General features: G+C 72.5%; 54 protein-coding genes and 1 tRNA gene (1 of these 55 cut by a window edge). 36 read left to right on the top strand and 19 right to left on the bottom strand.

The annotated features are described in order from the left end of the window. Positions 1–580 carry the 5' portion of a 5-formyltetrahydrofolate cyclo-ligase gene (locus KBY32_RS34230; protein WP_210982812.1) on the bottom strand. The gene continues 74 nt to the left of window position 1, outside the view, so the window shows 580 of its 654 coding nt (coding positions 1–580); the start codon lies at positions 578–580; its stop codon lies off the left edge, out of view. 61 nt (positions 581–641) lie between these two features. Here KBY32_RS34230 and galU point away from each other — a divergent pair, with 61 nt between their 5' ends. The 7 genes from galU to KBY32_RS34195 all read left to right on the top strand — a co-directional run bounded on the left by galU (position 642) and on the right by KBY32_RS34195 (position 6,105). Further along, entirely contained in the window at positions 642–1,544 is a 903-nt protein-coding gene (gene galU / locus KBY32_RS34225; RefSeq protein ID WP_055624888.1) for a UTP--glucose-1-phosphate uridylyltransferase GalU, read from the top strand. 4 nt (positions 1,545–1,548) lie between these two features. Further along, on the top strand, positions 1,549–2,871 hold the full coding sequence (gene glp / locus KBY32_RS34220; protein WP_108707344.1) for a gephyrin-like molybdotransferase Glp: 1,323 nt from the start codon (positions 1,549–1,551) through the stop codon (positions 2,869–2,871). Between the two features lie 86 nt (positions 2,872–2,957). Beyond that, entirely contained in the window at positions 2,958–3,452 is a 495-nt protein-coding gene (gene moaC / locus KBY32_RS34215; protein ID WP_055624886.1) for a cyclic pyranopterin monophosphate synthase MoaC, read from the top strand. Beyond that, positions 3,449–3,949 (top strand): molybdenum cofactor biosynthesis protein B, encoded by a 501-nt coding sequence (locus KBY32_RS34210; RefSeq protein ID WP_055624885.1) that lies wholly within the window; start codon positions 3,449–3,451, stop codon positions 3,947–3,949. Before moaC ends, KBY32_RS34210 begins: the two co-directional genes overlap by 4 nt. A gap of 20 nt (positions 3,950–3,969) precedes the next feature. Continuing rightward, the gene (locus tag KBY32_RS34205) at positions 3,970–4,605 is read left to right on the top strand and encodes a GNAT family N-acetyltransferase (RefSeq protein WP_210982811.1); all 636 of its coding nucleotides are present in this window, start codon (positions 3,970–3,972) and stop codon (positions 4,603–4,605) included. Between the two features lie 184 nt (positions 4,606–4,789). Beyond that, a complete protein-coding gene (gene glpR / locus KBY32_RS34200) occupies positions 4,790–5,971 on the top strand; it encodes a gephyrin-like molybdotransferase receptor GlpR (protein ID WP_210982810.1) in 1,182 nt (393 codons plus the stop codon). A 60-nt stretch (positions 5,972–6,031) separates the two neighbouring features. Next, positions 6,032–6,105: transfer RNA gene (locus tag KBY32_RS34195), tRNA-Ala, on the top strand. A 126-nt stretch (positions 6,106–6,231) separates the two neighbouring features. On the opposite strand, the gene KBY32_RS34190 is transcribed toward KBY32_RS34195, so the two are convergent. Next, a complete protein-coding gene (locus KBY32_RS34190; RefSeq protein ID WP_210982809.1) occupies positions 6,232–6,708 on the bottom strand; it encodes a GNAT family N-acetyltransferase in 477 nt (158 codons plus the stop codon). Positions 6,709–6,785: 77 nt separating this feature from the next. Here KBY32_RS34190 and KBY32_RS34185 point away from each other — a divergent pair, with 77 nt between their 5' ends. Then, a complete protein-coding gene (locus KBY32_RS34185; RefSeq protein ID WP_210982808.1) occupies positions 6,786–7,589 on the top strand; it encodes an exodeoxyribonuclease III in 804 nt (267 codons plus the stop codon). On the opposite strand, the gene KBY32_RS34180 is transcribed toward KBY32_RS34185, so the two are convergent. Beyond that, the gene (locus KBY32_RS34180; protein ID WP_308293818.1) at positions 7,586–8,233 is read right to left on the bottom strand and encodes a MerR family transcriptional regulator; all 648 of its coding nucleotides are present in this window, start codon (positions 8,231–8,233) and stop codon (positions 7,586–7,588) included. The two genes, KBY32_RS34185 and KBY32_RS34180, sit on opposite strands and share 4 nt — an antisense overlap. A gap of 131 nt (positions 8,234–8,364) precedes the next feature. Here KBY32_RS34180 and KBY32_RS34175 point away from each other — a divergent pair, with 131 nt between their 5' ends. From KBY32_RS34175 to KBY32_RS34160, 4 genes are all read left to right on the top strand, one after another. Beyond that, positions 8,365–9,882 (top strand): NAD(P)/FAD-dependent oxidoreductase, encoded by a 1,518-nt coding sequence (locus KBY32_RS34175; protein WP_210982807.1) that lies wholly within the window; start codon positions 8,365–8,367, stop codon positions 9,880–9,882. Beyond that, positions 9,879–10,796, top strand: a complete 918-nt coding sequence (locus KBY32_RS34170; RefSeq protein WP_210982806.1) for an alpha/beta fold hydrolase — start codon at positions 9,879–9,881, stop codon at positions 10,794–10,796. The genes KBY32_RS34175 and KBY32_RS34170 overlap by 4 nt, the downstream gene beginning before the upstream one ends. Continuing rightward, entirely contained in the window at positions 10,793–11,677 is an 885-nt protein-coding gene (locus tag KBY32_RS34165) for an SDR family oxidoreductase (protein WP_055624878.1), read from the top strand. Before KBY32_RS34170 ends, KBY32_RS34165 begins: the two co-directional genes overlap by 4 nt. 86 nt (positions 11,678–11,763) lie before the next feature. Continuing rightward, on the top strand, positions 11,764–11,961 hold the full coding sequence (locus tag KBY32_RS34160; protein ID WP_055624877.1) for a hypothetical protein: 198 nt from the start codon (positions 11,764–11,766) through the stop codon (positions 11,959–11,961). A gap of 82 nt (positions 11,962–12,043) precedes the next feature. On the opposite strand, the gene KBY32_RS34155 is transcribed toward KBY32_RS34160, so the two are convergent. Then, on the bottom strand, positions 12,044–15,283 hold the full coding sequence (locus KBY32_RS34155) for a S41 family peptidase (protein WP_210982805.1): 3,240 nt from the start codon (positions 15,281–15,283) through the stop codon (positions 12,044–12,046). Between the two features lie 185 nt (positions 15,284–15,468). Between KBY32_RS34155 and KBY32_RS34150 the strand changes: the two genes are divergently transcribed. From KBY32_RS34150 to KBY32_RS34135, 4 genes are all read left to right on the top strand, one after another. Further along, on the top strand, positions 15,469–16,068 hold the full coding sequence (locus KBY32_RS34150) for a TetR/AcrR family transcriptional regulator (RefSeq protein WP_210982818.1): 600 nt from the start codon (positions 15,469–15,471) through the stop codon (positions 16,066–16,068). Between the two features lie 103 nt (positions 16,069–16,171). Beyond that, positions 16,172–18,403: an MMPL family transporter gene (locus KBY32_RS34145; RefSeq protein WP_210982804.1), complete on the top strand. Its 2,232-nt coding sequence runs from the start codon at positions 16,172–16,174 to the stop codon at positions 18,401–18,403. Positions 18,404–18,538: 135 nt separating this feature from the next. Continuing rightward, a complete protein-coding gene (locus KBY32_RS34140) occupies positions 18,539–19,039 on the top strand; it encodes a YbaK/EbsC family protein (protein ID WP_055624873.1) in 501 nt (166 codons plus the stop codon). Beyond that, the gene (locus KBY32_RS34135) at positions 19,036–19,881 is read left to right on the top strand and encodes an EamA family transporter (protein ID WP_055624872.1); all 846 of its coding nucleotides are present in this window, start codon (positions 19,036–19,038) and stop codon (positions 19,879–19,881) included. Before KBY32_RS34140 ends, KBY32_RS34135 begins: the two co-directional genes overlap by 4 nt. Positions 19,882–19,895: 14 nt before the next feature. Here KBY32_RS34135 and KBY32_RS34130 read toward each other — a convergent pair whose 3' ends face one another. Continuing rightward, a complete protein-coding gene (locus KBY32_RS34130) occupies positions 19,896–21,362 on the bottom strand; it encodes a metallophosphoesterase family protein (protein ID WP_115508295.1) in 1,467 nt (488 codons plus the stop codon). A 282-nt stretch (positions 21,363–21,644) separates the two neighbouring features. Between KBY32_RS34130 and KBY32_RS34125 the strand changes: the two genes are divergently transcribed. Continuing rightward, on the top strand, positions 21,645–22,094 hold the full coding sequence (locus KBY32_RS34125) for a hypothetical protein (RefSeq protein WP_210982803.1): 450 nt from the start codon (positions 21,645–21,647) through the stop codon (positions 22,092–22,094). Here the strand turns inward: KBY32_RS34125 and KBY32_RS34120 are convergent. Continuing rightward, positions 22,056–22,538, bottom strand: a complete 483-nt coding sequence (locus KBY32_RS34120; protein ID WP_210982802.1) for an HIT family protein — start codon at positions 22,536–22,538, stop codon at positions 22,056–22,058. The two genes, KBY32_RS34125 and KBY32_RS34120, sit on opposite strands and share 39 nt — an antisense overlap. 124 nt (positions 22,539–22,662) lie before the next feature. Between KBY32_RS34120 and KBY32_RS34115 the strand changes: the two genes are divergently transcribed. Beyond that, on the top strand, positions 22,663–22,938 hold the full coding sequence (locus tag KBY32_RS34115) for a DUF1876 domain-containing protein (RefSeq protein WP_055624904.1): 276 nt from the start codon (positions 22,663–22,665) through the stop codon (positions 22,936–22,938). Here KBY32_RS34115 and KBY32_RS34110 read toward each other — a convergent pair. The 4 genes from KBY32_RS34110 to KBY32_RS34095 form a co-directional block, all read right to left on the bottom strand. After that, complete coding sequence (locus tag KBY32_RS34110; RefSeq protein WP_210982801.1) at positions 22,935–24,098, bottom strand: serine hydrolase domain-containing protein; 1,164 nt, start codon at positions 24,096–24,098, stop codon at positions 22,935–22,937. The two genes, KBY32_RS34115 and KBY32_RS34110, sit on opposite strands and share 4 nt — an antisense overlap. 118 nt (positions 24,099–24,216) lie before the next feature. Further along, positions 24,217–24,975: an energy-coupling factor ABC transporter ATP-binding protein gene (locus KBY32_RS34105; RefSeq protein WP_210982800.1), complete on the bottom strand. Its 759-nt coding sequence runs from the start codon at positions 24,973–24,975 to the stop codon at positions 24,217–24,219. Next, positions 24,963–25,724: a cobalt ECF transporter T component CbiQ gene (gene cbiQ, locus KBY32_RS34100; protein ID WP_055624866.1), complete on the bottom strand. Its 762-nt coding sequence runs from the start codon at positions 25,722–25,724 to the stop codon at positions 24,963–24,965. The genes KBY32_RS34105 and cbiQ overlap by 13 nt, the downstream gene beginning before the upstream one ends. A gap of 1 nt (position 25,725) precedes the next feature. Further along, positions 25,726–26,781, bottom strand: coding sequence for an energy-coupling factor ABC transporter permease (locus KBY32_RS34095; RefSeq protein WP_210982799.1), 1,056 nt, complete (start codon positions 26,779–26,781; stop codon positions 25,726–25,728). A gap of 221 nt (positions 26,782–27,002) precedes the next feature. On the opposite strand from KBY32_RS34095, the gene KBY32_RS34090 reads away from it, so the two are divergent. Then, positions 27,003–27,365 (top strand): SsgA family sporulation/cell division regulator, encoded by a 363-nt coding sequence (locus KBY32_RS34090; RefSeq protein WP_055624864.1) that lies wholly within the window; start codon positions 27,003–27,005, stop codon positions 27,363–27,365. Between the two features lie 3 nt (positions 27,366–27,368). Here KBY32_RS34090 and KBY32_RS34085 read toward each other — a convergent pair whose 3' ends face one another. The 4 genes from KBY32_RS34085 to KBY32_RS34070 form a co-directional block, all read right to left on the bottom strand. Further along, entirely contained in the window at positions 27,369–29,039 is a 1,671-nt protein-coding gene (locus tag KBY32_RS34085; protein WP_210982798.1) for a penicillin-binding transpeptidase domain-containing protein, read from the bottom strand. A 101-nt stretch (positions 29,040–29,140) separates the two neighbouring features. Continuing rightward, positions 29,141–30,772: a penicillin-binding transpeptidase domain-containing protein gene (locus KBY32_RS34080; protein WP_210982797.1), complete on the bottom strand. Its 1,632-nt coding sequence runs from the start codon at positions 30,770–30,772 to the stop codon at positions 29,141–29,143. Positions 30,773–30,883: 111 nt separating this feature from the next. Continuing rightward, positions 30,884–31,231, bottom strand: a complete 348-nt coding sequence (locus tag KBY32_RS34075; protein ID WP_210982796.1) for a hypothetical protein — start codon at positions 31,229–31,231, stop codon at positions 30,884–30,886. 61 nt (positions 31,232–31,292) lie between these two features. After that, a complete protein-coding gene (locus tag KBY32_RS34070; RefSeq protein ID WP_210982795.1) occupies positions 31,293–33,035 on the bottom strand; it encodes a dolichyl-phosphate-mannose--protein mannosyltransferase in 1,743 nt (580 codons plus the stop codon). A gap of 62 nt (positions 33,036–33,097) precedes the next feature. Between KBY32_RS34070 and rsmI the strand changes: the two genes are divergently transcribed. The 6 genes from rsmI (at position 33,098) to KBY32_RS34040 (ending at position 39,186) form a co-directional block, all read left to right on the top strand. Continuing rightward, entirely contained in the window at positions 33,098–33,946 is an 849-nt protein-coding gene (gene rsmI / locus KBY32_RS34065; RefSeq protein WP_210982794.1) for a 16S rRNA (cytidine(1402)-2'-O)-methyltransferase, read from the top strand. Positions 33,947–34,137: 191 nt separating this feature from the next. Further along, positions 34,138–34,527: a hypothetical protein gene (locus KBY32_RS34060; protein WP_210982793.1), complete on the top strand. Its 390-nt coding sequence runs from the start codon at positions 34,138–34,140 to the stop codon at positions 34,525–34,527. A 47-nt stretch (positions 34,528–34,574) separates the two neighbouring features. Then, positions 34,575–35,462, top strand: a complete 888-nt coding sequence (locus KBY32_RS34055) for a TatD family hydrolase (RefSeq protein ID WP_210982792.1) — start codon at positions 34,575–34,577, stop codon at positions 35,460–35,462. 133 nt (positions 35,463–35,595) lie between these two features. After that, positions 35,596–36,972, top strand: coding sequence for a resuscitation-promoting factor (locus KBY32_RS34050; protein WP_210982791.1), 1,377 nt, complete (start codon positions 35,596–35,598; stop codon positions 36,970–36,972). 418 nt (positions 36,973–37,390) lie between these two features. Beyond that, positions 37,391–38,293, top strand: coding sequence for a 16S rRNA (adenine(1518)-N(6)/adenine(1519)-N(6))-dimethyltransferase RsmA (gene rsmA / locus KBY32_RS34045; RefSeq protein ID WP_210982790.1), 903 nt, complete (start codon positions 37,391–37,393; stop codon positions 38,291–38,293). After that, positions 38,290–39,186 carry a 4-(cytidine 5'-diphospho)-2-C-methyl-D-erythritol kinase gene (locus KBY32_RS34040; protein ID WP_210982789.1) on the top strand — a complete coding sequence of 299 codons (897 nt, stop codon included), beginning with the start codon at positions 38,290–38,292 and terminating at the stop codon, positions 39,184–39,186. Before rsmA ends, KBY32_RS34040 begins: the two co-directional genes overlap by 4 nt. Before the next feature lie 4 nt (positions 39,187–39,190). Here KBY32_RS34040 and KBY32_RS34035 read toward each other — a convergent pair whose 3' ends face one another. Beyond that, positions 39,191–39,784: a Uma2 family endonuclease gene (locus tag KBY32_RS34035; protein WP_108707316.1), complete on the bottom strand. Its 594-nt coding sequence runs from the start codon at positions 39,782–39,784 to the stop codon at positions 39,191–39,193. Positions 39,785–39,940: 156 nt separating this feature from the next. Here KBY32_RS34035 and KBY32_RS34030 point away from each other — a divergent pair, with 156 nt between their 5' ends. The 4 genes from KBY32_RS34030 (at position 39,941) to KBY32_RS34015 (ending at position 46,678) form a co-directional block, all read left to right on the top strand. Then, entirely contained in the window at positions 39,941–41,749 is a 1,809-nt protein-coding gene (locus KBY32_RS34030) for an ABC-F family ATP-binding cassette domain-containing protein (RefSeq protein ID WP_055624854.1), read from the top strand. A 214-nt stretch (positions 41,750–41,963) separates the two neighbouring features. Then, on the top strand, positions 41,964–43,793 hold the full coding sequence (locus KBY32_RS34025) for a PQQ-binding-like beta-propeller repeat protein (RefSeq protein ID WP_210982788.1): 1,830 nt from the start codon (positions 41,964–41,966) through the stop codon (positions 43,791–43,793). A gap of 79 nt (positions 43,794–43,872) precedes the next feature. Beyond that, entirely contained in the window at positions 43,873–45,675 is a 1,803-nt protein-coding gene (locus KBY32_RS34020; protein ID WP_210982787.1) for a PQQ-binding-like beta-propeller repeat protein, read from the top strand. A gap of 304 nt (positions 45,676–45,979) precedes the next feature. Next, positions 45,980–46,678, top strand: coding sequence for a LuxR C-terminal-related transcriptional regulator (locus KBY32_RS34015; protein ID WP_108707312.1), 699 nt, complete (start codon positions 45,980–45,982; stop codon positions 46,676–46,678). A gap of 42 nt (positions 46,679–46,720) precedes the next feature. On the opposite strand, the gene KBY32_RS34010 is transcribed toward KBY32_RS34015, so the two are convergent. Both KBY32_RS34010 and KBY32_RS34005 read right to left on the bottom strand, forming a co-directional pair. Then, entirely contained in the window at positions 46,721–47,068 is a 348-nt protein-coding gene (locus tag KBY32_RS34010; protein ID WP_210982786.1) for a hypothetical protein, read from the bottom strand. Positions 47,069–47,087: 19 nt separating this feature from the next. Continuing rightward, on the bottom strand, positions 47,088–48,779 hold the full coding sequence (locus KBY32_RS34005) for a sodium:solute symporter family protein (protein ID WP_210982785.1): 1,692 nt from the start codon (positions 48,777–48,779) through the stop codon (positions 47,088–47,090). 177 nt (positions 48,780–48,956) lie between these two features. On the opposite strand from KBY32_RS34005, the gene galT reads away from it, so the two are divergent. The 3 genes from galT (at position 48,957) to galK (ending at position 52,212) form a co-directional block, all read left to right on the top strand. After that, the gene (gene galT / locus KBY32_RS34000) at positions 48,957–50,015 is read left to right on the top strand and encodes a galactose-1-phosphate uridylyltransferase (protein ID WP_055624901.1); all 1,059 of its coding nucleotides are present in this window, start codon (positions 48,957–48,959) and stop codon (positions 50,013–50,015) included. Continuing rightward, complete coding sequence (galE, locus tag KBY32_RS33995; protein ID WP_210982784.1) at positions 50,016–50,975, top strand: UDP-glucose 4-epimerase GalE; 960 nt, start codon at positions 50,016–50,018, stop codon at positions 50,973–50,975. Between the two features lie 73 nt (positions 50,976–51,048). After that, positions 51,049–52,212 (top strand): galactokinase, encoded by a 1,164-nt coding sequence (gene galK, locus KBY32_RS33990; protein WP_055624847.1) that lies wholly within the window; start codon positions 51,049–51,051, stop codon positions 52,210–52,212. 4 nt (positions 52,213–52,216) lie between these two features. On the opposite strand, the gene KBY32_RS33985 is transcribed toward galK, so the two are convergent. Beyond that, on the bottom strand, positions 52,217–52,672 hold the full coding sequence (locus KBY32_RS33985) for an N-acetyltransferase (RefSeq protein ID WP_055624900.1): 456 nt from the start codon (positions 52,670–52,672) through the stop codon (positions 52,217–52,219). A gap of 272 nt (positions 52,673–52,944) precedes the next feature. Between KBY32_RS33985 and KBY32_RS33980 the strand changes: the two genes are divergently transcribed. Next, entirely contained in the window at positions 52,945–53,718 is a 774-nt protein-coding gene (locus tag KBY32_RS33980; RefSeq protein ID WP_055624846.1) for a response regulator transcription factor, read from the top strand. 243 nt (positions 53,719–53,961) lie between these two features. Here KBY32_RS33980 and tamR read toward each other — a convergent pair whose 3' ends face one another. Continuing rightward, the gene (gene tamR, locus KBY32_RS33975; RefSeq protein ID WP_055624899.1) at positions 53,962–54,459 is read right to left on the bottom strand and encodes a MarR family transcriptional regulator TamR; all 498 of its coding nucleotides are present in this window, start codon (positions 54,457–54,459) and stop codon (positions 53,962–53,964) included. A gap of 94 nt (positions 54,460–54,553) precedes the next feature. Between tamR and KBY32_RS33970 the strand changes: the two genes are divergently transcribed. From KBY32_RS33970 to KBY32_RS33960, 3 genes are all read left to right on the top strand, one after another. Continuing rightward, on the top strand, positions 54,554–55,369 hold the full coding sequence (locus KBY32_RS33970; protein ID WP_210982783.1) for a trans-aconitate 2-methyltransferase: 816 nt from the start codon (positions 54,554–54,556) through the stop codon (positions 55,367–55,369). Beyond that, positions 55,369–55,737 carry a VOC family protein gene (locus KBY32_RS33965; protein ID WP_055624844.1) on the top strand — a complete coding sequence of 123 codons (369 nt, stop codon included), beginning with the start codon at positions 55,369–55,371 and terminating at the stop codon, positions 55,735–55,737. The genes KBY32_RS33970 and KBY32_RS33965 overlap by 1 nt, the downstream gene beginning before the upstream one ends. Positions 55,738–55,801: 64 nt before the next feature. Next, on the top strand, positions 55,802–55,975 hold the full coding sequence (locus tag KBY32_RS33960) for a CsbD family protein (RefSeq protein WP_086866624.1): 174 nt from the start codon (positions 55,802–55,804) through the stop codon (positions 55,973–55,975). Positions 55,976–56,092: the final 117 nt, after the last annotated feature.

Genomic DNA, 56,092 nt, shown 5'->3' with positions numbered 1-56,092 from the left:
GGACATGGGCGACGACCTCCGTGTCGTACAGCAGCACCACCAGCGCCGGATCGGCGCCCGCGCTCTCCAGCCGGGCCAGCACCCGGTCGTACGATCCGCCGCCCCGCCCCAGACGCATCCCGCGCGCGTCGACGGCGAGACCCGGCAGCAGCACCGCGTCGGCCTCGGTGACGGCGTCCGGGCCGAGGTGCGGGCCGGGGGGCTCGAAAAGAGCCATCCTTCCGCCGTGTTGGACGCGGACGAGCCCGTCCCGTCCGGTGTACGGGCCCCAGTCCAGGTCGTTGTCGGGCAGCAGGGCGGGCAGCAGGACGCGCACGCCCCGCGCGCGCAGCGCGTCGAGCAGCGCGAGGGTGCCGGGTTCGCTTCCCACGGAGACGTACGCGGCGACCGTGCCCGCCTGCGCCAGCTCCGCGAGGCGCAGCGCGCGCTCCGCCAGCGCCGCCGCGGATTCCCGCACGTCATCGGGTGTCAACCCGCCCCTTACCGCGAGGAGCTCTCGCCGCAACGTCCGTTTGGCAGACTCGGTGCCGTCCGCGAAGTGAGGCAAAGCTCGCTCCCTTACCCTTCCCAATGTGCTCATATGAGAGCCAAATAACCGGAGCCTCAGATTCCATACAAAGGCACCGGATAAGGTGTCGGGCATGACTCAGTCCCACCCTCGGATCACCAAGGCTGTCATCCCCGCAGCGGGTCTAGGAACCCGCTTCCTGCCGGCCACCAAGGCGACTCCCAAGGAGATGCTGCCGGTCGTCGACAAGCCCGCGATCCAGTATGTGGTCGAAGAGGCCGTCTCGGCGGGCCTCGACGACGTCCTCATGATCACCGGCCGCAACAAGCGGCCGCTCGAGGACCACTTCGACCGCAACTACGAACTCGAGTCCGCCCTGCAGAAGAAGGGCGACGCCGAACGCCTCGCCAAGGTGCAGGAGTCCAGCGACCTCGCCACCATGCACTACGTGCGCCAGGGCGACCCCCGGGGCCTCGGCCACGCCGTGCTCTGCGCGGCCCCGCACGTCGGCCACGAGCCCTTCGCGGTCCTCCTCGGCGACGACCTGATCGACCCCCGCGACCCCCTGCTCAAGCGCATGGTCGAGGTGCAGGAGCAGCACGGCGGCAGCGTCGTCGCCCTGATGGAGGTCGCGCCCGAGCAGATCCACCTCTACGGCTGCGCCGCCGTCGACCCCACCGACGAGGGCGACGTCGTCAAGGTGCACGACCTCGTCGAGAAGCCGGCCGCGGCCGACGCCCCGTCGAACTACGCCATCATCGGGCGCTACGTTCTCGACCCGCACATCTTCGACATACTCCGCAAGACGGAGCCCGGCCGCGGCGGCGAGATCCAGCTGACCGACGCCCTCCAGCAGTTGGCCGCGGACGAGAAGGTCGGCGGCCCCGTGCACGGCGTCGTCTTCAAGGGCCGCCGCTATGACACCGGCGACCGGGGCGACTACCTGCGTGCCATTGTCAGACTCGCATGCGAACGTGAAGACCTGGGCCCGGACTTCCGGACCTGGCTTCGCAGTTACGTAGCCGAGGAGATGTAGCGAGTTGAGCACCGCCGCGCCCCGTCCCGCCGGCCACGACCAGCTCTGGTCCGTGGACGAACACCTTCAGGACATCCTCGCCACCGTCCGCCCCCTGGAACCCATCGAGCTGCAGCTCCTCGACGCCCAGGGCTGCGTCCTGGTCGAGGACGTCACGGTGCCGGTCTCGCTGCCGCCGTTCGACAACAGCTCCATGGACGGGTACGCGGTACGGGTCGCGGACGTCGCGGGCGCGAGCGAGGAGTTCCCGGCCGTCCTGGAGGTCGTCGGGGACGCCGCGGCGGGCCAGGCCGATCAGCTCCACGTCGGCCCCGGCCAGGCCGTCCGCATCATGACCGGCGCCCCGCTGCCGCCCGGCGCCGAGACCGTCGTCCCCGTGGAGTGGACCGACGGAGGGCTCGGCGAGGGCCCCGTCACCGGGATGCGCGCCCGCAGTCAGGCCCCCGAGGGCGCCGCCGGCACCGTACAGATCCACCGGCCCGCCGAGGCACGCGCCCATGTGCGCGCCGCCGGCAGCGACGTCAAGGCCGGCGACCGCGCCCTGGAGGCCGGCACCGTCCTCGGCCCGCCGCAGATCGCCCTGCTCGCCGCCATCGGCCGCGGCACGGTCCGGGTGCGCCCGCGCCCCCGCGTCGTCGTCATGTCCACCGGCAGCGAACTCGTCCAGCCCGACGAGCAGCTCGCCACCGGCCAGATCTACGACTCCAACAGCTTCGCCCTCACCGCCGCCGCCCGCGACGCCGGCGCCATCGCCTACCGCGTCGGCGCGGTCGCCGACGACGCCGAGACACTGCGCGACACCATCGAGGACCAGCTGGTCCGCGCCGACCTCATGGTCACCACCGGCGGCGTCAGCGTCGGCGCGTACGACGTCGTCAAGGAGGCGCTGTCCCACGCCGGCGACGAGGACGAGCCCGGCAGCGGCGTCGAGTTCCGCAAGCTCGCCATGCAGCCCGGCAAACCGCAGGGCTTCGGCTCGATCGGCCCCGACCACACCCCGCTGCTCGCCCTGCCGGGCAACCCGGTGTCGTCGTACGTCTCCTTCGAGCTGTTCGTGCGCCCCGCGATCCGCGCCCTGATGGGCCTGACCGATGTGCACCGGCCCCGTACCCGGGCCACCCTCGTCGCCGACAAGGCGCTCACCTCGCCCAAGGGACGCAGACAGTTCCTGCGCGGCAGCCACACGGACGGCGAGGTCCGGCCCGTCGGCGGCGCCGGATCGCATCTGGTCGCCGCCCTCGCGCACGCGGACGCGCTGATCGTGGTCCCCGAGGACGTCGAGAGCGTCGAACCGGGCAGCGAGGTCGAGGTGGTCCTGCTCGGCTGACCGCCCCGCGTTGGCGGTACCGTGTCGCGCACAGCAGGCCCGTGCGCCGCACCGCGACGGGCCCGGACCGGGAGCGCCACACCAGCATGAGCACGCAGAACCCACCCGAGCAGGACCACCTCACGCACCTCGACGAAGCGGGCGCCGCCCGGATGGTCGACGTCTCCGGCAAGGACGTCACCGCGCGCACCGCGCGCGCGAGCGGACGCGTCCTCGTCTCACCGCGCGTGGTCGAGCTGCTGCGGGGCGAGGGAATGCCCAAGGGCGACGCCCTCGCCACCGCCCGGATCGCGGGCATCATGGGCGCCAAACGCACCCCGGACCTCATCCCGCTGTGCCACCCGCTCGCGCTCTCCGGTGTGAAACTGGACCTGTCGGTCGCGGACGACGCCGTGGAGATCCTGGCCACCGTGAAGACCACGGACCGCACGGGCGTCGAGATGGAGGCCCTGACCGCGGTCACCGTCGCCGCGCTCACCGTGATCGACATGGTCAAGGCGGTCGACAAGGGAGCGGTCATCACGGACGTACGGGTGGAGCAGAAGACGGGCGGGAAGTCGGGCGACTGGAGCCGGGCATGACGTATCGCGCTCTCGTGGTCACCGCGTCCAACCGGGCCGCCGCCGGGGTCTACGAGGACCGGGGCGGACCACTGATCGCCGACGGCCTCACGCGCCTCGGGTTCACCGTCGACGGCCCCCGGGTCGTCCCGGACGGCGACCCCGTCGAGGCCGCCCTGCGCACCGGGGCCGAGGACGGGTACGACGTCGTCGTCACCACCGGCGGCACCGGCATCTCGCCCACCGACCGCACCCCCGAGGCAACCCGCGCGGTGATCGACCGCGAGGTCCCGGGCATCGCGGAGGCGATCCGGGCGTACGGCCGGGACAAGGTGCCCGCCGCCGCCCTGTCACGGGGTCTCGCCGGCGTCGCCGGACGGACCCTGATCGTGAACCTGCCCGGCTCCACCGGAGGGGTGAAGGACGGCCTGGCCGTCCTCGAACCCCTCTTGATCCACGCCGTCGACCAGCTGCGCGGCGGCGACCACCCCGGACCGAGCAGTGGGGGTGCGAGCTGAACAGCCCATCGTGGCCCGTCGTGCTGCGGGACGGCGACATCGTCCTGCGGCCGATAAAGATGCGCGACCAGCGGGCCTGGCGCGAGGTCAACCGCCGCAACCGCGACTGGCTGCGGCCCTGGGAGGCGACGATCCCGCCGCCCACCCCCAGCGGGCCGATCGTGCACCGGCCCACCTACCGGCAGATGGTGCGCCATCTGCGGTCCGAGGCGAACGCCGGCCGGATGCTGCCGTTCGTCATCGAGTACCAGGGGCGGCTCGTCGGGCAGTTGACGGTCGCCGGGATCACCTGGGGCTCGATGTGCTCCGGGCACGTCGGCTACTGGGTGGACGAGTCCGTGGCGGGCCGCGGCGTCATGCCGACCGCCGTCGCCCTCGTCGTCGACCACTGTTTCCGCACCGTCGGTCTGCACCGCATCGAGGTCTGCATTCGCCCCGAGAACGGGCCCAGCCGCCGGGTCGTGGAGAAACTCGGATTCCGCGAAGAGGGACTGCGTCCGCGTTATCTGCACATCGACGGAGCCTGGCGCGACCACCTCGTGTTCGCGCTCACCGCGGACGAGGTCCCCGACGGACTGCTCGGCCGCTGGCACCGCACCCGTGCGCAGGCCGGCCCACCCACCGGGCCGCGCAACACACAGGGGAATCCCGCGTAACCCCGGAATTGAATAAGTGTTCGAAATTGATCGGCGGATGACCGGCTAGGGGCGTGAAATTCGCGGCCTCGGCGGGCAGCTGATCGCATCGGTCACAAAAAAAGTTCGAAATATCAGCCAGATCGTGCGACACACCGGCTCAATTGGCGGATGGCCTCACGCAAACCCCTCTACCGTGTGAGACGTGAGCAGCAGCGGCCTCATCTACGCAGTCATCGTCGGGGCCTGGGCCGCCTACCTGGTGCCGATGTGGCTCCGTAGGCAGGACGAGCTGAACGAGGCCCGTCCGACGGAACGCTTCAGCACGGCCATCCGGTTGCTGTCCGGACGGGCCGGCATGGAGCGCCGGTACGCCAAGGACCTGCGCGCCCGCTCCACCGGCGAGGGGGAGCCCGGCGCGGACGACCCGGACGACGTCACCGAGTCGGTGGACGTCCGGGCCTTCGCCGTACCCCCGACCCGTCCGCAGACCCAGGCGGCGGCACCGGCCCCGGCACCCGCACGCCCGGAACCGGCACGCCCCGAACCCGCCCGCGACACCCCCCGGGACGCCGAGGCCAAGGCCCGCAAGCGCGTGCCGGCCCCCCGGCGGTCCCCCTCCGAGGAGGCGGCCGCAGCACGGGCCCGGCGCCTGAAGGTGCTCGCGCGCCGCCGGCGCACCACCGTCGTCCTCTTCCTCGCGTTCACCCTCGGCGCGATCGTCGCCGCCGTCGGCGGACTCGCCTTCCTGTGGGCACCCGGCGTCCCCGCCGTCCTGCTCAGCGGATACATCGCGTATCTGCGGTCCCAGGAGCGCCGCCGCTTCACCTACCAGATGGACCGGCGCCGCGCCGAGGCCGCCGCGCAGCGGCTGCGCGAACACGCCCGGCAGAACCGCCGCCGCGGACCCGGCGCCGCCGCGCCCGGCGCCCCCGAGTCCGACGAAGGGTCCGGACCAGACACCGGCACCGACCTTTCCGCGCTCGCCGCCGACCGGCGCGCCCTCGTCGAGCAGACCGACCACGCCGAGTGGGTCGACCAGCAGCGCGAACGCCAGCGCCGCCCCGGGCACGGCGACAGCTGGGACCCGGTCCCCGTCCCGCTGCCCACCTACGTGACCGCGCCGGTCGCGCCGCGCGCCACCTCCGACGTCGACCTCGGCGCGCCGGACGCGTGGAGCTCGGCCCGCTCCAGCGCCGTCGGCCACGAGCACGAGGCACCGGCCGCCGCCGACGCCCCCGCCGCGCCCGAGGACGACCGCGCCGACGGTGACGAGCGCAGCGACGCCCGCCGGGCCGCGTCCGCCCGCCGGGCCCGTGAGCGGGGCCGCACACCGCTGTTCGACCAGTACGAGGACGGCGACCGGCCGCGCGCCGCCAACGAGTGACCGCCCGGCAACGGATTTCCGAGCACCCCGATCGGGGTGCTAAAGTTTCACTCGTTGCAAGGGCCTGTGGCGCAGTCCGGTAGCGCACCTCGTTCGCATCGAGGGGGCCAGGGGTTCAAATCCCCTCAGGTCCACGCAGCTCAAAGCCCCGGTAGGGATATCCCGACCGGGGCTTTGGCATGTCCTGGGGCCGACGGGTCAAAAGGGGCGGCGGGTGGCGGGGTCTGACCCCCGCTCACCCGCCGCGCGTGTGCCGGTCCTCACAGGGCCTTGGCGTAACACAGGCTCAGTTCGTGGAAGCGGTAGTAGCCGAACTTCTCGCACGGCTCGTAGCCGCTGGACGTGTAGAGGGCCACCGCCTCCGGCTGCTTCACCCCGGTCTCCAGCACCATCCGCCGGCGGCCCGCCGCCCGGGCGTCCTCCTCCAGCGCCGCCAGGACGCGCCGCGCTATCCCGCGCCCGCGCATGTCCTCCACCACGTACATGCGCTTCAGCTCGGCGTCGCCGTTCTGGTTGCCCTCGCCGTTCTCGTCCTGCGAGCGCCAGCCGCCGGAGGCGACCGGCACGCCGAGCGCGTCGTACGCGATCAGGTACAGGCCGCGCGGCGGCGCGAAGTCGGCCGCGGCGAGCGGTGTCTCGTCGCCGCCGTCGCCGTAGCGGACGGAGTACTCGGCCTGGACCTGGTCGTTGAGCTTGACCGCGTCGGGGTGGTCGAAGGGAACCGGGCGAATATGCATGCTGTATACCGTATATCAATTCAAGATCGGGACATTCCAGAATCGGACAGCGTCCAGTGTGCCGGTAAAGTGCCCTGGTGCTCACTGTGACCTCTGTGAATGTGAACGGGCTCCGGGCCGCCGCGAAGAAGGGCTTCGTGGAGTGGCTGGCCGCGACCGACGCCGATGTGGTGTGCCTCCAGGAGGTCCGGGCCGAGCCCCAGCAGCTGCCCGAGCACGTCCGCGCCCCCGAGGGCTGGCACGTCCTGCACGCGCCCGCCGCCGCCAAGGGCCGCGCCGGCGTCTCCCTCTACACACGCCGGGAACCCGACCGGGTACGGGTCGGCTTCGGCTCGACCGAGTTCGACGCCGGGGGCCGTTATGCGGAGGTCGACCTGCCGGGTGTGACGATCGCCTCCCTCTACCTGCCCTCGGGCGAGGTCGGCACCGAGCGGCAGGACGAGAAGTACCGCTTCATGACCGAGTTCCTGGCCCACCTCAAGGACCTGCGCGAACGCGCCGCCGCCGACGGCCGCGAGGTCCTGGTCTGCGGCGACTGGAACATCGCGCACGACAAGGCCGACCTGAAGAACTGGCGGGGCAACCAGAAGAGCTCCGGCTTCCTCCCCGAGGAACGCGCCTGGCTCACTCGCGTGTTCGACCAGGCGGAGGGCGGCTACGTCGACGTGGTCCGCGCCCTGCACCCGGACGTCGAGGGGCCGTACTCGTGGTGGTCGTACCGGGGACGGGCGTTCGACAACGACACAGGATGGAGGATCGACCTCCACGCCGCGACGCCGGGGCTCGCGGGCCGGGCGCTCAAGGGGTACGTCGAGCGCGCCGCCACGCACGGTGAGCGCTGGTCGGACCATGCGCCGGTGACGGTCGTCTACGGCAGTTAGTCCCACTCCTGCTTGCGCAGTCTGCGGTCCAGGGCCAGGGAGAGTTCGGCCTCGACGACGCTGCGGGCCAGGGGGCGCAAGCGGGGGAGGTCGGACTCGTCGGCGTGGCGCAGGACCAGGTCGGCGAACATGTCGGCCATGGCGTCGACGTGTTCGCGGACGCGGCGGCCGGCGGTGAGGACCTCGGCGAGGGGGATGCCCTCGCGGACGAGGGCCGAGGAGACGTCGAGCAGGCGGCGGCTGATGTGGACGATCTCGTCGCCGTCGGTGCCGAGGTAGCCGAGGTCGAGGGCGGCGGCGAGGTTCTCCGGGGTCACCTGGCCCTCGAAGCGGGCGGCGAGTTCCTCGGGGGTGAGGCGGACGGGCTCCTCCTCGGTGGGGGTGACGCCGAGGACGTCGGCAACGTCGCGGCCGTGGTCGAGGGCCTCGGCGAGTTCGGCGATGCCGGTGAGGGTGTGGCCGCGTTCCAGGAGGGCCGCGATGGTGCGCAGACGGGCCAGGTGGTGGTCGTCGTACCAGGCGATGCGGCCCTCGCGGCGGGGCGGCGGGATCAGCTTGCGTTCGCGGTAGAAGCGCAGGGTGCGGACCGTGATGCCGGCCAGCCGGGCCAGCTCCTCCATGCGGTACTCACGCTTCTCGGTCACTGGGGCACCTTAGTTCGTACCGGGGGTAACTTTCGTCGGCCGCCCCCTACCGGTCGGTACGCGGCTGCTCTACGCTCCCCACCATGCCAGTGTTCACTGGCATGGTTCCGGTGGAGCAGGGAGGCACACGCATGGCCGAACGCGAACATGTGCGGGTCGCGGTGGTCGGGTCCGGGTTCGGCGGGCTGGGAGCGGCCGTACGGCTGCGGCGCGAGGGCGTCACGGACTTCGTCGTCCTGGAGCGGGCCGGCAGTGTCGGCGGCACCTGGCGGGACAACAGCTATCCGGGCTGCGCCTGCGACGTTCCGTCCCATCTGTACTCCTTCTCGTTCGCGCCCAACCCGGACTGGCCGCGCACCTTCTCCGGTCAGGAGCACATCCGGGCCTATCTGGAGCACGTCACCGACACCTTCGGGCTGCGGCCGCACATCCGCTTCGACACCGAGGTGAAGCGGATGACGTGGAACGCCGAGCGGCTGTGCTGGGACATCGAGACCAGCCGGGGCGAGCTCTCCGCCGATCTCGTCGTCTCCGCCACCGGGCCGCTGTCCGACCCGAAGATCCCCGAGATCCCGGGCCTGGACTCCTTCCCCGGCAAGGTGTTCCACTCGGCGCGCTGGGACCACGACTACGACCTGCGCGGCAAGCGCGTCGCGATGGTCGGCACGGGCGCGTCCGCCATCCAGATCGTGCCGTCGATCCAGCCCGAGGTGGAGCGGCTCACCCTCTTCCAGCGCACCCCGCCGTGGGTCATGCCGCGCATGGACCGGGCCATCAGCGGGGCGGAGCGCTCGCTGCACCGGGCGCTGCCGTTCACCAGCCGGCTGCGCCGGGGGGTGCTGTGGGGCATCCGGGAGCTTCAGGTGCAGGCGTTCACCAAGCACCCGAACGAGCTGGGCTTCATCGAGGGGCTGGCCAAGCGGAACATGGGCCGGGCGATCAAGGACCCGGAGCTGCGGGCCAAGCTGACCCCGGACTACCGCATCGGCTGCAAGCGGATCCTGCTGAGCAGCTCGTACTACCCGGCGCTCGCCCAGCCCAACGTGGACGTCGTCGCCAGCGGGCTCAGCGAGATCCGGGGCTCGACGCTGGTCGCCGCCGACGGCAGCGAGGCCGAGGTCGACGCGATCGTGTTCGGCACCGGGTTCCATGTCACCGACATGCCCATCGCCGAGCGGGTGGTGGGTGCGGAGGGCAAGACGCTCGCCGAGGCGTGGAAGGGCGGGATGGAGGCGCTGCGCGGCGCGTCCGCCGCCGGGTTCCCGAACTGGATGACCATCATCGGGCCCAACACGGGCCTCGGGAACTCGTCGATGATCCTGATGATCGAGTCCCAGCTGAACTACATGGCGGACTTCGTGCGCCAACTCGACGTCCTCGGCGGCCGGGTGGCGCTGGACGCCCGGCCGAGCGCGGTGCACGCCTGGAACCGCCGGGTGCAGCAGCGGATGACGCGGACCGTGTGGAACACGGGCGGCTGCACCAGCTGGTATCTGGACGCGCAGGGCCGCAACACCACCGTCTGGCCGGGGACGACCGCGGAGTTCCGGCGGGCGACCCGCCGGGTGGACCTCGCGGAGTACGCCGTCGTACGGCCCCCTGAGCCGGAGCGCGCGCCGAGCGGCGAGAGCGCGGAGGTCTCCGCATGAGCCGCCCGGTGAGTGTCGCCGAGGGGCCGTACGCCCCGCCCGTGCCCGTCCGGGAGCTGACGGTGGAGTCCGCAGACGGGGCGCGGCTGCATGTGGAGGTGCACGGCCCGGAGGGCGCGCCGGCCGTCGTCCTCGCGCACGGCTGGACCTGCTCGACGGCCTTCTGGGCGGCGCAGATCCGCGCCCTGGCCGTGGACCACCGGGTCGTCGCCTACGACCAGCGCGGTCACGGGCGCAGCCCGGCCGCCGCGGTGTGCAGCACGGACGGCCTCGCGGACGACCTGGAAGCCGTCCTGAAGGCCACGCTCGCCCCCGGCGAGAAGGCCGTCATAGCCGGGCACTCGATGGGCGGGATGACGGTGATGGCCGCCGCCGCCCGCCCGGCCTTCCGGGAGCACGCGGCCGCCGTCCTGCTGTGCAGCACGGGCGCGTCCCGGCTGGTCGCCGAGTCGGTGGTTCTGCCGCTGCGGGCGGGCCGGCTGCGGACCTGGCTGACCGGGCGGCTGCTCGGGTCGCGGGCGCCGCTCGGCCCGGTCACGGCGGCCGCCCGGGCGATCCTGAAGTACGCGACGATGGGCCCGCGTTCGGCTCCGGAGATGGTCGAGGCGTGCGCGCGGATCGTGCACGCCTGCCCGCGGACCGTGCGGCACGCCTGGTCGCGGGTGCTGTCCCTGCTCGATCTCGGCGACGGCATACGGGAGTTGACGGTCCCGGCGGCGGTCGTCGTCGGTACGGCCGACCGGCTCACCCCGCCGGTGCACGCCCGCTCGCTGGCCGAGGCGCTGCCGAACTGCGTCGGCGTGACCGAGCTTCCGGGGCTCGGGCACATGACGCCCATCGAGGCGCCCGAGCTGGTCACCGGGAAGATACGCGAACTCGTCACGACGTACACGCAGGTCAAGGAGGGTGCATGAGCAGGGTGAGCCTTGAGGGGCAGGTCGCCGTCGTCACCGGTGCGGCGCGCGGGGTCGGTGAGCTGCTCGCGCGCAAGCTGTCCGCGCGGGGCGCGTCGGTCGCGCTGGTGGGGCTGGAGCGGGACGCGCTCAAGCAGGTCTCCGAGCGGCTGCACGGCGACAGCGACCACTGGTACGCGGACGTCACCGACCACGAGGCGATGACGCGGGTCGCGCAGGAGGTCAAGGAGCGGTTCGGGAAGGTCGACATCGTGGTCGCCAACGCGGGTGTGGCGACCGGCGGGCCGTTCGCCGAGTCCGACCCGGAGTCCTGGCGGCGGGTCATCGAGGTCAATCTGATCGGGTCGGCGGTGACGGCGCGGGCGTTCCTGCCGGTGCTGATGGAGAGCCGCGGGTATCTGCTGCAGATCGCCTCGCTCGCCGCGATCACGCCGGCGCCGATGATGACGGCGTACTGCGCGTCCAAGTCCGGTGTGGAGGCGTACGCGCACAGTCTGCGGGCCGAAGTCGGCTACAAGGGCGTGCGGGTGGGCGTCGGCTATCTGTCGTGGACGGACACCGACATGGTGCGCGGCGCCGATCAGCACGATGTGATGCGGGAGTTGAGGCAGCGCCTTCCGTGGCCGTCGAACAAGACGTATCCGCTGGGCCCGGCGGTGGACCGGATCGTGGCCGGGATCGAGCGGCGCTCCAGCCATGTGTACGGGCAGTGGTGGCTGCGCGGCATGCAGGGGGTGCGCGGGTATCTGCCGGCGCTCATCGGGACGGTCGGGCAGCGGGAGATGCGGCGGTTCGCGGACCGGCTCGACGGGATGCGGACGGGCCTGGTCGGGGCGGGTGGCGCGGCCGACGAGGAGGCGAGGACTACACGGCGTGACTGATCGACATGCGCAGGGTTATCGCCCGTGTGAATCTGGTCGAGGCCCCAGCGAGGGGCCGATCCGACCCACTACGGGAGTGAACCCACATGGGCATGAAGGACCAGTTCAAGGAGAAGTCCGAGCAGCTCCAGGAGCGTGCGCGCCAGCACGGGCAGCAGGAGCGCCGTCCGCAGGAGCAGCCGGAGCGGGGCCGTCCGCCGCAGCGCCCGCAGCGTGACGAGGAGCCCGAGCGCATGCGCGAGCGTGAGGAAGACGAGCGCTTCGACCTCGACTACGACCGGTAGTCCGTCGGTTCGCTGAAACGCGGGGTGCCCCCGGCTCTGGTGGGTGCCCCGCGTTCGCGTGCACGGCCTGGGAGTGCACGGCCTACGACGCCGGGCGCGGTGGCAGTTTCGGCCGGGACCGGTCCGGTACGTGGGAGTAGTCCGGGGGTGTCGCCGCCGGGTGGGACTCCAGGAGTTCCAGAGCGAGTTCGACGGCGTCGGCGAGCTGGGCGTGGCGGCCCTCCGCCCAGTCCAGCGGGGTGCGCAGGACCTCGACGTCGGGGGTGACGCCCTGGTTCTCGACGGACCAGCCGTAGGCGTCGAACCAGGCCGCGTTCATCGGGACGGTGATCACCGTGCCGTCGCCGAGCCGGTGACGGCCCGTCATGCCGACGACCCCGCCCCAGGTGCGCTGCCCGACGACCGGTCCGAGGCGCAGCAGCTTGAACGCGGCGGTGATCATGTCGCCGTCGGAGGAGGTCGCCTCGTCGGCGAGGGCGACGATCGGGCCGCGGGGCGCGTCGGAGGCGTACGACACCGGCTGGGCGTTGCGGGTGAGGTCCCAGCCGATGATGGTCCGGGTCAGCTTCTCCACGACGAGCTCGCTGATGTGGCCGCCCGCGTTGCCGCGCACGTCCACGATGAGCGCGGGCCGGGACATCTCCATGCGCAGGTCGCGGTTGAACTGCGCCCAGCCCGAGCCGCCGAGGTCGGGGATGTGCAGATAGCCGCAGCGTCCGCCGCTCAGCTCCCGTACGACGGCCCGGCGTTTGGTGACCCAGTCCTGGTAGCGCAGCGGGCGTTCGTCGACGAGGGGGACGACGGCGACGCGGCGCGCGCGGCCGGCGACGCCCTCGGCCGGGGTGAAGGTCAGCTCCACCGTGGTGCCGCCGGCTCCGGCGAGCAGCGGGTACGGCCCGGTGTGGGGGTCGACGGGGCGGCCGTCGACATGGGTGAGCACGGCGCCCTCGCGGATGCCGGTGCCGGCCAGCGGGGAGCGGGCCTTGGAGTCGGAGGAGTCACCGGGCAGGATGCGCCGCACCGCCCAGCCGTCCTCGCGGCGCGCGAGGTTGGCGCCGAGCAGGCCCTGGCGGCGCTGGTAGTGCGGCGGGCCCTCGTTGCGGCGGGCGGCCGTGACATAGGCGTGGGAGGTGCCGAGCTCGCCCAGCACCTCGCGGAGCAGGTCGGCGAACTCGTCGGGGGTGGCGACGCGTTCGACGAGCGGGCGGTACTGGTCGAGGACGGCGTCCCAGTCGATGCCGCACATGCCGGGGTCCCAGAAGTACGCCCGGATCAGCCGTCCGGCCTCGGCGTACGCCTGCCGCCACTCGGCCGCCGGGTCGGCCTCGTGCAGGATGCGGCGGGTGTCGATCCACACCGTGCTGTCGCTGTCGCCGGACTCGCTGGCGGGGACGGCCCGCAGGTCGCCCTCGTCGACGACCACCAGCCGGGTGCCGTCGCCGCTGACCGCGAACCAGTCGAGGTGGCCGACCAGTTCGGTCTTCTTCGCCTTGCCGATGGAGAAGTGCTCCAGGGTGGGGCGGCCGGTCATGTCGTCGGGGTTGGCGAAGGTCTCGCCGAGCGCGCCCGAGATCGGCCAGCGCAGCCACACCAGTCCGCCGCCGGAGACCGGGTGCAGTGCCGAGTACTTGGAGGCGGTCACCGGGAACGGGGTGACACGGCTGGCCAGGCCCTCGGTCTCCACGGTCGTCGTGCCGGGGTCGCCGACCTCGTCGTCGGCCAGCGGGTCCAGGCCCCCGGCGGCGGGCCGGCCCTCCGGGGTCAGGGCGAACGGGGAGGGGGTGGCCGAGGAGAGCGGGACCAGGTAGGGGCGGCAGCCCAGCGGGAAGGACAGGTCGCCGGTGTGCACGTCGTAGACCGGGTCGAAGCCCCGCCAGGACAGGAACGCGAGATAGCGGCCGTCGCGGGTGAAGACCGGGTTCTCGTCCTCGAAGCGGCCGTCGGTGACGTCGACGATCAGCCGGTCCTTCATCCGGGCCAGCTTGATCTGGCGCAGGGTGCGGCCGATGCCGGGGTGCGACCAGGTCAGCCAGCCGCCGTCGGGGGAGAAGGCGAGGTCGCGCACGGGTCCGTTCACGGACCGGATCAGCTCGGTGACCTCGCCGTTGGATTCCTCGGTCGCGTCGAGGACGAGCAGCCGGCCGTCGTGGGCGGCGATCGCGAGCCGTTCACCGCGGGGGTCGGCGACCATCTCCAGGACCCGCCCCAGCTCGCCGGAGGCCAGCCGGCGCGGCTCCCGGTCGCCGGTGGCGCGGGGGAGGTAGGCGATCTCGACGGCGTCCTCGCCGTCCGCGTCGGTGACGTAGGCGACCTGGCCGACGGAGCCCAGCATCTCCGGGAGGCGGACCCGTACGCCCGGGGTGTCGGTGATGGTGCGGGCGGGGCCGTCGCGATGGGTCAGCCAGTACAGGCTGCCCCGGACGACGACGGCGCTGGCCCGGCCGGTCTCGTCCACGGAGACGCCGTCGACGTGCTGGGCGGCCGGCACCTGGTACGGGCGGCGGCCCGCCGCCGGGCCGCTGAGCCGTACGTCGAGCCGGCGGGGCTCGGAGTCGGCCGCGAGGTCGTCCACGATCCACAGGTCGCCCGCGCACTGGTACACCACCCGGGTGCCGTCGCTCGCCGCGTGCCGGGCGTAGAAGGCGTCGTGGTCGGTGTGCCGGAGCAGGTCCGAGCCGTCGTGGGCGCAGGAGTAGAGGTTGCCGACGCCCTCGTGGTCGGAGAGGAAGGCGATGCGGTCCCCGACGAACATCGGGGAGTGCAGATGCCCGTCGAGGCCTTCGAGCAGCCGTTGGCAGTGCAGCCACAGCCGGCCGGTGGCGCCGCCGCGGTAGCGCTTCCAGTACGCCGGTTCGTGCGGCGGGGTGCCGGTGAGCAGCAGGGTGCGGCGCTCGCCTTCGAAGTCGGCGACCTGGATGTCGGAGCAGGGGCCCCAGGGGAGCTTGCGGCCGGGCTCGCCGTCGGGGCGTACCTGGTAGGCGAACGTGTAGTGGGAGAAGGGCTCGCCGTGGGAGGCGACGGCGAGGATCACCCCGTCGGGTGTCCAGCCGCAGACCTGGGTGTCGGCGGAGCCCCAGTGGGTGAGCCGGGTGGTGGCGCCGCCGTCGACGGGGACGAGGTGGATCTCGGGGACGAGGGTGCGCCAGCTCGTGTACGCGATGTGCCGGCCGTCGGGGGAGAAGCGGGGGTGGCCGGTCTTGGCGCGGTCCACGGTGAGGCGCCAGGCCCGGCCCGGGGCGTCGAGGGGGGCCAGCCACAGGTCGTCCTCGGCCACGAAACACAGCAGGTCGCCGCTCAGATGCGGTAGGCGCAGGTAGCTCACCTCCCCATGCTTCGCCCGGGGACTGGAGGGGGCAACTCGTGACATACCGGCCATCCGAAGCCGCGCCATGGCCGAAAGGAGTGCGTGACCCAGAACACGAACGAAACCGTTTCGTTTCGTTAGCGTCGTGCGCTATCGTCTTAGGTGTACGAAACCGTATCGTTCGGAGGAGAGGGGTGGCAGCGATGACCGAGGTGTCCACGACACGGCGTTCCCGCATCACCCCCGAGCGCGAGGCCGAGCTGTACGCGGCCGTGCTCGAACTCCTCCGGGAGGTCGGCTACGACGCCCTCACCATGGACGCCGTGGCGGCCCGCACCCGGTCCAGCAAGGCGACGCTCTACCGCCAGTGGGGCGGCAAGCCGGAGCTGGTGGTCAAGGCGATCCGGCACAACAAGCCGGGCAACGTCTCCGAGATCGACACCGGGTCCCTGCGGGGCGACCTGCACGCCCTGACGTCCCAGGAGGACGACTGCACCATGCAGCAGAACGCCGCGCTGATGCGGGGTCTGTTCATGGCGGTGCACAACAACCCCGACCTCCTGCAGGCGTTCAAGGAACTCCTCATCGAACCCGAGATGGAGGAGTTCCGGCGGATCCTGCAGCGGGCCGTCGAGCGCGGCGAGGTCCGCCCCGACCGCCCGGCGCTCGACTACGTCGTGCACATGCTGGTCGGCGCCTTCGCCACCCGGTCCCTGATCGACGACCGGCCGCCGACGAAGGCCTTCCTCACGTCCTACATCGACGCCGTCGTCCTCCCCGCCCTCGGCGTCCCCGTCAGCTGACGAGCCCTCCCCACGCAAGCCCTTACCTGACGTAACCGCTCACGTCGTCGGGCTGATCACCCCTGCCCAGAACCAACACACGACCTGACCGGGAGACGCCCTCGTGGCCACGTTCCTGTACAAACTCGGCCGGCTCGCCTTCAGGCGACGCCATTTCGTCGCCCTCATCTGGGTCGCGCTGCTCGCCGTCGCCGGCGTCGGCGCGGCCACCGCCCCGAGCGCGGGCAGCACGTCCTTCTCGATCCCCGGCACCGAGGCGCAGAAGGCCTTCGACCTGCTGGACGAACGGTTCCCCGGGATGAGCGCCGACGGCGCCACCGCCCGGGTCGTCTTCAAGGCGCCGGACGGCCAGAAGATGACGGACGCCGGCAACAAGGCGGCCGTGGAGGACACCGTCCGGGAGCTGTCCGACGGCTCCGAGGTCGCCTCCGTCGCCGACCCGTACACCGCGAACGCCGTCAGCAAGGACGGCACGACCGCGTACGCCTCCGTGAAGTACAAGGTCTCCGGCATGGAGCTGGAGGACACCTCGCGCGAGGCCCTCGAGGACGCCGCGCAGGACGCCCGTGACGCCGGACTGACCGTCGAGGTCGGCGGTGACGCCCTCCAGACGACCCCCGAGACCGGGGCCACCGAGGTCATCGGCATCGCGATCGCCGCGGTCGTCCTCGTCATCACCTTCGGCTCCCTGATAGCGGCCGGGCTCCCGCTGCTGACCGCCCTGATCGGCGTCGGCATCGGCATCTCCACGATCACCGCCCTGGCGAGCGCGCTGGAGCTGGGCTCCACCACCTCGACCCTGGCGACGATGATCGGCCTCGCTGTCGGCATCGACTACGCCCTGTTCATCGTCTCCCGCTACCGGGCCGAACTCGCCGAGGGCCGCGACCGCGAGGAGGCCGCCGGACGGGCCGTGGGCACCGCCGGATCCGCCGTGGTCTTCGCCGGACTGACCGTCGTCATCGCCCTGGTCGGCCTGTCCGTCGTCAACATCCCGATGCTCAGCAAGATGGGCATCGCCGCCGCCGGCACCGTCGTCATCGCGGTCCTGATCGCCCTGACGATGATCCCCGCGCTGCTCGGCTACGCCGGCCGCCGGGTCCGGCCCGCCGGCGCCAAGAGCCGCTGGATGGGCGGCCGGCGCGCCGAGCGCAAGGCCGCGTCCGGCACCGCCAAGCCCAACATGGGCACCCGCTGGGCGAGTTTCGTCGTCCGCCGCCCGGTCGCCGTGCTGCTGCTCGGTGTGCTCGGCCTCGGCGCCGCCGCCGTCCCCGCGACCTCCCTGGAGCTCGGCCTCGGCGACGACGGCTCCCAGCCGACGTCCACCACCCAGCGCCGCGCCTACGACCTGCTCTCCGACGGCTTCGGACCCGGCTTCAACGGACCGCTGATGGTCGTGGTCGACGCCCGCGGCACCGACGACCCGAAGGCCGTCTTCGGCGATGTCGGCAACACCATCGAGCGGCTGGACGACGTGGCCACGGTGACGCCGGCCGCGCCCAACAAGGCCGGCGACACCGCCACCATCACCGTCATCCCGAACGCCAAGCCGTCGTCGGTCACCACCGAGGACCTGGTGCACTCCATCCGCGACGAGGGCGCCCGCATCCAGGCCGACACCGGCTCGACCGTCCTGGTCACCGGCTCGACCGCGATGAACATCGACGTCTCGCAGAAGCTGAACGACGCCCTGCTGCCGTATCTGGCGCTGGTGGTCGGCCTGGCCTTCCTGCTGCTGATCGTGGTGTTCCGCTCGGTCCTCGTCCCGCTCAAGGCGGCCCTCGGGTTCCTGCTGAGCGTGCTCGCCGCCCTCGGCGCGGTCGTCGCCGTCTTCCAGTGGGGCTGGTTCGCGGGCCTGCTCGGCGTCGAGGAGACCGGACCGGTCATGTCGATGATGCCGATCTTCATGGTCGGCGTGGTCTTCGGCCTCGCCATGGACTACGAGGTGTTCCTCGTGACCCGGATGCGCGAGGCGTACGTCCACGGCGAGAAGCCGAGCCAGGCGGTCGTCACCGGCTTCCGGCACGGCGCCCGGGTCGTCACCGCGGCCGCGGTGATCATGATGGCGGTCTTCGCCGGGTTCATCGGCTCCAGCGAGTCCATGGTCAAGATGATCGGCTTCGGCCTGGCGATCGCGGTGTTCTTCGACGCCTTCGTCGTCCGCATGGCCATCGTCCCGGCCGTCCTCGCCCTGCTCGGCAAGCGGGCCTGGTGGCTGCCGAAGTGGCTGGACCGCGCCCTGCCCAACGTGGACGTGGAGGGCGAGGGCCTGCGCACCCCCGAGGACGGCAAGGACACCGACCCCGACGCGGACCGCGCGCCCGCCCTCGTCTGACACGCGGGCGGCCGGCCAGGACCGGCCGGTGAGGGCTCCGTGGGGACGGGGCGCCCTCACCGGCCTTCCGCCGTGCCGGTCCGGACCGCGAAACGTCCTCGCGTGGCCCGTACACGCACCGCTAGCGTGCCGTGCATGACGACGACCGACAGCCCGGGCTCCGGAGCCCACCCCCGATTCGCCGAGGCCCTGCACGAACTGGGCCTCGGCGAACTGCTGCCCCGCGTCCGCCGCTTCCCGGACGCCACCCGCACCGCCGCCGAGGCCGCCGCCGCGATCGGCTGCGAGCTCAGCGAGATCTGCAAGTCCCTGATCTTCGCCGCCGACGGCGTCCCCGTCCTGGTCCTCATGGACGGCGCCTCCCGGGTCGACCTCGAACGGGTACGGGAGGAACTCGGCGCCGGGAAGGTCACCCGCGCCAAGGCCGACGTCGTCCGCGAGACCACCGGATATGTCATCGGGGGCGTGCCGCCCTTCGGGCACCGCACCCGCACCCGGGTCCTCGCCGACCGGTCGCTGCTGGAGCACGACGTGGTGTGGGCCGCCGCAGGGGACCCGCACACCGTCTTCCCCATCGGGCCCAAGGACCTGATCGCCCACGCCGGAGCCGCCCTCGTCGACGTGCGCGAGCAGTGACGCCCCTGGTCGCCGGCGCCGTCCTGCTCGCCGCCGTCACCCACGCCGGCTGGAACGCCATCGCGCACCGCATCGCCGACAAGCTCGTCGGGTTCACCCTCATCGCGGGCGGCGGGGTGCTCATCGGGATCGCCCTGATGCCCTTCGGGACGTTCCCGGCGGCGGGCGCCTGGCCGTATCTGCTGGCGTCGGCGGTCGTCCACGTCCTGTACTTCGCGCTGCTGATGACGTCCTTCCGGCTCGGTGACTTCGGGCAGGCCTACCCGCTCGCCCGGGGCACCGCGCCGCTCGTGGTCGCCGTCCTCGCCGCCGTCTTCGCCCACGAGGTGCCGGACGGCTGGGCGGCCGCAGGGATCGCCCTGTCCTGCGCGGGCCTGACCGGGGTCGCCCTGTGGGGGCTGCGCGGACGTCGGCCGGACTGGGCCGCGATCGGCGCCGCCCTCGCCACCGGGCTGAGCATCGCCGCGTACACCGTGCTCGACGGGCTAGGCGTCCGCGCGTCCGGGTCGTCCCTCGGCTACATCGCCTGGCTGATGACGCTCGAAGGGCTCGCGGTCCCGGCGTACGCGCTGTGGCGCTGGCGCGGGTCGGCCCTGGCCGTGCTGCGCCCGTACGCGGGGCTGGGGCTGCTCGGCGCCGCCCTGTCTGTCACCGCGTACGCCCTGGTCCTGTGGGCGCAGACCCGGGCCGCACTCGCGCCGGTCGCGGCGCTGCGCGAGTCCTCCATCATCGTCGGCGCCGCCATCGGGGCCGTCTTCTTCAAGGAGCGCTTCGGGGCGCCGCGTATCGCGGCCGCGTTCCTGCTGGTCGCCGGGATAGGACTGATGCTGCACACCGGGTGACCCGGCGGGCGGGCTCAGAGCCGGCCCGTGATCCCCGACAGGTCACGGACCGTCACGCTGTTGCGGTCCGCGACCGAGCGGCCCAGCGAGTGGTGCGGCCACAGACCCCCGGCCACGCGCCGGCTGCGCTCGCTCCACTGACGGGCCGCCAGATCGCCCGCCTTGTAGTGGTTCAGGGCGAAGCCGCCGGAGTGGACGCGCAGCAGGGTGAAGCCGCCCGGGTACTCCTTGGCCGCCGCGACCTCCTGCTGGGTGACATGCGGGGCGCGCGCCAGCACCGTCCGCTTGTTGCGGTGTGTGTGGCCGGCGTGGTGCAGGAAGACGCCCGGGGCGTCCGCGTAGGCGTCGAGGACGGAACCGGCCTGCCGGCGGTCCAGGCAGTGCCCGCGCGTCACCGGGAACAGCGAGTCCCGCACGGTCAGCGGATGATGCCCGAACACCAGCGTCGGCTGGTCGGGCTGCTCCCTCAACCGCTGCTGGAACCAGGCCAGTTGCTCCCGGCCGAGGCCGCCCGCGTCGGCGCCGTTGCCCGCCCTGACATAGGTGTCGAGGCCGACGACCCGCAGCCCGCCGAGGTCGCGCGTGAACCAGCCGGGGCCGTCGCCGTCCACGAACGCGGTGGCGAAGGTGCCCTCCGCGGAACGGTCGTGGTTGCCGCGCACGACGAAGTAGTCCCGCCCGCGGGTGCCGAACCCGTCGAGGATGCGCCGGGCCTCCGCGAGGTCGTGCGCCGCACCGCCGGCCGAGATGTCGCCGCCGGCGAGCAGCACGTCCGCGCCGCGCCGCCGGGCCTCCTCGACCAGCGCCCGCGACATGATCTCCGGATACGGCTCCCGGCCCGGCTGCTGAAGGACCCCGCGCAGCAGCGGCAGCCCGCCGACCAGCCCGGCGGTGGTCTCGCCGAGGTGCAGGTCGTTGCAGAGCGCGACGGACAGCAGATGCCGGCCGGGCGGCGGCTGCGGGGTCGTGAACGAGTACGGCCCGCCGCGGGTGCCGAGCCCGAACGCCGAGGTGCCGACCGCGTTGCCGCGCACCAGGTGCAGCGAGGTCGGCGTCGCGGCGACCCCGCGCGAACGGGCCTGGTAGTAGTACGTCTGCCCCGGCTCCAGGCCTGTGAGCTCCACCTGGTGATGGGCGGTGGGCGGGCCGCCGGACGCCACCCGGTTCAGCCGGGACGGATGGGTGCCGTAGACGACCTCGCCCTCGGTGACGGCGGGCAGCGGGCGGCCCGCGCCGTCGTCGGTGCCGGGGACACCGGTGAACCAGGTGACGACCGCGCGGTCCTCGGTGAGCGTGACCAGTTCCAGATGGACGGCCGCCAGATCGTCGGGGTGCGCGGCGCGGACCCGCCGGCGGGCCGTGGCCGCCGACCGCAGCAGGGCGGGGGCCAGCCGCGCCCCGGAGCGCAGCACCTCACCGGGGCCGGGCAGGGCCGACAGGGCGGCGAGAGCGGGGAGATGGGCGGAGAAGCAGCAGCGCATGGCCTCGGTGCGGCCCTGTGCGGGGGACGGGACGAGAGGCGCCGTCGGCGGGGCCAGAGCCGGTGCGCGACCCTCCCATGGAAGCAGGGCGGGAGCGCCTTCGGCGGTCCCTGTGCCGAGTGTCACCTGATCCCGGGTTGCCGGATGGACACCGGGTAAACGTGCGTCGGCTGGGGCGGACGTGGCGTCCGGATCGGGCCGTTCGACTGTCCGGGACCGGCCCCTCGGGCCGCCCGCCGCACTACGATCGTCCCGGCGGACGGTTCACCGAGGGGGCGGGCAGTGACGGCGCTGAGCGAGGGGTCGGACGCGGGGGTCGGCGGCCGGGAGCCCCTGCCTCCGGACCGGATCAAGCACCTCGAGTTCATCCAGGCCACCATCACGCGGATGGGCACCAACTCCTTCCTGGTGAAGGGCTGGGCGCTGACCCTGGCCGCCGGTCTGCTCGCGCTGTCGGCGAGCCGGATGAGCTGGCACCTCGCGGCCGTCGGCGTGCTGCCGCTGCTGTGCTTCTGGTACCTCGACTGCTTCTTCCTGCGCCAGGAGCGGGCCTTCCGCCGCCTCTACGACGACGCCCGCCGCCCCGGCAGCACCGTCGAGCCGCTCTCCATGAACGTGGCGTCCTATCTGGGCGCCATGCCCTGGCGGGAGGTCTGGGTCACGCCGACCCTGCTGCTGTTCTACTCGCCGCTGTTACTGGCCGACCTCGCGCTTGTCGTCCTCGCCCTCTGAGCCGGCGCGGGCGGCGTCCGCGACCCGGGCCGCGAGCGCGTCCGCGGCGGCGTCGTCGGCGAACCGGAAACCGGCGCCGGCGGCCGGCCACAGCCGTCCCATCGCGTCCCCGGCCCGGCGCGGCACCAGATGCACATGGGTGTGGAACACCGTCTGCGTGGCCGCCTCGCCCGCCGAGGAGACGACGTTCATCCCGTCCGGCGCGAGCACCGAGCGCAGCGCCCGGCCCACCCGCAGCACCGTCCGCATCACATGCCGGGCCGTCGTGTCGTCCATCGCCCACAGGTCCGCCGAGTGCCGCCGGGGCACCACCAGGGTGTGGCCGAGGGTGGCCGGCTCCAGCGGGAAGAACGCCACGGTGTGCGGGTCCTCGTGGACCAGCCGCGTCCCGGCGGTCCCGGCCGCGATCTCACAGAACACGCAGGGCTGTTCGTCCCCGGGCATGGGCTTTCCCCGTTCGTCGGCGGTGTGCGGTGGCGGCCACTGTACGAGCGCCCCGCCCCGGCCCTTCTGGCGAGCCGGTCCGTGAAGGAGCACCCTGGAAGCAGGTCTTCCGGAGGTGATCGTCATGATGCACACCGCAGTGGGATGGCATGTCGAGATGGAGTTCGTGGAGGACGACCAGCACACGCGGGCGGCCGCGCTGGTACGGCTCCCCGACGGCACCGAGGTACGCGGCCACGGGCACGCCACCCGGCACCACACGGACTCCTACCAGCCCCGGGTGGGCGAGGAGATCGCCGGTGCCCGCGCGCTGAACGAGCTGGCGACGCAGATGCTGAACAAGGCGCACAGCGAGATCGACGCCGCGTCGGGCCGCACCTCGCACCCGATCAACGTCTAGGGGGTGTCCAGCGAAGTCCTCACCGCGCGGATCAGCGCCTGCGCCCTCGGGTCCGCCGTCACCGTCCTGCGGAAGCCGTTCGTCACATAGCCGAAGGCGATGCGCGCCTCCGGGTCGGCGAAGCCGAGGGCACCGCCGCGCCCGGGATGCCCGAACGAGCCGGGGCCCAGCAGCGGCGCCGCGGTGCCGTGCAGCATGTACCCCAGACCGAAACGGGTGTTGACGACCAGGACGCGGTCCGGGCCCGACGACTCCTCGGCGCGGGCCAGGTCCACCGTCGCCGGGTCGAACAGCCGCACCCCGTCGACCTCGCCGATCAGCGCCGCGTAGAAGCGGGCCAGCGCGTCGGCCGTCGCGATGCCGTTCGTGGCGGGGAGCGCGGCCGCGCGGTACGCGGGGTCGTTCTGGTCGGGGAAGGGGCTGATCGCGGCGAACGCGCGACGCGTGAGGGAGTCAGGGTCCTCGTAGGCCGCGGTCACCGACCGCTTCGGCCGGGCCCGCAGCGCGCCCGCCGGCTCCGGCCCGTCCACCCGCCCGGTACGGCCGACCCGGCCGGCCACCTCCTCAGGCAGCCCCAGCCACAGATCGAGCCCCAGCGGGCCCGCCACCTCCTCGGCGAGCCACTCGCCGGTCCAGCGGCCCGTCACCCGTCGCACCAGCCCGTCCAGCAGCCAGCCGTACGTCAGCGCGTGATAGCCGTGCGCGGTGCCGGGCTCCCACACGGGGCGCTGCGCGGCGACCGCCGCCGGACCGCGCTCGGGGTCCAGGGCCTCCTGCGGGGTGAGCGGCACGTCCAGGACCGGGAGCCCGGCACGATGGCCGAGGACGTGCCGGACCAGCAGCCGCTCCTTGCCGTGCGCCTTGAACTCCGGCCAGTACGCCGCCACCGGCGCGTCCAGGTCGAGTTCCCCGCGCTGGTGCAGCAGCAGGGCCACGGCCGCGGCGACCCCCTTGGTGGCCGAGCGCACGACCTGCGCGGTGCCGCGCTCCCAGGGCTCGGTGCCGTCGACGTCCCGGGTGCCCGCCCACAGGTCGACGACCCGCCGCCCGTCGCGGTACACGGCGACGGCCGCGCCCCGCTCGCCGAGCCCGGTGAAGTTCCGCGCGAAGGCGTCCCTGACCGGCTCGAAGCCCTCGGCGACCGTGCCGTTCACATCCACGCGCGTGCTCCCTCGACGACCACCCGGCGCCCCCGTGGCGCCTGCGGTGTCCAGTCCAACATGGGTGTGCCACCTTCGATTCCGAAGTGTGGCCGACGTCTCGCGGGGAGGGTGGAGGTCAGGCGCCCGTGGGCACCGAGCGCGGGTCGAAGCCGTACGGCAGCTCCAGGCGGTGGGCGCCCATCAGCGCGTCGTCGGCGAGGAGTTCACGGGTCGGGCCGTCCGCCGCGATCACGCCCTCGCTGAGGATCAGCGACCGGGGGCACAGCTCCAGCGCGTACGGCAGGTCGTGGGTGACCATGAGGACGGTGACGTCCAGGGAGCGCAGGATGTCGGCGAGTTCGCGGCGGGAGGCCGGGTCCAGGTTGGAGGACGGCTCGTCCAGGACGAGGATCTCCGGCTCCATCGCGAGCACCGTGGCGACCGCGACCCGGCGCCGCTGCCCGAACGACAGATGGTGCGGCGGGCGGTCCTTGAACTCGGCCATGCCGACCCGTTCCAGCGCCCGGTCGACGCGGGCCTCCAGCTCGGCGCCCTTCAGCCCGGCGGCGGCCGGGCCGAACGCCACGTCCTCGCGGACCGTCGGCATGAACAGCTGGTCGTCCGGGTCCTGGAAGACGATCCCGACCCGGCGCCGGATCTCCGCCATGTGCTCCCGGCCCACGGGCAGCCCGGCGACCCGGACCGTGCCGGTGCCGCCGCTCAGGATGCCGTTGAGGTGCAGCACGAGAGTCGTCTTGCCGGCGCCGTTCGGGCCGAGCAGCGCGACCCGTTCGCCGCGCTCGATGGAGAAGTCGACGCCGAACAGGGCCTGATGCCCGTCGGGGTAGGCGAAGGCGAGGCCACGGACCTCGAGGGAAGCGGTCACAGGGTCCATCCCAGCAGACAGACGACGAGGGCGGAAAGCGGGAGGGTCAGGGCGTACGACCACTGCGCCCGGGACGCGGTGACCTCGTCGATCACCGGCATCGTCCCGGCGTACCCGCGGCTGACCATGGCCAGGTGGACGCGCTCGCCGCGTTCGTAGGAGCGGATGAACAGGGCACCGGCCGACTTGGCGAGCACCCCCCAGTGCCGTACGCCCTTCGCCTCGAAGCCGCGGGACTCGCGCGCGATGCGCATCCGGCGCATCTCGTCGGCGATGACGTCGCCGTAGCGGACCATGAAGGACGCGATCTGCACGAGCAGCGGCGGCAGCTTCAGCCGCTGCAGGCCGAGCAGCAGCTCCCGCAGTTCGGTGGTGGAGGCGAGCAGCACCGAGGCGGCGACCCCGAGGGTGCCCTTGGCCAGCACGTTCCAGGCGCCCCACAGGCCGCCGACGCTCAGCGACAGGCCCAGCACCTCGACGCGTTCGCCCTCCGCCACGAACGGCATGAGCACCGCGAACGCGACGAACGGCACCTCGATCAGCAGCCGCTTCAGCAGAAAGCCGGCGGGCACGCGCGCGACGTACGCGACGACGCCGAGCAGCACGGCGTACAGGCCGAACGCCCACATCGCCTCGCGCGGTGTGGAGACCACGACGACGACGAACGCGAACGTCGCGGCCAGCTTGGTGTGCGGCGGCAGACCGTGCACGGGTGAGTGCCCGTGCCGGTACAGCCGGTGCGCGTGCCCCGCCCCCATGTCAGGCGCCGCTCGTGCTCGCCGGGGAGACGTCGGCGGGACCGGCGGCGCGGCGCCGGCGCACGGCCCAGAACACCGCGCTGCCCGCGACGACGGTGACCCCGACGCCGATCACGCCCGCGAGACCGCCGGACAGCCGGGCGTCGGTGACGTCCTTGACGCCGTAGTCGGCGAGCGGGGAGTCGGCGACGGCGTGGTCCTCGGCCTTCTTGTCGATGCCGTGGTCGGCGGCGACCTTCTCCAGGCCGTCGGGGCTGGCGGAGGCGTAGAAGCTGACGAAGCCGGCGAGGACCAGGGAGGTCACCAGGCCGACCGCCCAGATCTTGCGCGGGGAGCGGGCGGCGACCGGGGCCGGCTCGGCGGCGGGAGCGTCGACGAGTTCGCCGTTGACCCGCAGCCTCAGCCGCTGCCTCAGATCACGGGCGCCGTACACGAGGTCGGGGCGTACGGCGACGACGGCGCCGACCGTCAGGGCGGTGATCGTGGCCTCGCCGAGGCCGATCAGGACGTGCACGCCGACCATGGCGGTCAGGACCTTGCCGAGGGAGACGTCGGTGGTGCCGCCGACCGCGAACATCAGCGTGAAGGCGAGCGCCGCCGCCGGGACGGACAGCAGGGCCGCGGCGAAGGAGGCGACGGTGATGGAGCGGCGGCCGCGCGGGAGCACCTTCACCAGGAGCCGGAAGACGGCGTAGGCGACGACGGTCGTGACGATCGCCATGTTGGTGATGTTCACTCCGAGCGCGGTCAGGCCGCCGTCCGCGAACAGGATGCTCTGCATGAGCAGGACCACCGACACGCACAACACGCCTGTATAGGGCCCGACGAGGATCGCCGCGAGGGCGCCGCCGAGCAGATGGCCACTGGTGCCGGCCGCGACGGGGAAGTTGAGCATCTGGACGGCGAAGATGAACGCGGCGACCAGGCCGGCGAGCGGGGCGGTGCGTTCGTCGAGCTCGCGCCGGGCACCGCGCAGGCTCACGGCGACCGCGGCCGCGGCGACCACGCCGGTCACGGCGGAGGTGGGGGCGTCTATGAATCCGTCAGGTACGTGCACCGTACGATGATAGTGGCTTAATGCGAACGGTTCGCAAGAGCGAGGCGGTGTTCATTGCGGCCACGCTCGCGGTGGGGCGTCCGGGCATGATTCGGCCCACATCTGAGCCCGATCCGGCTACGACGAGCGGAATCGGGAAGATGTGCGACATTGGAGAAGGAGCGGAGGCACAGCCTTCGCACAGGTCACGCGTTGAGTTCACGCGGGTTAGGGGCCGTCCGATGTCCGTAGTCGAGCAGTACGCACGAGCCCACATCGTCACCGACGCCGACATCCAGGCCGCGGAGCAGGACGCCGTCCCGGTCGTCCTGCGCTACGACCCCGACACCGATCCACGCGTGGTGCACATCCGGCTCCCCGGAGGCGACACCCACGACTGGACGTGCTCGCGCACCCTGCTGGAGCAGGGCCTGCGCGCCCCCGCCGGAAGCGGCGAGGTACGGGTCTGGCCGTGCGGCCGGGTGCAGGCCGTCGTCGAGTTCCACTCACCGGAGGGCGTCTCGGTCGTCCAGTTCGACACGAAGGCGCTGATGCGGTTCCTGCGGCGGACCTATCTGGCCGCCACGGAACCCGTGCACAGCTGAGGCTCAGCCGCCCGCCTTCAGCAGGGCCGCCACGATCGGGCCGGCCGTCGAACCGCCGTGCCCCGCCGACTGCACGACACCCGCCGCTGCGAGATCGCCCCGGTACGCCGTGAACCAGCCGTTGGGCTTCTTCTGGTTGTCCACCTCGGCCGAACCGGTCTTCGCGCCGACGTCACCGGGGACGCCCGCCATCGCCTCGGCCGCCGTGCCGTACTTCGCCGTGTACGCCATCAGATCGCGCAGCTGGCCCAGCGTGGACGCGGACATCGTGCGGGACGCCTTCGCGAGCGAGCGCCCGTCCACCTCGGGGGAGACCAGATAGGGCTGCTTGAAGACGCCCTGCTTCACGGTCGCCGACACCGACGCCATGTTCAGCGGGTTCATCCGCACCCCGCCCTGCCCGATCAGCTCGGCCGCCATCTGCGCCTGCGACTGCACCGGGACGGCGCCGTCGAAGGTGGGCACGCCCACCGACCAGCTGTCGAGCGAGAGACCGAAGACCTGCTGGGCCTGCTTGGTCAGGCTGTCGTCCTCCAGCTCCGGCGCCTGACTGATGAAGGCCGTGTTGCAGGAGCGGGCGAAGCTCGCCTTGAACGTGCCGCCCTTGATCTCGAACTTGTCGTCGTTCTGGAACTTCCAGTGCCCGTAGGTGAAGTACTTCGGGCAGGGGTGCGCCTTGTCCGCCGACGCCAGCCCCTTCTCGATCAGCAGCGAGGAGGTGACGACCTTCATCGTGGAGCCGGGGGCGAGGGACCCCTGGAACGCGGTGTTGAAGCCGTGCGAGGAGTTCGCCGCGGCGAGGATCTCGCCGGTGGAGGGGCGCAGCACGACGACCGACGCCTTCTCCTTCGCGGCGACCTGCTGCTCGGCGGCGGCCTGCAGGGAGGGGCTGAGCGTCGTCTTCACGGTGCCCGGGGTGCCCTTGCTCAGCTCCAGCAGGGTCTTGTCGGACAGCTCCGCCTTCTGGGACTCCTTGCCCCGGACGACCTGGAGCTCGACACCCGCCGTGCCGCCGGCCTTCTCGCCGTACTTCTCGCGCAGCCCGTCCAGGACGGAGCCCAGCGACGGGTAGGCCTTCACGGTCAGCTCGCCGCCGTCGCGGTCGAGCGCCTTGACCGGCGGGGTGCCGGACGCGCCGGTGACGAGCCGGTCGCCGTCCTTCAGCTCCGGGTGGACGACCGACGACTGCCACTTGACCAGCGGCTTGCCGTCCTCCGCCCGCCGGACGACGGTGAGCGCGCTGTCGTACGTCAGGGGCTTGCTGGTCTTCTTGTAGGAGACGGTGCCCTTCACCGAGAAGGGGACCTTGTCGCCGGCGCGGGCACCCGGGGAGAGGGTGACGTCCTTGATACGGGCGTCCTTGGCGTAGCCGGTGAGCAGTGCCTTCGCGGCGGCGCTGTCGTCGGTGGCGGCGGCGGCCTTCGCCACGTCGCCCTTCTGCCAGGCAGTGAGGAACGCCTCGGCGGCCGAGGTGACCTCCTTGCCGGAGAGCGGGCCGGACCTGACCTTCTTCGCCCGCTGCTCGGCGGAGGACGACTGCGTGTCCGCGGCCGCTCCACCGCCGTACAGGGCGTAGACGCCGAACCCGGCGCCACCGATCACGACGGCGATCACCCCGCCGAGCACGGCGGGGTTGGTCTTCCGCCGCTCGGCGACGCGCTTTCTTCTGCCCACTGCTTTCCGTTCCCTCGCGAATCCCAGGGGTCCCCGGCGCCCCGCTGCCCTCACGCACAACGACGACGACAGCCTAGAGTCCCTTGGCGCCGAGGGTGAGGTCAGCCTGCCGCTCGTAGCACGGCTGCGACAATCGGACCGGCCGCGTCGCCGCCGTGCCCGCCCTGCTGGACCAGCGCGGACGCGGCCACGTCACCGCGGTACCCGACGAACCAGCTGTCCGAGGTGGCCTCCCCGTCGACCTCCGCCGAACCGGTCTTCGCGCCGATGTCACCGCCGAGCCCGCGCATGGCCGCCGCGCCGGTGCCCTGCGTCGCGGTCAGCCGCATCATCTGCCGGATCTGGTTCGCGGTGCCCGGGCGCAGCCCCGCCGCGGTCGCGAACTCCCGGTCGTCGAGCGTACGCGGCACCAGATACGGCTGCCGGAACGAGCCGGTGATGGCGGTCGCCGTCACGGACGCCATGGTCAGCGGGTTCATCTGGACCGTGCCCTGCCCGATCGCGTTGGCCGCGCGGTCCGGGCCCGCGGAGGCGGGGACGCTGCCGTCGAACGAGCTGATGCCGGTCCGCCAGTCGCGGCCGATCCCGAACCGCTGCTCGGCCTCCGCCGTCAGCGAGGCGTCGGTGACGCCGTCGCGGCCGACCAGCTTGATGAAGGCGGTGTTGCAGGACCGGGTGAACGCGGCCGAAAGGGTGGCGCCGGGGCCCTCGTCGGGCTTCATGCCCTTGAGGTTCTTGAAGGTCTGGCTCTGCCAGACCGCGGTGTCCGGGCAGGGCGCCGGGCCGTTCATCGTGGCGAGGCCGTTGTCGATGAGCATGGCCGAGGTGAGGACCTTCATCGTGGAGCCGGGGGCGACCTGCCCCTCGAACGCCGCGTTGAAGGCGTCCTCGCGGTGGTTGGCGACGGCGAGGATCTCACCGCTGCTGGGCTGGAGGGCGACCACGGAGGACTGCCCGTACTTCTCGACGGCCTTCTCGGCGGCGGCCTGCACGCCCGCGCTGAGCGTGGTGCGCAGCGTGCCCGGTCTGCCCTTGGAGAGGGTCAGCAGCGAGGTGTCCGGGGCCTCGGTGGCGGTGTGCCGGATCGACAGCTCCACGCCGGGCTCACCGCCCGCCTTGTCGCCGTACCTCGACCGCAGGGTGTCCAGGACCGGCCCGAGCGAGGGGTACTTCTCCTTCGTCAGCACGGTGCCGTTGCGGTCGACGGCCTCGATGGGCGGGTTCTCGGCCTCGCCGGTGACCAGGGTGTCGCCCTTGCGCAGCTCCGGATGGATGACGGCCGGCTGCCAGTCGACGAGCGCCTGCCCCGTACTCACGCCCCGCACGACGGTGAGCCGGCTCTCGTACCGCAACGCCTTGGACTTCCCGCCGTACGACACCTCGGCGTCGACAGTGAACGGCACGGTGGTGCCCTTGGCCTTCCGCGGCGTGATCTTCACATCGCGGATGTGCGCGGCCTTGGTGTAGGCGTTGAACAGCACACCGGCGGCCGCGTCGTTGTTGGTCCGGGCGGCGGCCTGCTCGACCTTGCCCTTCTCCCAGGCGTCGAAGAACGCCTCGGTGGTCTCCGCCACCTCCTCCGCGTCCGGCGGCCCGGACCGCGCCGACCCCCCGGCGCCGGTGGCCCCACCCCCGTCCAACGCCGACACGATGTTGTACGCGCCGTACCCGGCCCCGCCCACCATCAGGGCGAACACCCCACCGACGACCGCGACCTTGACCCCCTTGGCCATGATCCCCTCCCCGTTTTCGTCCCCCGCACTGTAAGTGGCGTACTAGAGAGCTGTGAGGAGAGTTTCCTTTTGTGACCGAGGAAGCCCGCACATATGTCCGATCGTGAGGCCCTAGCCCGGCCTCCCGAGCGTCATCCGCGCGCCGTCCACGAACAACGTCCGGGCCTCCGCCACGTCCCGGTTCCGCGAGGCGAGTTTCTCGAGGTGTCTCGCCATGGCGGCCCGGTCGCCGGAGCCGTGCACGGCGGGCCACTCCGTGATGACGACGTACACCTGCGCCGCCGCCGACGTGAGGGCCGACGCCCGCTCCACCATGAGGTCAGGCCCCCACAGCTGGGGGTGGGCCCCGACGAGGATCAGGGCCGTGAGCTCGTTCAGGAGCTGCTCGGTCAGCTCGGCCGCCGGGAGCCGGCCCAGCAGCATCTGCGTCCGGCACCGCTGGACCGACGTGGTGAACACCGCGCGGACATTCTCGCGGCTGCGGGCCCGCCCCGGCAGGGAGTCCGTCAGCCCTGCCGGGCTACACCCACGTATCCAGCCACATCCGGGACCGCCACTCGTCGATCGGGATGGACTGGCCCGTGTGGAGGGGCCAGAAGTAGATGAAGTTCCAGGCGATCAGGAGGACCAGGACGCCTGCGGCTGTCGCGCCGATGACCCGGCGGGTGTCGCCGGAGCGGGGTGGGCCGATGATCGCGCCCAGGAGCATCGCCACGGCCAGGCAGAGGAAAGGGAGGAAGACGATGGCGTAGAAGAAGAAGATGGTGCGTTCCTGGTAGAGGAACCAGGGGAGGTACCCGGCCGCGACGCCGCAGGCGATGGCGCCGGCCCGCCAGTCGCGGCGCGGCAGCCAGCGCCACAGGACGTACAGGACGGCCGCGGCCGCCGCCCACCACAGGACCGGGGTGCCGATCGCCAGGACCTCGCGGGCGCACTTGCCGCCCGCGTCGGAGGGGCAGCCGTCCCTGCCGGGCAGCGGGGACTCGTAGAAGAAGGAGACGGGGCGGCCGTCGACGATCCAGCTCCACGGGTTGGACTGGTACGTGTGCGGCGAGGACAGGCCGACGTGGAAGTCGTACACCTGGTTCTCGTAGTGCCACAGGGACAGCCACCAGTCGGGGAACAGCCACGACCAGTCGCTCGTGCGGCCGTTGGCGGTCGCCCAGTCGCGGTAGTAGCCGCCCTTGCCGTTCGTGGGGGAGAGGATCCAGCCGGTCCAGGACGCGAAGTAGGTGACGACCGCCACCGGGACCGTCGCCAGGAAGGCCAGGCCCAGGTCGTGGCGGGCCACGGCCCAGTACGGGCGGCCGGCGCCGGCGACGCGGCGGGCGCCGATGTCCCACGCCACGGTCATCAGGCCGAACGCGGCCAGGAAGTACAGGCCGTTCCACTTGGTGCCGATGGCCAGGCCCAGCATCAGGCCGGCCAGCCAGCGGTAGGGGCGCAGCCCGAGATGCAGGGTCTCGGCGATGTGCGCGTCCGGGCGGGCCCGCCCGTCGGCGTCCACCGGCAGCGCGGCCGCCAGCTTCGCCCGCGCCCGGTCCCGGTCGATGACCAGACACCCGAAGGCCGCCAGCACGAAGAACATCAGCACCCCGTCCAGCAGCGAGGTGCGGGCCATCACGAAGGCCAGCCCGTCCACGGCCATCAGCGCGCCCGCGACACAGCCGAGGAACGTGGAGCGGAAGATCCGCCGGCCGATGCGGCACAGCATCAGGACCGACAGCGTGCCGAGCAGCGCCGTCATGAAGCGCCAGCCGAAGGGGTTGAATCCGAACATCAGCTCGCCGAGCCCGATGACGTACTTGCCCACCGGCGGGTGCACGACGTACGCCGCCTCCGTCGGGATCGGCACCTTGTCGGCCAGCTCCAGCACCGACTTGTTGGCGCTCTTGTCCCAGCTGACCTCGAAACCGCGGTGGATCAGCGCCCAGGCGTCCTTGGCGTAGTAGGTCTCGTCGAATATCACCGCCTTCGGGCTGCCCAGGTGCCAGAAGCGCAGCACGCCCGCGAGCAGTGTCACCAGCAGCGGACCGCCCCAGCCGGACCAGCGTGTGATCCGGTCGGCGAGCGGACCCGAGGCGCCGAGGAACTGCCACATCCGCGGGCTGGGCTTCACGTACGGCGGCACGAGTTGGTCGCGTACGTCGCCGCGGGGCGCGGCGGAGTAGCCGAATCGGCGCAGCCGCTGCTGCCACGACGGCCGCTGTTCGTGCGATGCCTGGCCCTGCCGGGTGTCCGTGGAGGACGCGGTACTGGTCACCGCGCCATCGTAGGGAACACGTCTGTGACAGTCGCGCGGATGCGCCCTGCGAGACTGGAAACGTGACAGGAACCCTTGTACTGGCAGGCACCCCCATCGGCGACGTCCAGGACGCCCCGCCCCGCCTCGCGGAGGAACTGGCCGGCGCGGACGTGGTCGCCGCCGAGGACACCCGGCGGCTGAAGCGCCTCACCCAGGCGCTGGGCGTGCAGCCGTCCGGCCGGGTCGTGTCGTACTTCGAGGGCAACGAGTCGGCGCGCACCCCCGAGCTGGTCGAGGCGCTGCTGGAGGGGTCCCGGGTGCTGCTCGTCACCGACGCGGGGATGCCGTCCGTGTCGGACCCGGGGTACCGGCTGGTCGCGGCGGCGGTGGAGAAGGACATCCGGGTCACCGCCGTGCCCGGCCCGTCCGCCGTGCTGACCGCGCTGGCCCTGTCCGGGCTGCCCGTGGACCGGTTCTGCTTCGAGGGGTTCCTGCCGCGCAAGGCGGGGGAGCGGCTGTCGCGGCTGAAGGACGTCGCCGGGGAGCGGCGCACGCTCGTCTACTTCGAGGCCCCGCACCGGCTCGACGACACCCTCGCGGCGATGGCCGAGGTGTTCGGCCCCGAGCGGCGGGCCGCCGTGTGCCGGGAGCTGACGAAGACGTACGAGGAGGTCAAGCGGGGCGGCCTCGGGGAGCTGGCGGCCTGGGCCTCCGAGGGTGTGCGCGGCGAGATCACCGTCGTCGTCGAGGGGGCGCCGGACAAGGGCGCCGAGGAGATCGACGCGGCGGAGCTCGTACGCCGGGTCCGCATCCGCGAGGAGGCGGGCGAGCGGCGCAAGGAGGCGATCGCGGCGGTCGCGGCCGAGGCGGGCCTGCCCAAGCGGGAGGTGTTCGACGCCGTCGTGGCGGCGAAGAACGCGGGCGCGTGAAGGTGGTGTGAGCAGGGCGTACACCGCTGGGCGCGGGCGCCCCATGCCGGGGTAAAGCGACTCGGGCCTTTCGGCAAGGAACGGCCAATTCGCCGCCAACAGTGGACAGATGCCGTGCGTTCATGTCTGGCCGGGAGTCCACTGGTCGTGGGGCGTCGACCGCCCCAGCCCTGCGGACCACAGGAGCCTGCATGAGTGAGAGCGCCCAGCGGATACCGGGCCTTCCCGGCGCCGCCACCGCCGCCGTCCACGAGTCGTACTCGTTCGCGTGCATGCGCTGCGGGCACGGCTGGGAGCAGTCGTACGCCATCGAACACGAGCGGGACGCGGACGGCCGGGAGTCCGTCCGGTACGTGGCCGACGGCCGGGTCGTGCCGTCGCCGCTGAGCCGGCCCATGTGCCGGAACTGCGACGGGCACGTGGTGCGCATCATGCGCGCCGGGCAGGTGGCCTCCGTGCAGAACTCCCTGCACCGGCCCGCCCCCGCCCCGGCCCCGGTGGTGCCCGCACAGCCCGGTGAGGCCCCGCATCACCGGCACCTCTCCGACCTCCTGCACGTCTTCCACCGCAAGGCCGGCTGACCCCGCCGCCCGGCCGGCCCGGCAGGCCCCTTCCGTAGGATCGGGACATGCCTTCGAACGCCGCCGACAAGCACGCCACCCCGCCCGCCCCGGAACCCCTGCGGGTGCCGGTCGCCGACTCGCACACCCATCTCGACATGCAGTCGGGCAGCGTGGAGGACGCCCTGGCGAAGGCGGCCTCCGTCGGGGTGACCACCGTCGTGCAGGTCGGCTGCGACGTGCGCGGCTCGCGGTGGGCGGCCGAGACGGCGGCGGCGTACGACGCCGTCCACGCGGCCGTCGCCCTCCACCCCAACGAGGCGCCTCGCATCGTGCACGGCGACCCCGACGGATGGTCCCGGCAGGGCTCGCGCGAGCCCGGGGGCGCGGCGGCGCTCGACGAGGCCCTCGCCGAGATCGACCGGCTCGCCGCGCTCCCGCAGGTCAAGGGCGTCGGCGAGACCGGCCTCGACCACTTCCGCACCGGGCCCGAGGGCATGGAGGCGCAGGAGGCGTCCTTCCGCGCCCACATCGAGATCGCCAAGCGGCACGGCAAGGCCCTCGTCATCCACGACCGCGACGCCCACACCGACGTCCTGCGCGTGCTGAAGGAGGAGGGCGCCCCCGAGCGGACCGTCTTCCACTGCTACTCCGGCGACGCCGAGATGGCGGAGATCTGCGCCCGCGCCGGATACTTCATGTCCTTCGCCGGCAACGTCACCTTCAAGAACGCCCAGAACCTGCGGGACGCGGTCGCGGTCGCCCCGCTGGAACTGCTCCTCGTGGAGACCGACGCGCCCTTCCTCACCCCGGCCCCGTACCGCGGACGGCCCAACGCCCCGTATCTCGTTCCGATCACGGTGCGGGCCATGGCCGAGGTGCGCGGCATCGACGAGGACACGCTGGCCGCGGCCCTGGGATCGAACACGGCTCGGGCCTTCTCCTACCCGCGCTGACACCCCGCCGACGGCCCTCGCGGCTCCCAACGCCCGTAAAAATTACGGTGCGTAGCCGCGTCGCCTTGGTGACCGCCCGGCGCTCCGCTAGGTTCTGGTGGCCCTGAACGGACCCCTCCGCTGGAGCGTCGTCGTGAGCAACGCGCAGTTCGAGACGTATGGACCGAGCCCGTCCCCGTACCCCCCGGGGTACGGCGGCTTCGACCCGTACACCGCTCCCACGGTCGCGTACGGCACGCCGGCCGCCTTCGAGTCGTACACGGAACGTCACGAGAGCGGGTACGGCGGTCCTGAGGCGTACGCGGACACCTACCGCCCGGCGTACGAGGTGGCCGAAGGGGCGTACGCGCCCGGCGCGGACCACCGGACCGGGCGGCGGGCCGCGCACCGGCGCCGTGGCCGGACCGTCGAGCGGGTCGAGGGGCCCATGCGCCGGCTGGTCCCGCAGGCCCTGGTCGTCGCGTTCCTGGCGGGCGGTACCAGCGCCTTCGTCGCCAACGACAAGGCCGTCGAGCTGACCGTCGACGGCGCCCCACGCACCCTGCACACGTTCGCCGACGACGTGGGCGACCTCCTCGCCGACCAGGGCGTGGAGGTCGGCGCCCACGACGTCGTGGACCCGCCGGCGGGCTCGGCGCTGGAGAGCGGCGACGAGGTCGTGGTCCGCCACGGGCGGCCCCTGCGGCTCACCCTCGACGGCCGCCCGCGCGAGGTGTGGACGACCGCGCACACCGTCGAGGCGGCGCTGCGGAAGCTCGGTGTGCGCACGGAGGGCGCCTATGTGTCGGTGCCGCGCTCGAAGCGCATCGGACGCGAGGGGCTCACGCTGGACGTGCGCACCGAACGCGCGGTGACGGTCCTCGCGGACGGCCGCGCCCGCACCATCCGCACCAACGCCGCGACCGTCGCCGAGGTCGTCGAGCAGGCCGGCATCACCCTGCGCGGCGACGACACCACCTCGGCGCGGGCCGAGGACTTCCCGCGCGACGGGCAGGCGGTGACCGTGCTGCGGATCACCGGCGGCCGGGAGATCCGCGACGAGGTGATCCCCTTCGACGTGCGCCGGGTCGAGGACCCCACGGTGTTCCGGGGCACGGAGGTCGTCGAGCGCCCGGGCCGGCCGGGCCTGCGCCGCATCACCTACACCACCCGCACCGTCAACGGCGTACGGCAGAAGCCGCGGCGCACCGGGACGGAGATGATCCGCAGGCCGGAGACCCAGATCGTCAAGGTCGGCACCAAGCCGCTGCCCGTCTCCACGGGCTCGACGGGCCGACTGAACTGGGAGGGCCTCGCGGCCTGCGAGTCCGGCGGCCGCCCCGACGCGGTCGACTCCTCGGGGACCTACGGCGGGCTGTACCAGTTCGACACCGAGACCTGGCAGCGCCTCGGCGGCCGGGGCCGCCCCCAGGACGCGCCGCCCGCCGAACAGACCATGCGCGCCAAGAAGCTGTACGTCCGCCAGGGCACCAGCCCATGGCCACACTGCGGGCAACGCCTGCACGGATGAGCCCCACGCCGGGGGCGCACCGCCGACCCGACCGCGGCGACCGGCGCGGCCCCCTCGGCCCCGGCGGCCGGCGACCGGCCCGGACGCGGCGGACCGGCTGCGGCGACCGCGCCGGACCCGGCGGACCGGCTGCGGCGGTCGGCCCGGACCCGCCGGACCGGCTGCGGTGACCGGCCCGGGTCCCTCGGCCCCGGCTGTGGCGACCGGTCCGGACGTGGCGGACCCGCTGTGGCGATCGGCCCGGACCCGCCGGACCGGCCCCGCCGATCGGCGGGACCCCTCGACCCCGGCTGTGGCGGTCGCGCCGGTCCCGGCTGTGGCGGTCGGGCCGGACCTCCGGCCCCGGCTGCGGCGGGCGGCGCGGGTCGCCGGGCCCGCTGCGGTGATCGGGTCCGGCGGGGCCCCGTACCCTGGTCGGGTGAGCAGCCCCACCCCCGACGCCCTCCTGGGCCCCGCCGACATCCGTGAACTGGCGGCCGCCCTCGGTGTGCGCCCCACCAAGCAGCGCGGTCAGAACTTCGTCATCGACGCGAACACCGTCCGCCGTATCGTCCGCACCGCCGAGGTCCGCCCCGACGACGTGGTCGTCGAGGTCGGCCCGGGGCTCGGTTCCCTCACGCTCGCCCTGCTGGAGGCCGCCGACCGGGTCACCGCCGTCGAGATCGACGACGTGCTGGCCGGCGCGCTGCCCGCCACCGTCGCGGCCCGCATGCCCGACCGCGCCGACCGGTTCGCGCTGGTCCACTCCGACGCGATGCACGTCACCGAGCTGCCGGGACCGCCCCCGACGGCGCTCGTCGCGAACCTCCCCTACAACGTGGCCGTCCCGGTGCTGCTGCACATGCTGGAGACCTTCCCGAGCATCGAGCGCACGCTGGTGATGGTGCAGTCCGAGGTCGCCGATCGGCTCGCCGCCGCCCCCGGCTCGAAGGTGTACGGCGTCCCCTCGGTCAAGGCCAACTGGTACGCCGAGGTCAAGCGGGCCGGCGCCATCGGCCGCACCGTCTTCTGGCCCGCGCCGAACGTCGACAGCGGACTGGTGTCGCTGGTGCGCCGCGCGGAGCCGCTGAAGACCACCGCGAGTCGCCGCGAGGTCTTCGCCGTCGTCGACGCCGCCTTCGCCCAGCGCCGCAAGACGCTGCGCGCCGCCCTCGCCGGGTGGGCCGGTTCCGCGGCCGCCGCCGAGGCCGCACTCGTCGCGGCCGGGGTCTCCCCGCAGGCGCGCGGCGAGTCCCTGACCGTCGAGGAGTTCGCGCGCATCGCCGAGCACAAGGACGCCGGAGACAAGGGCGCCGGACACGAGGAGCAGGCCCAGCAGTGAGCGTCACCGTCCGCGTCCCCGCCAAGGTCAACGTCCAGCTCGCGGTGGGCGCCGCCCGCCCCGACGGCTTCCACGACCTGGCCAACGTCTTCCTCGCCGTCGGCCTGTACGACGAGGTGACCGCCACCCCGTCGCCGGACGGGCTGCGCATCACCTGTGACGGCCCCGACGCCGCGCAGGTCCCCCTGGACCGCACCAACCTCGCCGCCCGCGCCGCCATCGCCCTCGCCGAGCGGTACGGCCGCACGCCCGACGTCCATCTGCACATCGCCAAGGACATCCCCGTCGCGGGCGGCATGGCCGGCGGCAGCGCGGACGGCGCGGGGGCCCTGCTCGCCTGCGACACCCTGTGGGGCACCGGCGCCTCCCGCGAGGAACTCCTCGACATCTGCGCCGAGCTGGGCAGCGACGTGCCGTTCAGCCTGGTCGGCGGGGCGGCCCTCGGCACCGGGCGCGGCGAGAAGCTGCGCCCCCTCGACGTCGGCGGCACCTTCCACTGGGTGTTCGCGATGGCCACGCGTGGGCTGTCGACGCCCGCCGTCTTCCGCGAGTTCGACCGGCTCGCCGAGGGCACCCGCGTCCCCGAGCCCATCGCCTCCGAGCCGCTGCTCGCCGCCCTCGCGAAGGGTGACCCGGACGCGCTCGCCGCCGCCGTCTCCAACGACCTCCAGCCCGCCGCGCTCTCCCTCTTCCCGGAGCTGGCGGACACCCTGGACGCCGGGCGCGCGGCCGGGGCGCTCACCGCGCTCGTCTCCGGCTCGGGCCCCACCACGGCGTTCCTCGTCCGCGACGCGGCCGGCGCCCAGAAGGTCGCCGAGGCCCTGGCATCCGCACCCGCCTGCCGCACGGTGCGCACAGCGGTGGGGCCGGTGCCGGGGGTGACGGCTCTCTGAGGCGTCAGGGGCGCGGGCCGACCGTGGTCAGATCGATGTCGACGGGAGCCGGCTTGTCCACCTTGACCCGGTCGCTCTGCCGGCCCAGGTGCACGTACGACATCGTCGCGAGGTCGAGTTCGTAGACATGCACCACGGGCCGGCCGGTGAGGCCGTCCTGCTCGACGCGCCAGAAGTTCGGAATCCCGGCGACGGCGTACTTGTGCGGCTTGTACATGCGGTCGCGGGCTTCCGAGTCGGGGGAGACGACCTCCACGGCGAGAAGCACGTCCTTGGCGTGGAAGCACGTCTGGTCCAGCCCGGTCACCGCATCGGCCCGCACCACGCTGACATCCGGTTCGGGGCCGTTCCGCCGGTCGAGGACCACCGTCATCTCGCGCTCGACACTGAACTGCGGGCCCAGGCAGGCGCGCAGTCCCTGGACCAGCAGGTCGATCACCAGGAAGTGGAAGCGGCGCTGCGGACTCACGAAGATCAGGCTCCCGTCGATCAGCTCTGTGTGCGGCGGGAGATCAGGCAGGGTGAACAGGTCGTCCACGGTCCAGCCGTCCGGAGGCGGCACCGGCCAGCGGCGGTGCTCTGCGGGCTCGGCGGTCATGAGTCCTCCCATGGACGGGATCCTGCGGCCTGCCCTCCACGGTAGTCGCCCCATTCCGATCACGTCATCACAAAGGGTGACCATCTCCTCGCGTCACGGCCGTCCCCCGGCAGGGCCTAGGCTGGAAAGCTGATCGATCCACCGGGCAGGAGAGAAATGGCCGTCAATCTGGTCAATGTCGAGAACGTCAGCAAGGTGTACGGCACCCGTGCGCTGCTGGACGGGATTTCGCTCGGCGTCTCCGAGGGGGACCGCATCGGTGTCGTCGGCCGCAACGGCGACGGCAAGACGACCATGATCCGGATGCTGGCCCGGCTGGAGGAGCCCGACACCGGCCGGGTCACCCACTCCGGCGGGCTGCGGCTCGGCGTCCTCACCCAGCACGACTCCCTCGACCCCGAGGCGACCGTCCGCCACGAGGTGATCGGCGACCTCGCCGACCACGAGTGGGCCGGCAACGCCAAGATCCGGGACGTCCTGACGGGCCTGTTCGGCGGGCTCGACCTGCCCGGCTTCCCGCAGGGGCTCGACACCGTCATCGGCCCGCTGTCCGGTGGCGAGCGGCGGCGGATCGCGCTCGCCAAGCTGCTCATCGAGGAGCAGGACCTGATCGTCCTCGACGAGCCCACCAACCACCTCGACGTCGAGGGCATCGCCTGGCTCGCCGAGCATCTGCGCAACCGCCGCTCCGCGCTCGTCTGCGTCACCCACGACCGGTGGTTCCTGGACCAGGTCTGCACCCGCATGTGGGACGTGCAGCGCGGTGTCGTCCACGAGTACGAGGGCGGCTACTCCGACTACGTCTTCGCGCGCGCCGAGCGCGAGCGCATCGCCGCGACCGAGGAGGTCAAGCGGCAGAACCTGGTCCGCAAGGAGCTGGCCTGGCTGCGCCGAGGCGCCCCCGCCCGTACGTCCAAGCCGCGCTTCCGCGTCGAGGCGGCCAACGAGCTGATCGCGGACGTGCCGCCGCCGCGCGACAGCAGCGAGCTGATGAAGTTCGCCTCCTCCCGGCTCGGCAAGACCGTCTTCGACCTGGAGGACGTGACCGTCCAGGCCGGGCCCAAGGTGCTGCTGAAGCATGTGACCTGGCAGCTCGGCCCCGGCGACCGCATCGGCCTGGTCGGCGTCAACGGCGCCGGCAAGACCTCCCTGCTGCGCGCGCTCGCCGATGCCGCCTCCAGCGAGGGCGAGACGCAGCCGGCGGCCGGGCAGATCCGTGTCGGCAAGACGGTCAAGCTGGCCTATCTGTCGCAGGAGGTCGCCGAACTCGACCCCGAGTGGCGGGTGTTGCAGGCCGTGCAGCAGGTCCGTGAGCGCGTCGACCTCGGCAAGGGCCGCGAGATGACGGCCGGTCAGCTCTGCGAGACGTTCGGTTTCAGCAAGGAGAAGCAGTGGACGCCGGTCGGGGACCTCTCCGGCGGTGAGCGCCGCCGGCTGCAGCTGCTGCGGCTGCTGATGGACGAGCCCAACGTCCTCTTCCTCGACGAGCCCACCAACGACCTGGACATCGAGACCCTGACCCAGCTGGAGGACCTCCTCGACGGCTGGCCCGGCTCGATGATCGTCATCTCCCACGACCGGTTCTTCGTCGAACGCACCACCGACCGGGTGTTCGCCCTGCTCGGCGACTCCACCCTGCGGATGCTGCCCCGCGGCATCGACGAGTACCTGGAGCGCCGCCACCGGATGGAGGCGCAGGCGGCCGCCGCCGCGTCCGTCCCGGCCGTGGAGAAGGCCGTACCGGAGCGCAGCGCCGCCGATCAGCGGGCCGCCAAGAAGGAGTTGCAGCGCATCGAGCGACAGCTCGACAAGCTGTCCGAGCGGGAGACCAAGCTGCACGCGCAGATCGCCGAGAACGCCACGGACTTCGCGAAGGTGGCCGAACTCGACGCGGAACTGCGCGATCTGGCCACCCAGCGGGACGAGCTGGAACTGCGCTGGCTCGAACTCGCCGAGGACGCGTAGCCGTCGGCTCCCGCACGTGAAGAGCCCGTGAAGGGTCATAACGGGGGCATCACAGGCCGGTCCTCCCTTGGGTACAGGGGTGGACGGGGACCGGTGCGCCGTCGGGGGCGGGTGATAGAAAGGGCCGCTGAGGACAGTCTGAGAAACGCCGGTGTGGCGAGATCGCGACGGCACAGGACGCGGCACCGCACCGGCCCACCAAGGGGGACCACTCATGAGCCAGCCGCCCAACCAGCCGCCGCAGGGCGGTTTCGGCGCACCGCAGGACCCGCGGCAGGGTGGCTTCGGCGCCCCGCAGCCGCCGCAGCCCGACGGTGCCCCGCAGACCCCGCCCCCGCCGCAGGGTGCCCCCCAGACGCCTCCGCCGCCGCAGACCCCACCGCAGCCGCCGGCCGGCCCGCCCCAGCCCGGTTACGGCTACCCGCAGCAGCCTCCGCAGCCGCAGCAGCCCGGCCCCTACGCGAGCGGCCCGTACGGCCAGCCGCCCCAGCAGCCGGGCCCGTACGGCTACCCGCAGCAGCCCGGCCCCTACGGCCAGCCGCCGCAGGGCTACGGCCAGCCCGGCCAGCCGCAGTTCCCGGGCGCGCCCGGCACCCCGCCCGGCGGCTCCCGCAACCCGTTCAAGGGCAAGCCCGCCCTCGCCGTCGTCGCGGCCGTCGCCGCGCTCGCGGTGATCGGCGGCACCGTGTACGCGGTGACCAGCGGCGGCGACGACGACCCGAAGAAGCCGGTCGCGCAGAAGACCGACGACCCGAAGGGCTCCGCGTCCCCGACCGGTGACGACGAGGGCGACGGCGGCAGCGGCGGCGGCGCCGACCCGGAGAACCTCAACGGCGGCCGGCAGGCCGGCGAAGCCAAGGTGCTCTGGTACAAGCCCGCCCCCGACGCCCCCGGTTCGGGCGCCGACGCCCCCGGCATGTGGATCACCGACAAGACCGCGGTGAAGGCGGCGTACAAGCAGGTCTTCGGCTACCGCGTCGCCGACGGCGAGGCCGCCTGGGACCCGATCTCCTTCCCGGAGAAGATCTGCTCGGTCACCGCGCAGAAGTCGTCCGACGACAAGGTCGTCGTGGCCTACATGAGCGGCAGCAGCGACCGCGCCAAGTGCAACCAGCTCCAGCAGATCGACCTGAACTCCGGCGCGAAGGGCTGGAAGGGCACGGTCGCCGAGGGCGGCCTGTTCGACACCACCCTCAAGGTCGAGATGTCCATCACGGGCAAGACGCTGATGGTGGGCCGCTCGCAGTCCGGCACCGCCTACGACGTAGGCACCGGCAAGAAGATGTGGGACAAGCAGCGCTACGGCGACAAGTGCTTCCCCGACGCCTTCGCGGGCGGCGACGCCCTGGTCGGCGTGGCGTCCTGCGACGCCGGCGGCTCCGGCGAGCACGACGAGATCCAGGCCCTCGACCCGGCGACGGGCAAGGCCAAGTGGACGCGCAAGATCGACGAGGGATGGCGGGTCGCCCGCGTCTTCTCCGTCGACCCGCTGGTCGTCTACAGCACCAACAAGGACAAGAAGACGTGGAACATCTCCACGTTCGACACCTCCAGCGGCAAGCGCCGCTCGCAGGTCTCCGTCGACCTGGAGATCGGCGCCGAGTGCGGCTGGGCCATCCTGGAGCGGGCCCTGCAGGGCTGCGGCGGTGTGGTCGCCGACAAGGACACGCTGTACATGCCGACCAAGGCCATCGCCGCCGCCAACGAGATCGTCGCGATCAGCCTGGACAGCGGCAAGGAGAAGTGGCGCGCCAAGTCGCCCGCCGAGGAGACGATGCTCCCGGTCAAGGTCGAGGACGGCAAGCTCGTCGCGTACGTCACGCCGTCGTACGACGCGGGCGGCCAGGTCGTGTCGATCCCGCTGAGCGGCGGCGGTCACGAGCCGGCGAAGCTCCTGCAGAACCCGGTGAGCGCCGCGCGGATCGAGAACGGCTTCTTCTCCAAGGCGTACGACTGGGTCGACGGCCGCTTCTACCTGTCGAGCACCCGCCTCAGCGGCAGGGACGACGCCAAGGAGAAGCTGATCCTCGCCTACGGCAAGTGAGTTCGGCGCGGGTGCCCGGCACCCGCGCCTCCGCCGTGTCCGCCGCGCTCCCGTCCCCCCTCCCCGAGGTGCCCCCGCCATGACCCAGCCGCCGCCCCCGCCGCCGAACCAGCCCCCGCAGGGCGGCTTCGGCCCGCCCCAGGACCAGCCGCCCCAGCAGCCCGGCCCGCAGTACCAGCCGCCGCAGCCGCCGCAGGGCCCGCCGCAGCCGCCGGCCGGTCCGCCGCAGCAGCCGGGCTACGGCTACCCGCAGGCACCGCAGCAGCCCCAGCCGCCGACGCCGCCGTACGGCTACCCGGGCCAGCAGCCCAACCCGTACGCCCAGCAGCCCCAGCCGTACCCGACGCCCAACCCGTACGGCCAGCAGCCCGGTTACGGCTATCCGCAGCAGCCGCAGCCCTACGCGACGCAGCCCGTCACGTCGGCCGGCGGCGGCTCGAACGGCTCGCGGATCGCGGTGATCGCGGCCGCGGTGGTCGTGGTGATCGCCCTGGTCGTCGGCGGGATCTACCTGTTCAAGAACGGTGACGACGGCGGCAAGGACGAGACGGCCAGCTCCAGCGGCGGCACCGGCGGCGGAGGCGACGACGGGCAGGGCGGCGGCGGGGACACCCCCGACGGCACCGAGAAGGTGCCCTCCGACGCCAACGCCGACGTGCTGTTCAAGGTCCCGTCGCCCAAGGTCGACGAGGACACCAGCGTCGTGGTCGCCGGCTCGTGGCTGACCGAGAAGGCGTACGTCAAGAGCGGTGTCTCCGAGGTCGTCGGCTACGACCCCGACAAGGGCACGAAGCTGTGGACGATCCCGCTGCCCGGACCGGTCTGCCAGGCCAGCCGGCACGTCACCGACGGGCACCTCACGGCGATCGCCTTCCAGCCCGCGAAGCCGACCAAGGACAAGCCGTCCCACGGCTGCAGCCAGGTCGCGGCGATCGACCTCGACACCGGCAAGAAGCTGTGGACGAAGACCGCCAGGACGGGGAGCCGTGAGCTCCGCTTCGACAACCTCACCGTCAGCGGCGGCACCGTCGCCGCGGGCGGCACCAGCGGCGGCGCCGCCTTCGACCTGGAGTCCGGCCGGCAGCTGTGGTCGCCGAAGGCCGACGACGACTGCTACGACCTCGGCTACGCCGGCGGGCCCAAGCTGGTCACCGTGCGCAAGTGCGGCAGCTACGACCAGCCGCAGCTCCACATCCAGACCGTCGACCCGAAGAGCGGGAAGGTGATCTCCGAGTACAAGATGGCCGAGGGCGTCGAGTACGCCAGCGTCGTCTCCACCGACCCGCTCGTGGTGGCCGCCGAGGTCGGCGAGTCCGACGCCATCGGCATCTCGGACGTCTTCTCCATCGACAACAAGACCGGCAAGCTGCGCATCCGCATCCCGCTGCCCGCCGACAAGTTCTCGGCCCGCTGCTCCGGCGTCACCACCATCGAGGCGTGCACCGGTGTCGTCGTCGGCAACGACCGGCTGTACGCGGCCACCAAGGAGCACTCCGGCGGCGGCGAGTACGGCCGCACCAACGAGATCGTCGCCTTCGACCTGGCCAGCGGCAAGCAGACCGGGCAGCGCGCCGACGCCGGCGACCGCTACACGATCACGCCGCTGCGCATGGACGGCGGCGACGTGATCGCCTACAAGCGGCCCCCGTACGACAAGGGCGGCCAGATCGTCAGCATCGACGGCGGCAGCTTCAAGGAGACCAGGCTCCTGGAGAACCCGGCCGCGCGCACGGTCCGGGACATCGAGACGCGGATGTCGCCGGACTACGCCGAACTCCTGTACTCCCAGGGCCATCTGTACATGTCGTCCCGGTTCGCCAGCTCCCTGGGGAGCTCGGGCGAGCAGCGGTGGCATGTGATCGCGTTCGGCGCGAAGGGCTGACGCGCGCGCCCCTTCCGCATCCGGCGGCCCCGTTCCTGGTCAGGAGCGGGGCCGCCGGCTTATCGCCTGCGGTCCCCGGCGTGCGGGGAAAGCCGGAAATTCCGCCGTTCCGGGGCACTTATCGCCGGTAGGGGGCGCGCGACGTCGAACAAGCGTGTAGCTTCCGGGGGCATGAAGGGCGGGGGAGCCGGGAGGGGGCTTCTGTCCGCGCGGACCAGTGGGCGGCCATAGTGGGGCGTCCGGACCGGCACGAGCCGATCCGGGCATGGCGGGAGATCCATTGGGGGGACTGGGGGGTTGCTCGATGGGAGTGCGGCTGATGGTGGTCGACGACCACCGGTTGCTCGCCGAGGCGCTGGCCTCGGCACTGAAACTGAGGGGGCATCGGGTGCTGGCCGCGGCCGCTCCGGCCGCGGGGGCGGCCGAGCTGGTGATCACGCGGGCGCCCGAGGTGTGTCTGCTGGGGACGGCGACACCGGCGGAGCCGGGCATGTTCGACCCGGTGGTGCGGATCAAGCGGGAGCGGCCGCAGGTGGCGGTGCTGGTCCTCGGACCGGTGCCGAGCCCGCGGGGGATCGCGGCGGCGTTCGCGGCCGGGGCCTCCGGCTATGTCCGGCACGACGAGCGCATCGAGGGCGTCGAGCGGGCGATCATGAAGGCGCGGGCCGGTGAGGCGGCGGTGGCGCCGCAGTTGCTGCAGGGCGCGTTCAGCGAGCTGCTCAACCCGGCGGCCCAGCCGGACGACGAGGGGCAGCGGCTGCTCCAGATGCTCACCCCGCGGGAGGTGGAGGTGCTGGTCCGGGTCGCGGACGGCGAGGACACCCGGCTCATCGCCGCCGGCATGGGCATCGCGCCGTCGACGGCCCGCACCCATGTCCAGCGGGTCCTGATGAAGCTGGGTGTCGGGTCGCGGCTGGAGGCGGCGGCGCTGGCGGCCCGTACCGGCCTGCTCGACCGGGCGGGCCCGCTGCCCCGCCCGCACGCGCCGCCGGAACCGCCGTAGCGGACCGGGGGCGAGGGCGGGTGCCGCTCGCCCCCGGCGGGGTCATTCGGACGGTTCGTCGCCCGGCGCGACCGGCGGGGGCGGCGGCGCGGTGGGCCGCAGCTTCAGCCAGGTCAGGAAGAACAGGCCGAGCAGCAGCATGCCCAGGCCGGTCCACAGGTTGATGTTGACGCCCTCGGCCTTGTCGATGGCGGCGTCGTCGTCGGTGATGCCGACGATCGTGACGATGACGCCGTAGAGGACGAAGAGCCCGCCGATGATGCGGCGGATGTCGAAGAGCCGGGCGGCCGTCTCGGACTTCTCCTCCAGCTCGGTGACCTCGCGCTGGACGTCCTCCTCGGAGAAGCCCTGGTGGCGCGGGCGTTCGGGGTGCTCGGGACGGTCGGTCATGGTCGGTCGGACCTTCCTGTCAGAACGAGAACGGGATGTAGCAGGCGGCCGCCAGGATCACGGCGCCCCAGCCCAGCAGGGCGGGCCTGCGGTACCAGGCGTCGTCGCCCTCGGCGGGCGGCTCCGACATCCCGGGGGAGCGGGTGCCGTAGACCAGGCCCTGCAGTTCCTTCGCCGGCTTGGGCGCGGTGAACAGGGAGACGGCGACCATGACGACCGCGCCGGCCACGAAGCCCGCGATGGCGGAGACGAAGTTCGCGCCCTGGTCGGTGGGGATGGAGATGACGTCCTGCTTGTAGAGGACGAAGTAGTTGACCATCGCCGCCGTGGTGCCGGCGAGCAGTCCCCAGAAGCCCGACTTCATCGAGGCCCGCTTCCAGAACATGCCGATGATGAAGACGACGAACATCGGCACGTTGAAGAAGGAGAACAGCGTCTGGAGGTAGCTCATGATGTTCGAGAACGACGAGGCCAGGAACGCCGTCCCGATGGACGCCATGACGCCGATCGCCGTGATGAGCCGTCCGAAGCGCACGTAGTAGGTGTCCTCGCGGTCCTTGACCACGTACTTCTGCCAGATGTCCGTGGTGAACACGGTGTTGAAGGACGACACGTTGGCCGCCATGCCGGCCATGAACGCGGCGAGCAGCCCGGTGACCGCGATGCCGAGCACACCGTTGGGCAGCAGCCCCTCCATGAGGAAGGGGATGGCGTCGTTGTACTGGTAGCCGGACTCCTCGGTGCCGAAGCCGGGGACCAGGGCGGCGGCCGCCAGGCCGGGGATCATCACCAGGAAGACGATGAAGATCTTGGGGAAGGCCGCGATGAGCGGGGTGCGCTGGGCCGCGGAGAGGTTCTTCGCGGACAGGGCGCGCTGGACCTCGGCGAAGTTCGTCGTCCAGTAGCCGAAGGACAGCACGAAACCGAGGCCGAGGACGATCGTCAGCCAGTTGGCGCCGAGCGGGTTGGCGTCGCCGATGCCGGTGCCGCCCCAGGCGGTGACGAAGTCGTCGCCGTGCGCCTTGGTCAGGGTGTCGCTCAGACCGTCCCAGCCGCCCACCTTCTTCAGGGAGAGGACCGTGATCGGGATGAGCGCGGCCAGGATCACGAAGAACTGCAGGACCTCGTTGTAGATCGCCGAGGACAGACCGCCCAGGGTGATGTACGCCAGCACGAAGAATCCGGCGACCACGATGGCCACCCACTGCGGCCAGCCCAGCAGGGCCTCGACCACGATCGCGAGGGCGTACAGGTTGACCCCGGCGATGAGGATGGCGGCGAAGGCGAACAGGATCGAACTGAGCAGATGGGCCGCCCGGTCGAAGCGCAGCAGCAGGAACTCCGGCACGGAGCGGACCTTGCTGCCGTAGTAGAAGGGCATCATCACCAGGCCGAGGAAGACCATGGCCGGGATGGCGCCGATCCAGTACCAGTGCACGGTGTAGGCGCCGTACTGGGCGCTGTTCGCGGCCATGCCGAGGATCTCGGTGGCGGCCAGGTTGGCGGAGATGAACGCCAGGCCGGTGACCCAGGCGGGCAGGGAGCGCCCGGACAGGAAGAAGTCCAGGCTCGTCTTCACCGAGCGGCGGGCCGCGAAACCGATGCCCAGCACGACGACGAAGTAGATGCCCAGCAGTGTGTAGTCGAGCCAGTTCGTGGGGAGCCGTAGCTCCGCGGCGAGGTAGGTGGGGGGATATGTGGGGGTTTCCATGTGTACTCGCTTCGTTTAGCGAACCGATCCAGAGCGGAACCTACGCCGCCGTGTTCAGTAATTGAACACTTCGAGTGACGGTTTTTGTTTGATCGTGATGTTGACCGACCCTGGTGAGTTGTGTTCTCCTATGTTTGGTTCTGTTGGGTGAAGGTTCGGACAACTGTGGAGTCCCGCGTGAAGAAGACCTCGACCCGGCTGGCGGACGGTCGGGAGCTCATCTACTACGACCTGCGCGACGACACCCTGCGCCAGGCGGTCGACCGCCGCCCGCTGGAACCCACCGTCACCACGTCCGAGATCCGCCACGACGACCTCCTCGGGGACGCCGTCGCCATCGCCTCCCACCGGCAGGGCCGCACCTACCACCCGCCCGCCGACGAGTGCCCCCTCTGCCCCTCCCGCGACGGCCGGCTCAGCGAGATCCCCGACTCCTCCTACGACGTCGTCGTCTTCGAGAACCGCTTCCCCTCGCTCGCCGGCGACTCCGGGCGCTGCGAGGTCGTCTGCTTCACCTCCGACCACGACGCCTCCTTCGCCGATCTGACCGAGGAACAGGCACGCCTCGTCCTGGACGCGTGGACCGACCGCACCTCGGAGCTGTCCTCGCTGCCCGCCGTTGAACAGGTGTTCTGCTTCGAGAACCGCGGCGCCGAGATCGGCGTCACCCTCGGGCATCCGCACGGGCAGATCTACGCTTACCCCTTCACCACGCCCCGCACCGCCCTGATGCTGCGTTCGCTCGCCCGCCACAAGGCGGCCACCGGCGGCGGCAACCTCTTCGACGCCGTCCTGGAGCGCGAACTCGCCGGGGAGCGGGTGGTCCTGGAGGGTGAACACTGGGCGGCCTTCGTGCCGTACGCCGCGCACTGGCCGTACGAGGTCCACCTGTACCCCAAGCGCCGGGTGCCCGACCTGCTCGCCCTCGACGAGGCGGCGCGCACAGAGTTCCCCCAGGTCTATCTGGAACTGTTGAGGCGGTTCGACCGGATCTTCGGGGAGGGCGAGCCGCCGACGCCGTACATCTCCGGCTGGCACCAGGCGCCGTTCGGCCGGTCGGCGGAGTCCGACGGTGTCGTCCGCGACGACTTCGCGCTGCATCTCGAGCTTTTCACCATCCGCCGTACGTCCGGCAAGCTGAAGTTCCTCGCGGGTTCGGAGTCCGGCATGAACGTGTTCATCAACGACGTGCCGCCGGAGCGCGCGGCCGAGCGACTGCGAGAGGTAGCGAGCTAGATGAGCGGGAAGTTTCTGGTCACCGGAGGCGCGGGCTATGTCGGAAGCGTGGTCGCCCAGCACCTGATCGAGGCCGGGAACGAGGTCGTCGTCCTCGACAACCTCTCCACCGGCTTCCGCAAGGGCGTGCCGGCCGGGGCCGCGTTCGTCGAGGGCGACATCCGCGACGCCGCCAAGTGGCTGGACCCCTCCTTCGACGCCGTGCTGCACTTCGCCGCCTCCTCCCAGGTCGGCGAGTCCGTGGTGAAGCCCGAGAAGTACTGGGAGAACAACGTCGGCGGCTCCATGGCCCTGCTCGGCGCCATGCGCGAGGCGGGCGTGCGCACCCTCGTCTTCTCCTCCACGGCCGCCACCTACGGCGAGCCCGCCGAGGTGCCGATCCTGGAGTCCGCACCGACGCTCCCCACCAACCCGTACGGCGCCTCCAAGCTCGCCGTCGACCACATGATCACCGGTGAGGCGGCGGCCCACGGTCTCGCGGCGGTCTCCCTGCGCTACTTCAACGTCGCCGGCGCCTACGGGGAGCACGGCGAGCGCCACGACCCCGAGTCGCATCTGATCCCGCTGGTCCTCCAGGTCGCCCAGGGCCGCCGAGAGTCGATCTCCGTCTTCGGCGACGACTACCCGACGCCGGACGGCACCTGCGTACGCGACTACATCCATGTCGCCGACCTCGCCGAGGCCCATCTGCTCGCCCTGAAGGCCGCCGTGCCCGGCGAGCACCTCGTCTGCAACCTCGGCAACGGCAACGGCTTCTCCGTCCGCGAGGTCATCGAGACGGTCCGTCAGGTCACCGGGCACCCGGTCCCCGAGGTGGTGGCCGCGCGCCGGGGCGGCGACCCGGCCGTCCTCGTCGCCTCCGCCACCACCGCCCGCGAGCGGCTCGGCTGGAACCCGTCCCGCACCGACCTAGCGGGCATCGTCCGGGACGCGTGGGAGTTCGCGCAGCGTATTGGCTAGGTTCTACGGCTGAGCGGCCGGTCAACTCTCCGGCCACGACGGCCGGTTCGGCAGGGAAGGTCAGGATCAGGGGATGAGCGTCGACACGGCGGCCACGGTCGCGGAGCGGTTCCGGGAGCTGTACGGGTCCGAGCCGGAGGGAGTGTGGGCCGCGCCCGGGCGGGTCAACCTCATCGGCGAGCACACCGACTACAACGACGGCTTCGTCATGCCGTTCGCGCTGCCGCACACCGCGGTCGCCGCCGTCGCCCGCCGCGACGACGGTGTGCTGCGCCTGCACTCCGAGGACGTCCGCGGCGGTGTCGTGGAGCTGCGTGTCGACGACCTCGCCCCCGAGACGGACCGCGCCTGGACCGCCTACCCGGCCGGTGTCGTCTGGGCGCTGCGCAACGCGGGCCACGCCGTCGGCGGCGCCGACGTCCACCTCGCCTCCACCGTCCCGGCCGGCGCCGGCCTGTCCTCCTCGGCGGCCCTGGAGGTCGTCGTCGCCCTCGCCCTGAACGACCTGTACGAGCTGGGCCTGAAGGGCTGGCAGCTGGCCCGTCTGTGCCAGCGCGCCGAGAACGTCTACGTCGGCGCCCCCGTCGGCATCATGGACCAGACGGCGTCCGCCTGCTGCGAGGCAGGGCACGCCCTCTTCCTGGACACCCGCGACCTGTCCCAGCGGCAGATCCCCTTCGACCTGGCCGCGGAGGGCATGCGCCTGCTCGTGGTCGACACCCAGGTCAAGCACTCCCACAGCGAGGGCGAGTACGGCAAGCGCCGCGCCGGCTGCGAGAAGGGCGCCGCGCTGCTCGGCGTGGACGCCCTGCGCGACATCCCCTACGGCGAACTCGACGCGGCCCTCGCCCGGATCGGCGACGACGAGGAGGTGCGCCGCCTGGTCCGGCACGTCGTCACCGAGGACCAGCGCGTCGAGCGGGTCGTCGGCCTGCTGGAGTCCGGCGAGACCCGTGCCATCGGCCCGGTCCTGACCGAGGGCCACGCCTCGCTGCGCGACGACTTCCGCGTCTCCTGCCGCGAACTCGACCTGGTCGTCGACACCGCCCTGACCGCCGGGGCGCTGGGTGCCCGGATGACCGGCGGCGGCTTCGGCGGCTCCGCGATCGTGCTGGCCGAGGCCGGGGACGTCGAGGGGATCACCAAGGCCGTCGAGGACGCCTTCGCCGCGGCCGGCCTCACCGCGCCGCGCGTCTTCGAGGCCGTACCGGCGGCGGGCGCGCGCCGGCTGAGCTGAGCGCTCAGCGCAGCCGTTTGACGAGCGTGTACTCGGTGATCCCCGGCGGATAGTCGGGGATCACGCACACCACGTCGTACCCCTGCTTCTGGTAGAACTCCGGCGCCTGGAAGTCCCAGGTCTCCAGGCGCACGGAAGCACAGCCCCGCTCGTCGCGGGCGACGCGCTCCGCCTGTGCGAGCAATTGCGAACCGAGCCCGGCGCCGCGGTGGCGTCCGTCCACCCACAGATACGTGACGTGCAGCCAGGTGGCCCAGGTGTGGCCGACCAGACCACCGGCCACGGCGCCCGCGTCGTCCAACGCCCACACATGGAGCGGAAGTTCGCGTTCACCTGGGGTTCCGCGCAGCGCGCGCAGCACCGGGGAGGCCGCGGTGTTGGTGTCCCGCAGTCTCCGCCGGAGCAGATCCCGCCGGGAAGTGTCGACTTCTGTCTCCAGACGAAACATGCGGCTCACCATAAACGCGTCGGTGAACCAGTTCTGCAAATCCGCTTCCGCTCATCGCCGTCGCCCGTACTCTGATGAGCAGCACCGGTGGGGGCCGGTGCTGATCAGGGGGCGAGACAGTCGGGTTCGACGCCCGGCGTGGGGGGTAGCAGTTCCTGCACGGCGGCGGCCGTGCGTGCCCTTCGCGTCCGGGCGTCGCGCCCGCGACCGTGTTCGTCTCCCGGTGTCGTCCTCATGACGATGGGGTATCCCCTGCTCTTCGGGAGCGTGGGGAAGGGGGTTTCGTGGTTCGCATCCGAGTCCTGGTCGTCGACGACCATCGCATCTTCGCCGAGTCGCTCGCCGCCGCACTGGCGGCCGAGCCCGACGTCGAGGTCTCCGCCGCGGGCAGCGGTCCGGCCGCGCTGCGCAGCCTGGAGCGCGCGGCCGCCGAGGGGCGCCGCTTCGACGTGCTGCTCGTCGACGCAGACCTGGGCGGCGCCATGCCGGGCATACGGCCCGCCCCGCCTGTCCAGGAGGTGGGCGAGGACGGGCTGGTCGACGGCATCTCGCTGGTCGCGGGTGTCCGCTCCGCGCAGCCCGCCGTACGGACCGTCGTCCTCGCCGAGAAGGACGACCCGCGCCGCGCCGCGCTCGCCCTGCAGGCCGGGGCGTCCGGCTGGGTCGCCAAGGACTGCTCGCTGTCCCGGCTGCTCACGGTGATCCGCGGGGTGCTGCGCGACGAGACCCATCTGCCGCCGGCCCTGCTCACGGGGGTGCTGCGCGAGCTGACGGCGGCCCGCAAGCACCGCACGGAGAGCGAACGGCTCGTGGAGTCGCTGACCCCGCGCGAGCGGGAGGTGCTGCGCTGCATGGTCGCCGGCCTGGGCCGCAAGGCCGTCGCCGAACGCCTGTTCCTCTCCCCGCACACGGTCCGCACCCACATGCAGAACGTCCTGGGCAAACTGGGCGTCCACTCCACCCTGGCCGCAGTGGCCCTGGCCCGCCGAGCCGGAGTAGGCCCAGTAGACCTGACTCCCCCCACCAGAATCCTCCCGGAGGCAACAACAAGCGCCTGACGTAAAGCGCAGGGCGCCGACACCACCCTCAGGGGCGCGGGGAACTGCCTCAGGGGCGCGGGGAACTGCGCGACAAGCCACAACGGCGCCGCACCCGCAACAAACCGGCCCCGGCACCCCGCTCTGGCGCAGCGCCGCCCGCCGACAACCCCCTCAGGGGCGCGGGGAACTGCGCGAGCAACCACAACGGCGCCGCACCCGGCATCAGGCAGGACCCCAGCGGCGCAGCCCCGGGCAGCACACCTACCCGGGGATGTTGTCGAAGGGCGCCGTAAGCCTGCGCAGCAACCCCGCCAGCTCGGCCCGCTGCCCCCCCGACAGCTCCCCCAGAATCGCCCGCTCCTGCGCGAGCAGCCCCGCCAGGGCCTGGTCGGCCCGATCCCGCCCCTCGGCGGTCAGCCGCACCAGCACCCCACGCCGGTCACTGGGATCCGGCAGCCGCTCGACCAGCCCCTTCTTGGCCAGCCGGTCGATCCGGTTCGTCATCGTCCCCGACGTGACCAGCGTCTGCGTCAGCAACTGCCCCGGAGAGAGCTGATACGGCGCCCCCGCCCGCCGCAGCGCGGTCAGCACGTCGAACTCCCACGGCTCCAGGCTGTGCTCGGAAAACGCCAGCCGCCGCGCACGGTCCAGATGCCGGGCCAGCCTGCTCACCCGGCTGAGCACCTCGAGTGGCTCCACGTCGAGGTCAGGGCGCTCCCGGCGCCACGCTGCGACCAGCCGATCGACCTCGTCCTCCATGACGATCAGTGTAGTGGTTGTGTCGACGTGAAGTCTCTTGACGTCAAGATAAAACCGGAGGCAGGGTAGAACCCGGAACACAGGAGGCCCCGCCATGTCACCAGCCGCCACCCCCACCCCGACCTGGGACCCGGCCCAGTACCTGCGTCACGCCGATCACCGCGCCCGCCCCTTCACCGACCTCCTCGCCCGCGTCCCCCCGCTCCCCGGCGACCGCCCCCGTATCGCCGACCTCGGCTGCGGCCCCGGCAACGTCACCGCCCTCCTCGCGGAGCGCTGGCCCACCGCCCACATCACCGGCCTCGACAACTCCGCCGAGATGCTGGACCGCGCCCACACCGAGCACGAGGGCCCCACTGCGGGCGGCGGACGCCTGGACTTCGCCCACGCCGACGTGGCCCGCTGGACGCCCGAGGAGCCGTACGACCTGATCGTCAGCAACGCCACCCTGCAGTGGGTGCCGGGCCACGCCGACCGCTTCGGCTCCTGGGTGGCCGGTCTGCGCCCCGGCGGCACCTTCGCCTTCCAGATCCCCGGCAACTTCGACGCCCCGAGCCACCGCCTGATGCGCGACCTCGCTTCGCGCCACGGCGTCGCCGACGTCCTGCGCCACTCCGACGCGGTGCTCGACCCAAGCGAATACCTGGCCCGCCTGACCGCCCTGGACTGCGCGGCGGACGTCTGGGAGACGACGTATCTGCATCTGCTGACCGGCGAGGACCCCGTCCTGGACTGGGTGAAGGGCACCGGCCTGCGCCCCGTCCTCACCGCGCTAGCCGACGACCCCGGCCGCCGGGACGCCTTCCTCGACGAGTACCGGGCCGCGCTGCGCGAGGCGTACCCGCCCGGCCCGCACGGCACCCCGTTCCCGTTCCGCCGCCTGTTCGCCGTAGCCCGCAAGGAGCAGTGATGATCAGCGCCGTCGACCATGTCCAGCTCGCCGCCCCGCCCGGCTCCGAGGACCGCCTGCGCGCGTACTACGGGGACGTCCTCGGCATGACCGAGATCCCCAAGCCCCCCGCGCTCGCGGCCCGCGGCGGCTGCTGGTTCCAGACGGGCGGCGTCCAGCTGCACCTCGGCATCGAGGCGGACTTCCGCCCGGCGTACAAGGCCCACCCCGGGCTGCGGGTCACCGGGATCGCCGCGTACGGCGCCCGGCTGGCCGCGCTCGGCGCCACCGTGGAGTGGGACGGCGGCCTCCCCGGGCACCGCAGGTTCTTCTCGTACGACCCCGTCGGCAACCGTCTGGAGTTCCTGGAGCCCGATCCCGCTGTTTGACCCGTCTCCCGTGGGACACCCGTTCTGTGGCAGCGACAGTCGAGCCCCGCGGGAGTTGAGAGACGTGGCGAAGGAAGAGAAGTCCCGGGCCATGAAGGAACAGGCCAAGGGCAAGGCGAAGGAAGCCATGGGCCGGATGACCGGCAACGAGCGGATGACCGCCGAGGGCAAGGCCGACCAGATGAAGGGCGACGCGCGTCAGGCGAAGGAGAAGGGCAAGGACACCTTCAAGCACTGACGCATACCGTCCGCACGACCGACACGGGCGCGCGGGGGGGGGGGGGGGGCCCCCCCCGGGGGGGGGCCCCCCCCGCCCCGCCCGCCTCGCGGGCATGTCCTACGGCAGGGTCTTCTC

Origin of the sequence: Streptomyces sp. RK62 (assembly GCF_018070255.1) — a bacterium.
GTDB lineage: Bacteria > Actinomycetota > Actinomycetes > Streptomycetales > Streptomycetaceae > Streptomyces > Streptomyces nigra.
Note: the sequence above shows the minus strand (reverse complement) of the source record. Positions and strands in the feature narration are given on the sequence as shown.

Bases quoted from the DNA above. Each gene is read 5' to 3' on its own strand.
- KBY32_RS34035 (WP_108707316.1), bottom strand. From the start codon at position 39,784: ATGACCGCCGAGCCCGCAGAGCACCGCCGCTGGCCGGTGCCGCCTCCG.
- KBY32_RS34010 (WP_210982786.1), bottom strand. From the start codon at position 47,068: ATGACCGACCGTCCCGAGCACCCCGAACGCCCGCGCCACCAGGGCTTC.
- KBY32_RS34170 (WP_210982806.1), top strand. From the start codon at position 9,879: ATGAGCCGCCCGGTGAGTGTCGCCGAGGGGCCGTACGCCCCGCCCGTG.
- KBY32_RS34115 (WP_055624904.1), top strand. From the start codon at position 22,663: ATGATGCACACCGCAGTGGGATGGCATGTCGAGATGGAGTTCGTGGAG.
- KBY32_RS34030 (WP_055624854.1), top strand. From the start codon at position 39,941: ATGGCCGTCAATCTGGTCAATGTCGAGAACGTCAGCAAGGTGTACGGC.
- KBY32_RS34140 (WP_055624873.1), top strand. From the start codon at position 18,539: ATGACGACGACCGACAGCCCGGGCTCCGGAGCCCACCCCCGATTCGCC.
- KBY32_RS34005 (WP_210982785.1), bottom strand. From the start codon at position 48,779: ATGGAAACCCCCACATATCCCCCCACCTACCTCGCCGCGGAGCTACGG.
- KBY32_RS34120 (WP_210982802.1), bottom strand. From the start codon at position 22,538: ATGCCCGGGGACGAACAGCCCTGCGTGTTCTGTGAGATCGCGGCCGGG.
- moaC (WP_055624886.1), top strand. From the start codon at position 2,958: ATGAGCACGCAGAACCCACCCGAGCAGGACCACCTCACGCACCTCGAC.
- KBY32_RS34175 (WP_210982807.1), top strand. From the start codon at position 8,365: ATGGCCGAACGCGAACATGTGCGGGTCGCGGTGGTCGGGTCCGGGTTC.
- tamR (WP_055624899.1), bottom strand. From the start codon at position 54,459: ATGGAGGACGAGGTCGATCGGCTGGTCGCAGCGTGGCGCCGGGAGCGC.
- KBY32_RS34090 (WP_055624864.1), top strand. From the start codon at position 27,003: ATGTCCGTAGTCGAGCAGTACGCACGAGCCCACATCGTCACCGACGCC.
- galU (WP_055624888.1), top strand. From the start codon at position 642: ATGACTCAGTCCCACCCTCGGATCACCAAGGCTGTCATCCCCGCAGCG.
- KBY32_RS33970 (WP_210982783.1), top strand. From the start codon at position 54,554: ATGTCACCAGCCGCCACCCCCACCCCGACCTGGGACCCGGCCCAGTAC.
- KBY32_RS34165 (WP_055624878.1), top strand. From the start codon at position 10,793: ATGAGCAGGGTGAGCCTTGAGGGGCAGGTCGCCGTCGTCACCGGTGCG.
- galE (WP_210982784.1), top strand. From the start codon at position 50,016: ATGAGCGGGAAGTTTCTGGTCACCGGAGGCGCGGGCTATGTCGGAAGC.
- KBY32_RS33985 (WP_055624900.1), bottom strand. From the start codon at position 52,672: ATGGTGAGCCGCATGTTTCGTCTGGAGACAGAAGTCGACACTTCCCGG.
- KBY32_RS34210 (WP_055624885.1), top strand. From the start codon at position 3,449: ATGACGTATCGCGCTCTCGTGGTCACCGCGTCCAACCGGGCCGCCGCC.
- KBY32_RS34190 (WP_210982809.1), bottom strand. From the start codon at position 6,708: ATGCATATTCGCCCGGTTCCCTTCGACCACCCCGACGCGGTCAAGCTC.
- KBY32_RS34025 (WP_210982788.1), top strand. From the start codon at position 41,964: ATGAGCCAGCCGCCCAACCAGCCGCCGCAGGGCGGTTTCGGCGCACCG.
- cbiQ (WP_055624866.1), bottom strand. From the start codon at position 25,724: ATGGGGGCGGGGCACGCGCACCGGCTGTACCGGCACGGGCACTCACCC.
- KBY32_RS34060 (WP_210982793.1), top strand. From the start codon at position 34,138: ATGAGTGAGAGCGCCCAGCGGATACCGGGCCTTCCCGGCGCCGCCACC.
- KBY32_RS34015 (WP_108707312.1), top strand. From the start codon at position 45,980: ATGGGAGTGCGGCTGATGGTGGTCGACGACCACCGGTTGCTCGCCGAG.
- galK (WP_055624847.1), top strand. From the start codon at position 51,049: ATGAGCGTCGACACGGCGGCCACGGTCGCGGAGCGGTTCCGGGAGCTG.
- KBY32_RS34130 (WP_115508295.1), bottom strand. From the start codon at position 21,362: ATGCGCTGCTGCTTCTCCGCCCATCTCCCCGCTCTCGCCGCCCTGTCG.
- KBY32_RS34150 (WP_210982818.1), top strand. From the start codon at position 15,469: ATGACCGAGGTGTCCACGACACGGCGTTCCCGCATCACCCCCGAGCGC.
- KBY32_RS34105 (WP_210982800.1), bottom strand. From the start codon at position 24,975: ATGGACCCTGTGACCGCTTCCCTCGAGGTCCGTGGCCTCGCCTTCGCC.
- KBY32_RS34055 (WP_210982792.1), top strand. From the start codon at position 34,575: ATGCCTTCGAACGCCGCCGACAAGCACGCCACCCCGCCCGCCCCGGAA.
- KBY32_RS34020 (WP_210982787.1), top strand. From the start codon at position 43,873: ATGACCCAGCCGCCGCCCCCGCCGCCGAACCAGCCCCCGCAGGGCGGC.
- KBY32_RS33965 (WP_055624844.1), top strand. From the start codon at position 55,369: ATGATCAGCGCCGTCGACCATGTCCAGCTCGCCGCCCCGCCCGGCTCC.
- KBY32_RS34160 (WP_055624877.1), top strand. From the start codon at position 11,764: ATGGGCATGAAGGACCAGTTCAAGGAGAAGTCCGAGCAGCTCCAGGAG.
- KBY32_RS34080 (WP_210982797.1), bottom strand. From the start codon at position 30,772: ATGGCCAAGGGGGTCAAGGTCGCGGTCGTCGGTGGGGTGTTCGCCCTG.